Below are 56,959 nucleotides of genomic sequence, written 5' to 3'. Positions count from 1 at the left end.
ATCCGGATCAACGAGGTTGACTCGAAGGGCGCTGAGCCCCTCGACTGGATCGAGCTCACGAACGCGGGAACGGAGACCGTCGACATCTCCGGCTACATCCTGCGCGACAATGACGACGCGCACGCCGTTGTTATCCCGAACGGAACCACCCTGCAGCCTGGCACCTTCGTGACCATCGACGTCGACGTGCAGGGAGGCTTCGGCCTCGGCGCTGCCGACGCCGCGCGCTTGTTCGCGCCTGACGGGACGACGCTGCTCGACCAGACGAGCTGGAGCGAGCATGCTGACACCTCATGGGCGCGCTGCCCCGATGGCCTTGGAGAGTTCGAGGTCGCTGCATCGGTGACCAAGGGTGCTCCGAACGACTGCATTGGCCTCGTGGCGGCAACGCCATGGCCCGGAGATGCTGGGGTGAGCGCAGTGTCGGGGGCCTCTGCCTTCGGCAAGGACATGAGCGGCCTCGCCTACGAGGCGACCGGCGACGGTCGAGGAACGCTCTGGGCCGTCAACAACGGCACCGGGACGCTCTTCCAGCTCGAATGGAACGCGAGTGCCGGGCAGTGGGTCACGCCGGAAGTCGGTGAGTGGAAGGCGGGCAAGGTCCTGCGCTACCCCGGCGGCTCCGGCGCAGTGGATGCCGAGGGTGTGAGCCTTGTCGCGGGCAACTCGGCGAACGGGGTGTACGTCGCGACGGAGCGAAACAACGACGCCAGCAACGTCAGTAGGCCCTCGGTGCTGCGCTTTGATGTGTCGGCATCGGGAACCGAGCTCATCGCGACCGACGAGTGGAGCCTCGCCTCGCTCCTACCGACGCTTCCCGCCAACGGCGGACTCGAGGGCGCGACCTGGGTGCCGGACTCGGTCTTGGTCGCACAGGGATTCGTCGACCAGAGCACCGGCAAGCCTTACGACCCGGCGATCTACGGCGGGCACGGCGATGGTCTGTTCTTCGTCGGCGTTGAGGGAACGGCGCGCATCTACGCCGTCGCGCTTCAGGAAGCGGGAGCCGCGAGCATCGTCGCCACGATCGATCCGAAGCTCTCGGTGGTAGCCGACGTCACCTGGGATGCGGCGTCCGGGACCCTGTACGCCGTGTGTGACGACGCGTGCGGTGGCGAGATCCACGCGATGCGGGTCGCCGCGGACGGGCCCTACGTCGGTACCTTCCAGAGCGTCGCTGCCTACCTCGCGCCTGCGGGCATGCCTGCGAAGGCTGGCAACGAAGGGTTCGCGATCGGTACGTGCGAGAACGGTGTCGCGCCGGTCTTCTACGCCGACGATGCTGAGACCGACGGGATCTCGCTGCGCGAGGGGCGGATGTACTGCGGGGCGTACCACGGCGGCGACGACGTGCTCCTCAACCTGCTCAATATCAACGACTTCCACGGGCGGATCGATGACAAGACGGTGAAGGTCGCGGGGACGATCGAACAGCTGCGCGCCGCATACGGCCAGGACAACACGCTCTTCCTCTCGGCCGGTGACAACATCGGGGCATCCCTGTTCGCCTCGGCATACGCCGACGACAAGCCCACGATCGACGTCCTGAACGCTCTCGGACTTGCGGCATCCGCTGTCGGGAACCACGAGTTCGACAAGGGTTCGGCTGATCTACTCGGTCGGGTCTCTTCGGCGGCGCAGTTCCCGTACCTCGGTGCCAACGTCTACGCGAAGGGGACGCAGGATCCGGTGCTGCCCGAGTATGCGACCTTTGAGGTGGACGGGCTCACGGTGGCGGTGATTGGCGCCATCACACAGGAGACGCCGTCGCTGGTCTCGCCCGGTGGGATTTCCAGCCTCGACTTCGGGGACCCCGTGGATGCCGTGAATCGCGTCGCTGACCAGCTGACCGACGGCGACGAGGGCAACGGCGAGGCCGAGGTCATCATCGCCGAATACCACGAGGGCTCGGTCGACGGCGTGAAGGAAGGTGCGTCGATCGAAGACGAGATCGCTGCGGGCGGCGCGTTCGCGAAGATCGTGACGCAGACCTCGGCGGCGGTGGACGCGATCTTCACCGGCCACACGCACAAGGAGTACGCGTGGGACGGCCCCATTCCCGGTTCCGACCGGACGCGTCCGGTGCTGCAGACCGGTTCGTACGGCGAGAACATCGGCCAGGTCCGGCTCTGGATCGACCCGGCGACCGGAGCGGTGAACGACTATGACGTGCGCAACGTGGCACGCACGACATCCTCCGATACGACGCTGACGGCCGCGTACCCGCGTGTCGCCGCCGTCAAGACGATCGTGGATGCCGCGCTCGCCGACGCGGCGGTCGTGGGCTCGCAGCAGGTCGGGTCGGTCACCGCCGACATCACGACGGCGTTCGTCGGTGACAAGCGGGATGACCGGTCATCCCAGTCGACGCTCGGAAACCTCGTCGCGGATTCGCTGGTGGCTTCGCTGTCGTCGTCTGAGCGTGGTGGGGCGGAGATCGGTCTGGTCAACCCGGGGGGGCTGCGCAACGAGCTGTACTACGGCGAGGACGGGGTGGTCACGTACGCCGAGGCGAACGCGGTGCTTCCTTTCGTGAACAACCTGTGGACTACGACGCTGACTGGTGCGCAGTTCAAGGCGACGCTGGAGCAGCAGTGGCAGCCCGAGGGCGCGTCGCGTCCGTACCTGCAGCTGGGGGTGTCGGAGAACGTGTTCTACACGTATGACGCGTCCCGAGCTAAGGGAGATCGGATCACGGGGATTTGGATCGATGGGCAGCCCATCGTGATGGATGCCCAGTACCGGGTCGGGTCGTTCAGCTTCTTGCTGCAGGGTGGGGACAACTTCACCGCGCTCACGGAGGGAACCGACACCCGTGACTCGGGTCTGATCGACCGCGACGCGTGGATTGACTACCTCAAGAGTCACCGGAACCTGGCGCCGGACTTCGCCTCGCGCAGCGCCCAGGTTCTCGGCGTCCCCGCCACGATCGAGCAGGGCGAGACGTTGACCGCAACGGTGTCGGGCCTCGACATCCGGTCGCTGGGCGCTCCCGCGAACACGACAGCGCTCGTCTCGATCGAAGGCAGCAGCACTGTCTTTGATCCGGTAGCGATCGACGGCGGCGCGGCACAGATCAGCATCACCGTGCCCAAGGACGCTCCGGTGAACTCGGCACTTGTCGTAAACGCCGAGCCATCGGGGACCGTGGTGAGCATTCCCTTGACGGTCATGGGGACACTGACGCCGCTGCCGTCCACCGGTGGCGCCAACCCTCCGGCCGAGGATGACTTGACTCCGGAGACGCAGGGCGCGATCCAGCCGCAGGGCGGGACGACCTTCGAGCAAGGGCAGACGGTGACGATCACGGTCGGCACTCAGTACGCGGGGCAGACCGTGGAGGGCTGGATCTTCTCGACGCCCACCTACCTCGGCACCTCGGTGGTGAGCGCGGCGGGAACCGCGACCTTCACAATCCCCGCGAACCTGCCGGTCGGCACCCACCGCCTGGTGGTCACGGACGCCGCAGGCACGGTGATCGGGTGGACGTACGTTCAGGTCGAAGCGCTCGCCGCGACCGGCGGAACGGCCGAGTCCACGGGTATGCCTCTGCTGCCCTGGGCTGCTGCCCTCATCCTTCTCGGTGGCGCACTTGTCGTCATCCGCCCCCGTCGCGCCCGCCCACGGGTGTGACCGGGCCCCTACCTCCCCGCTGAACCCACACCCTTCTACTCGAGCCCACAGGATTCGTGCGCGAAATCCTGTGGGCTCGGGTCGGGAGCTGTGGGTTCGCGCCTGGGATGGCGGGTTCCTCCCCAGGGCGCGATGAGGCGTGGTTGCTTCGGGATTGCGGACGCGGCGGCTGAGATGCCGTGCGCACGGACAAGACTGCGTGCATGGATGCCGTGCCGCAGAGCCTGGAGCGGTTGTGGGAAGCGCGCGCCGCGATCCTCACCCGAGAGCGGCTGGAGCGCGAGAGTGACTTCACGCACATCCCTGCGCGCGTGGCGGCTGGTGAACTGATCCGGCTCCATTCGGGGCGCTACGCGCGAGCCGACGATACCGGCGGGTTTGTCGAAGACAGGCATCTGCGGGCGATCGCAGCGGTGCACTCGCGGCGACAGACATCCGATGCGCCGTTCTCCCACGCATCGGCGGCGGTTCTCTGGGGATTGCCCCTCTTTCGGTACATCCCCGACGCCGTACATGTCAGCGACTCCCGCCACAACGGAGTCGTGCGGCAAGCCCGGGGTGTAGCCCGACATGAGATCAGCGTGACGGACGACGACATCGTGGTGATCGGTGGCATCACATTCACGTCCCTCGAGCGGACGGTGTTCGACGTTTCGCGGAGCCTGCCGCTCGCAGGCGCCTTGGCTGTCGCTGATGCCGCGCTGCGGCTGGTCGCGTGGGATCCCGACGATCGGGTCTATAACGAGGGCGCAGCATCGGCATGGGCTGCCGGGATGGACGAGCGGATCATTCGTGCGCGGGGCGGGCGCGGCATCCGTCAGGCGCGGTGGATCAACGCCTTCGCGGACGGGCGGGCCCAGCTCCCGGGCGAAAGCGTGAGCAGGCTTCTGCTGCACGACCTCGGGTTTGCTAATCCGCGGCTTCAAGTGCGGCTCGCCGACTCGTCCCACCTGTACTTCGTCGACTTCGGGCTCGATGAGGCGAAGGCGTGGGGCGAGTTCGACGGTGAGGGCAAGTACACGGATGCCCGGTGGCGGGGCGAGCGCACACCGTGGGAGGTGGTGCGGGAGGAGAAGGAACGTGAGGACTGGATCCGCGCGACGACGCACCGCCCCCTCGTCCGGTGGGGGATGCAGCACCTGGCCTCGCCCGTGACGCTTGGCCGGCGGTTGGCCGCGTTCGGCATCCGTCCATCGCGTTAGCCAGCGTGGTCGGATCCGTGAACCCACACGCTCTGGGCCGAACCCCCACGCTTTGGCCGCCGAAACGTGTGGGCTCAGTAGAGAGGGTGTGGGTTCGCGTCCGGGAGCGGGCGACACGCCCGAGGTTGCCGGGGTGTTCACTATCACGTACTATTGATCTTTGGTGCTTTGTGCCTGCCTTGGCGTGTCCGGGTAGAGCGGACCGGCACCGACTCCCATCCACCGCAGACCGACCGGTCTGCATAAGCGTGAGCGAGGCTATGGCCAAAAAAGACGGTGTCATCGAGATCGAGGGCACAGTGTCCGAGGCGCTGCCCAACGCGATGTTTCGCGTTGAGCTGACCAACGGACACAAGGTGCTCGCAACGATCTCGGGAAAGATGCGGCAGAACTACATCCGCATCATCCCCGAGGACCGCGTCGTCGTGGAGCTTTCGCCCTACGACCTCACCCGCGGCCGCATCGTCTACCGCTACCGCTAGGCCGGTCGAGAAGTAACGCCCCGGGCATCCGTGTCCGCCCGGCGAAGACAGCGAACAGGAAACATCATGAAGGTCAACCCCAGCGTCAAGCCCATCTGTGACCACTGCAAGGTCATCCGCCGCCACGGCAACGTGATGGTGATCTGCAAGTCCAACCCGCGCCACAAGCAGCGCCAGGGCTGAGACGCCACAAGCTTCACAACTCCATACACAGAGGCAGGGTCAGAACCCGTATCCGGATGCCGGATGCGGGGGACACCTCGGGACGAAGGCCCGGGCACCGATTCTGCTCCACACCTTCGACATACTCCGCGGGGAAACCCGGGGGAAAGAGAGAACCGACATGGCACGTCTTGCCGGTGTCGACATCCCGCGCGATAAGCGCGTGGTGATCGCCCTCACCTACATCTACGGCATTGGCCGTACTCGCTCGCACGAGATCCTCGCGGCGACCGAGATCAACGAGGACATCCGCGTGAAGGACCTCACCGACGACCAGCTCGTCGCCCTCCGCGACTACATCGAAGGCACCTACAAGGTTGAGGGTGACCTTCGCCGTGAGGTTGCCGCCGACATCCGCCGCAAGGTCGAGATCGGCTCCTACGAAGGCCTGCGTCACCGCCGCGGCCTGCCCGTGCGTGGACAGCGCACCAAGACGAACGCGCGTACCCGCAAGGGCCCGAAGCGCACCGTCGCCGGCAAGAAGAAGGCCGGAAAGAAGTAAGGCGCGGAAGGTTTAGGAGAAAACGCACATGGCTACCCCCAAGTCCGCAGCGCGCAAGCCGCGCCGCAAGGAGAAGAAGAACATCGCCGTGGGCCAGGCCCACATCAAGTCGACGTTCAACAACACGATCGTTTCGATCACCGACCCTTCCGGTGCGGTGATCAGCTGGGCCTCCTCGGGTGGCGTCGGCTTCAAGGGCTCGCGCAAGTCGACGCCCTACGCCGCCGGCATGGCTGCCGAGTCTGCTGCCCGTCAGGCACAGGAGCACGGCGTCAAGAAGGTCGACGTCTTCGTCAAGGGACCGGGTTCGGGTCGTGAGACCGCGATCCGCTCGCTGACGGCAGCTGGCCTCGAGGTCGGCTCGATCCAGGACGTCACGCCCCAGGCGCACAACGGCTGCCGCCCGCCCAAGCGCCGTCGCGTCTGACGACAGCCCCGTTCCGGGCCGGCTCTTTGCCACCCGGGTGAAGCATTTCGGATGCCGGGGCGTGCGCCTGCGCGCCGCGCCCCGGCATCCCCCGAGAAAAACTCAACACCTCACCCATTGCACGTGTCATATAGCGGGCACGTGATCGAAAGGAACACATCGTGCTCATCGCACAGCGTCCCACTCTGACCGAGGAGAAGATCGGGGAGTTCCGCAGCCGTTTCGTCATCGAGCCGCTTGAGCCCGGCTTCGGTTACACGATCGGTAACGCGCTGCGTCGCAGCCTCCTGTCGTCGATCCCCGGCGCCGCCGTCACCAGCATCCGCATCGACGGCGTGCTGCACGAGTTCAGCACCATTCCGGGTGTCAAGGAGGATGTCACCGAGATCATCCTCAACATCAAGCAGCTGGTCGTCTCCAGCGAGCGCGACGAGCCCATCACCGCGTACCTGCGCAAGACCGGCGCCGGTGAGGTCACCGCCGCCGACATCTCGGCTCCTGCGGGTGTCGAGGTCCACAACCCCGAGCTCGTCATCGCGACCCTCAACGAGACCGCGAAGTTCGAGCTCGAGCTGACGATCGAGCGTGGCCGTGGTTACGTCTCGGCGACCCAGAACCGCAACGAGTACGCCGAGAGCGGTCAGATCCCGATCGACTCGATCTACTCGCCGGTGCTCAAGGTCAGCTACCGCGTCGACGCGACGCGTGCCGGTGAGCGCACCGACTTCGACAAGCTCATCCTGGATGTCGAGTCCAAGCCCTCCATCGCCCCGCGTGACGCCGTCGCTTCGGCTGGTCGTACGCTGACCGAGCTGTTCGGCCTCGCCCGCGAGCTGAACGTCGAGGCCGAGGGTATCGAGATCGGCCCCGCGCCGGTCGAGACCGTCATGTCGAACGAGCTGTCGATGCCGATCGAAGACCTCGACCTGTCGGTCCGGTCTTACAACTGCCTCAAGCGCGAGGGCATCAACACCGTCTCGGAGCTCGTTGCCCTCTCGGAGACGCAGCTCATGAACATCCGCAACTTCGGCCAGAAGTCGGTCGATGAGGTTCGCGACAAGCTCATCTCTCTCGGGTTGAGCCTGAAGGACTCGGTTCCCGGGTTCGATGGCGCGCACTTCTACGGCGGCTACGACGACGAGACCGTCTGACCGGTACCCGAAACGGATGCCGCGGCATCCTGACCGACTTTCTCTGGAGTAACTGACATGCCCAAGCCCACCAAGGGTCCCCGCCTCGGAGGCGGCCCCGCCCACGAACGCCTGCTGCTCGCGAACCTCGCCGCCGCTCTGTTCACCCACAAGTCGATCAAGACGACCGAGACCAAGGCCAAGCGCCTGCGTCCCCTCGCCGAGCGCCTGATCACCTTCGCCAAGCGCGGTGACCTGCACGCGCGTCGTCGGGTGCTCTCGGTCATCGGTGACAAGGAAGTTGTGCACGTCCTGTTCGCCGAGATCGCGCCGCTGGTCGCCGAGCGTGAGGGTGGCTACACCCGCATCACGAAGGTCGGCAACCGGAAGGGTGACAACGCCCCGATGGCGGTCATCGAGCTCGTTCTGGAGCCCGTGAACCCGAAGCCGAAGTCGGCGAAGAAGGCTGCTCCGGCTGCCGCTGCGCCGGCTGCCGAAGAGGCTCCCGCTGCGGAAGAGGCTCCCGCTGAGGAGGCTCCTGTTGAGGAGGCTCCTGCCGCCGAGGCCCCGGAAGAGTCCACCGACGCGGCAGCGGATGCCGGTGCCGAGTCGTCCGAGGAGGGCGCCGCCGCTGAGGCCGCCGCCGAGGACGCTGTTGTCGAGGACGACGCCAAGTAAAACCTCCAGCCTGCGCCGCATCCGTGGCGTAGACGGATCACACACCGCATCCTCGGTGTGACACCCCGTGTTAGGGGGAGTCTCACCGAGGATGCGGTGTTTCACGTGTGTGGAGCGCGTGCGTAGGGTGGGACGGTGACCGAGAGCACCTTGCCTGCGCCGATTCCTGAGAACGCCGCGCCGACGGATGTGCGGCCGCTGTCGGAGCGCGTCGGAGCGCCCGAGACGGTCGCCGAGATCCAGCATCCGGATGTCGCCACCTGGCGCCCCGCAACGCGAGCGGATCTCGACGAGATGGTGGTCCTGGTCGACGCCTGCGACAGGGTCGATCATCCGACGTGGTTGACGCCGCGCGAGGACGTCGAAGAGATCTTCGAGCTTTCGCACATCGACCCCGAGCGTCATACGCGACTGGGTTTCACAGCTGACGGTGACCTCGTCGCCATGGCAGGCATCCTGGTGCATCCGTCCCAGGACAAGCACGTCTACGTTTACTGCACCGGCATGGTGCACCCGCACTGGCGCCGCTGCGGCATCGGCACAGAGGTACTGCGCTGGGAGTACGAGACCGCCCAGACCGAACTGGCGCAGACGGATGCCGAACTCCCGGGTGCGATCTTCCTTCACGCGTACGAGCACGATGCTGACGCTCGGGCGCTGGGTGCGCGGCGGGGCCTGCCCGAGGAGCGATGGTTCACGACGATGCTTCGCGACCTGAGCGAACCGATCCCCGAGGTGCCGATCGATCTGCGGATCGAGATCTTCGGCCCGCAGTGGCGGGATCCCACGCGCGTGGCGCGCAACGACGCGTTCCGTGACCACTGGGGGAGCCTGGAGACTCCGCCGGAGCGGTGGGCGCGATTCGTGGGCGGTCCGCAGTTCCGCGATGACCTCTCGCGCATCGTCGTCGACGGCGACCGGGTGGTGGCGATGGCCCTGGCAACCGTCAACGAGGATGACTGGGACGTGCAGGGCTACACGTCGGCCTACATCGCGCTGATCGGTGTCGTTCGCGATTATCGCGGCAGGCGCCTTGCCCCGGCGGTGATCACCGCGCTGCTGACGGCGGCGCGGGATGCGGGACTTGAGAAGGTGAATCTCGACGTCGATACAGAGAGCCCGACCGGCGCGAACAGCCTGTACGGACGACTCGGGTTCGAGGCCACCGACCGTGAGGTAGCCATGGTTGCCCGGTTCTGACGGTTACGCGCTCCGCGCGACGACCTATTGGGCGATGCGGGCGTCAGCGCGGGTGGCCTCGCGGTACGCGCGGGTCTCGGTGAGGTAGGCGTCGATCGCGCGTTGGTTCTCGGACTGACGGATCGCGGCGAGCACCGTATCGGCGTAAATCTTGCCGCCGGAGGTGCCGGGATGTATGCGGTCACCAGCCAGGTAGTCCACGTGTGGGTCGATGGCCCTCGCCCAGTCGGCGATCACCGTGCCCGGGTGGGCTGCCGCAAAGGCGGTGAGATCGCTGTTGACGCCCGGAATCCAGTCCCGCGGCGCGTATGCGTTCACGAGCACGAGGGTTCTGTCGGCACCCGCGGTCGCTGCGATCCGCTCATAGGCATCGCGGCTGATCGGGCCGTTCGTGCCGAGGGCGATGACGACGTAGCGGCCCAACTGTCCCGTGGCGGCGAGTTGATCGATGATGCCCGGCCCTGCCCACGACGACCGTGAGACTGCGGCATCCACCCGGATGCCGGGAAGCGTGGCGTACAGGGAGGGTGCGGCGGCGAGCATGACCGAGTCGCCGACGGCGGTCACCTGGTCGCCGGAGATCGGCGCCGGTGACGGTGCCGGCGGACGGATGGCGCCGTCAGCGAGCGCGCCAGCAGGTGCTGGTTCATCCGACGGGGGGCGGGCATCCGCCGAGGGTGTCGGGCTCGCGGATGCTGCATCCACGGCTGCCTGGCCTTCGGCGACCACAGCTTCACCGGATGACACGCTCGCTCCCGTGACAGCGCCGGCCACCGTCGCGCACACGAGGGCGGTGGTGGCCAGGCCGCCGACGACGGTGCCCCACAGTGCCCCGGCGTCGACTCCGACCTTGGCCCGGGCCGCACGCCAGGTGCCGCGGAAACCGAGGCGCCGCACCGGTGTTTCGAGGAATCGGTAGGAGGCCTCCGCGATGACGACCGTCAGCGCCAGCGTCACAAGGCCCACCCACACCGGTACTCCCGCCTCCGGTGCGGTGCCCTGGACCGCGGCAACCAGCAGCACGAGCAGGGGCCAGTGCCAGAGGTACAGGCCGTAGGAGCGCTCGCCGATCCACCGCAGGGGGCGGGCATCGAGAGCGTCGCCGAGCCGCGCGTGGGGCCAGACTGCTGCGATGATGGCGATGCCCGACAGGATGCTGGCCCCGGCGATCGTCAGCGGGAACGTGCGGATCGAGTCGGTGGGCGCGAGGAAAGAGAGCACGAGCAGGCCGGCGACGGCGGCGATACCGACGATCTCGGCGCCGCGGCGGACCGCCGTGCGCTGCATCCACAGCGCGGGCGCAGCCAGGGCGTGGTGCAGCACGAACGCGAGTGCGACCCCGAGAAGGATGGCGAAAGCGTGGGAGTCGGTGCCGTAGTACGCGCGACTGACGTTGCCCGTCGAAGCCACGATTTCGCCCATCCACACCGCGGATGCCGCGGCCAGGGCGCCGACCGCTGCAACCCGAGCCCAGGTGCGCGGCAGCAGCAGGATGAGGGGAAGCAGCAGGGGCCAGAGCACGTAGAACTGCTCTTCGATGCCGAGCGACCACAGGTTGCGGAAGAGCTCCGGCGTGGTGCCGCCGAAGTATCCCTCGCCGATGACGATCGCGACCCAGTTGTAGCTGAAGGTGAGGGCGCCGGCGATCTGGGCGCCCAACCGGACCAGAACATCGCCGCCGATGACCCACGCGGCGCTCGAGCAGACGAGCAGGAGCAGGACCAGCGCGGGCAGCAGGCGCCTGGCGCGCCGCCGCCAGAAGTCGACGAGGCTCATCCGGCCGGTCGCGTCGCGCTCGCGAAGGAGGAGGGACGTGATCAGGAAGCCACTGATCACGAAAAAGACATCCACGCCGATGAACCCGCCGACGAACCACCACTGCGGGAACAGGTGGTAGACGACGACGAGGATGACGGCGAGCGCGCGCAGGCCATCCAGGCCAGGCAGTCGGGCGCTCGAGCTGGCGCCCTGGCTGGCGCCGGGCGTGACACCGTGAAGGTCGGTGGGGAGGGGGCTGGACATCGGTAGCTCTGTGGGGTGGTGCGGGTTCGGGCACTCCAGTCTACGTCCGGGCGGGGGGCGTTCCCTGGGGCTGCGCCGGGTGCTGATTAGGCTGAAGTCGTGCGCATCCGGCTCGACATTTCCTATGACGGCTCGCACTTTCGCGGGTGGGCTCGGCAGCCGCATCAACGGACCGTGCAGGGAACCATCGAGGGGGCGATTTCTCGCGTGCTCGGGGGAGATCCGAGGCTGGTTGTCGCAGGCCGAACGGATGCCGGAGTGCACGCGAGCGGCCAGGTTGCTCACCTGGATCTCGACGACGGGCAGGCCGCGCGGATCGCAGACACGCGTCGGCGCGGTGAAGGTGACGATGGCGCGGCGGTGCTGGCTCGTCGCATCCGGGGTGTTCTCGGCGCTTATGCCGACGCAGCAGTGACCCGCACCTCGATCGCACCAGACGGCTTCGATGCACGCTTCTCGGCGGTGTGGCGCCGCTACGAGTACCGGGTTGCCGACGATCCCGTTCCCTACGATCCCCTGGAACGGCACCGCACCACCGTGGTACGCGGTGAGCTTGATGTCGCGGCCATGGATGCCGCAGCCGGCGCACTGCGGGGGTTGCATGACTTCGCCGCGTACTGCAAGCCGCGGGAGGAGGCGACGACGATTCGCACGCTGCTCGATTTCGGATGGGTGCGCGAGGCCTCCGGCGTGCTGGTCGCCACGGTTCGAGCTGACGCGTTCTGCCACAGCATGGTGCGCGCGCTGGTGGGTGGGTGCGTTGCGGTCGGTCAGGGACGACTCACCGTCGACGATGTCGTGCGCATCCGTGACGAACTCGTCCGTGTTCCCGAGGTCAAGGTGCTGGCTGCCCGCGGGCTCACCCTCACCGAGGTCGGGTACCCGGCCGATGAGCTGCTCGCGCAGCGCGCGTCGCAGACCCGCGCGCGGCGGGACCTCGACACCGACTAACGAGGGCGGGCGCCCGCGGATGCGTAGACTGATCCCACCCCTGCGCGGGGTGAGGTTGGTGATCCCGAGGGGGGATGGAGATGAAGGCCGTTGGTCGCAGCGACGCGAGCGTCGGCATCCGTGGCGGTCAACCGGTGCGCGCTCTCGCTCGGGCGAGTGCGATCGCCGGATTTCTCGTGCTGCCGCTCGCGCTCGCAGGGTGTGGGCCCGCGCCGTGGAACAACTGGGGCTATGAGACCTCGAGTCCAACTCCCACGTTCACCCGCCAGACCGTTGCCCCACCGGTGAAGAACGACCTCTCCAGCGGCTCGACGCAGCGGGACCTCCAGGCCGGCGCCGTGAAGGCCACCGTCGACTACTGGTCGACACTGTCGATGGACAAGTGGACTGCCGATGCTCTCAAGCCCATCAGCCTGTCCCTGATCACGACGGTCGAACCCAACGACGGTCAAAAGGTCTACTTGCAGCGCGCGACGATGGTCGCGGTGCCGCAGAGCGACACCGGAGATCTCGCTCCGCTGGATCCGCAGGTGGATGCCGCGAGCGTCAACCCCGGCTATCTCGTGCTCTCGCCCTACAGCTACTCCCAGAACTTCACGGTCGGTCCGGTGCCATCCAATGCGATCTCGGTGACGGTGCAGTTCACGTACGACTTCCTCGTGCAGACGACGCCGACATCGAACGAGTACGCGAAGCAGACGGCATCCGACACGCTGACCATCGCGATCGCGCAGCAGTAGGCTTCCCGCCGACCCATCACAGCGGCATCCTCTTGGTCGCGCTCTCACGCGGCCGCTCACGATAGCGATCGCGCAGCAGTAGCTCGAGCGCGCAGCAGTAGCGCTTCCCGACAGGAGAGTCAGGCGGTGACGCGCTCCCAGCGGTCGCCACCCTGCGCCCGGGCCGCTGCTGCAGCCTCGGCCGTCGTGGTAAGCAGGGCGTCAAGGTCATATCCCGATGTCGCGACGCTCGCCCAGCCGACGCTGGCTGAGGTGGTCACGGTAATCGGAGCCTCCGGGTCGCGCACGGCGATGTGTCGGAGGACGTCGCGCACGAGCTCTCGGATGACTGCCTCGGGGCGCGATACCAGCACGATGACAGCGCTGTCGGGAGCGATCGCGACGTCGGCATCCGTGGGGAAAACCGCGACGACACGAGACTGGATCTCGCGGATGAGTCGACCGAAGATGGCGGGTCCTCCCGCAGCTTGCAGATCTTCAGCGTCGTCGAGCTCGATGCGAAGCAGCGACCAGGTGCCGGCATCCCGCGCGGCGGCGCGTTCGAGACGTTCGCGGGCCGTCCCCACGAACCGACCCCAGTCGCTGTGCGGCGCCCCGGACTCGATCGCCTGCGTCCCGGGGGTCACGAGCGGCACCAGCGACACGAGCGCGCAGACCATGTAGACGAGCATTCCGATCGAATTGAAGATGCGCGTCGATGCGAAGGCCTCCGACGTGGAGAGTGGGGTGAACAGGGCGCCGATAAGCACCGTGACGCCAGCCAGCGCGTAGACCGCCGAGGAGATGACGATGGGCCACAGCACGCGCTCGGACCGCTCCGGGATGCGCCGCCACTCGAGGAGGAACAGCACGCCGAAGATCGAGGAGATGAAGAACACGACGCGGTAGGCGAGGCCGAACAGGTCAGAGTCCCCTACCGCGATGAGAGCGCCGATCGAGGCCGCGGCGACCACGGCGCTGATCCATGCATACGTGCGCACCTTGCGGTGGGCGCGCAGTCCCGACCACAGCAGCGCCGGGGCGCCCATCAGCAGACCCATCGATCCTCGCCGCAGTTCCTCGGACTCGGCGGCAGTCGCAGCGAGATAGCCGAAGCAGGCCACCATGATGCCCATGAACGTCAGCGACCACAGCAGCGTCGAGCGGCGGGGCCGCGCGAGAAACGCCAGCCCGACGAAGAGGATGGTGCCGAGGCTTGCGATGGTCGCGTGGGCGATACCGATGCTCGCGCCGCCGAGGTCCGGCCAGGGCAGCTCACCGGGTGCAGGAAAGAACATCACGACTCCGGGGCGACGGAACGGGGGAGGTGAAGAGTGACCGTCGTGCCGTGACCGAGTTCACTCGTCATCGTGAGGGTGCCACCGTGTGCTGTCACGATCTCGCGCGCGATACCGAGACCAAGCCCGGTACCAGGCGCATGCTCCTGGGCGCGCGTACTGCGAAACAGGGGGTCGAACACGTGCTCGAGGTCCTCGGAGGCGATGCCGATGCCCGTGTCGGCGACCACGATGACGGCGTTATCCTCGTCCAGAGCTGCCGATACCCGCACTGAACCGCCAGCTGGCGTGTACTTCACGGCATTGCTGACGACGTTGTCGAGGACCTGGCGCAGGCGGAAGACGTCGCCATCCATCCGCAGGTGGGCCGGGAGGTCGGCTTCCAGCGTCACGCTCTGTTCTCGTGCCGTCGCGGCGAAAGCTTCTCCGACGGCGGTCAGCATCGGGACGAGGTCGAACGAGCGGCGGTCCTGGGTGGGGGTGAATCCGCTGCGCGAGCGCTGCAGCATCGTCGAGGCGATACCGAGCATCCGTTCGCTGGCGGAGAGGATCGTCTCAAGGTGGGCCCGGATCTTCGGGGTCAGCTCGTCCTCTTCTTCGAGTGCAAGGTCGGCGTGACCGATGATGACGGTCAGCGGATGCCGCAGTTCGTGAGAGGCTACCGCGGCGATCCGTTCGCGCTCGCGCTCGGCCTCGGTGACGGCGGTGATGTCGTGGGCGACGAGCATCGTCGACGCAGAATCGTCGGCTGACGAGGTCAGCGGCATCGTCCTCACCGACAGAGCGCGCCAGGTGCCTTCGGCGTCAAAGATCCAGACCCGCGCATCCTCGAAGATCTCGCCACGTTGCGCACGCGCGAACGTGCGCTCCGAGGCCGGGATCGCCGTCCCCTGCAGGGATGCGTATTCGACGGAGGTGGGCGGAGAGTTCGGATCGTTGGGGCTCGTTCCGTAGAGCCGAGCGTAGGTCGTGTTGACGGCGAGCAGTGATCCGTCACGGGCGAAACGCAGGATGCCGACATCCACGCCGTTGATCAACTCGATCGTGCTGCGCTCGGCGCCCGAGACCCGTTCAAGCGTGGTTTCGAGACGCCGCGTCTGGCCGAGAAGCAACCGCTTGAACGCCCGCGTCTGGCGCATCGTGATGTTCGCCGTGATACCCAGGAACGTGACTCCGAGGAGCACTGTGAACAGTTCAACGGCGCCGGGTGGTTCGGTGGAGGTGGCGGCTTCGATCAACAGGGAACCGGCGATTGTGGTGACGGCGGCAGCGAGGGCCCAGCGTGTGAAATGCAGGCCGATCCACATGATCGGGAAGACCCAGAAGAACCCGAGGGGCAGGATCGAGGATGCCGCCATGAATCCGACGGCGACGATGTCGGCGAACGGGATGATCAGCGGCGCCCACCGTGGTGCGCGGGCCCAGGGCATGACGAGGGTCACCGCAGTTGCAGCGATGATGATGGCCACACCGGTGAGCATGAGCCACGACTCGAACAGTTCCGGCTCGTAGCCGAGCGATACGACCGAGATGATGATGATCGAGACGCCGAGGGAGAGCTGCGTGAGCCAGATGGACCTCACTCGCATTGTCGCGCCGTCGACGTCGCGGAATTGCGCGTCTCTTGCGCTCACCTTGTGCTCCCCCTTAGACAGCGTTGAGTTCAGGCCTTTGTTCGTATCGTATACTTCCAGCGCATCCGGCTTGTGGAACCCGCCATGAGCCCGAGATAACCGCGGAATTTCAGCCTTCGATGCACGTGCACGTCGGCCCGCTCAAGGAGAAACCATGGCCACCGCCCCGCAACCGTCGCGCGCTGTACGCCGCGTCGTGCTCGGTGCTGCCGCACTGGCTTTGGGCGCCTCGTCCTTGACCGGATGCCAGCAGATCGCCGAAGCGTTCAATTCGATTCAGGGTGAAGCACCCGGTGCCGCATCGACGGCGACGCCGGTGCCGCAGCCGGTCTCGACGACTGCCGCGATGGACTTCGACTCGCTGTTCTCGTACGACGGGTCAGTCTCGTTGACGACGGATGTCGCATCCGACCTCGAAGTCGTTCTCGATGTGTGGGCGGCTGACCCGAAGCGCACGCGCGAGTGGACGCCGAACAACGAGAAGGTATTCGGGTTCGCGATCAACGCGTATGACCGTCGCGTCGATGACAAGGCGGTGCTGGCGCAGAAGCGCCGCGTCTATGTTTCGTCGATCTCGATCACGTCGCAGACCGCACAGACCTCGGGGATGGTGCAGCAGCCGTTCCAGTTCGCAGCCGACCCGCGGACGCTGGTACCGCCGGACACGCTGCGCTCCGACCGCGGGTTGTTGCTCAACAGCTATCAGGGCGGTCTGCTCGTCCCCGAGACGACGATCTTCATGCTGCCGGCCGACACCTACGGCATCACACTGCAGTTCTCGTTCGGCATCTACGTCGAGGGCACGGCAAACGACGATGCTTCGTTCGCACAGCAGACGATCTATCAGTACCTCCCGATCGCGATCTACAACGATCAGGGCACGCTGAATATCGTGTCCAACCAGCCGACAACTGCGCCCCAGGGCTGAGCGGGCTGGGGGGCCGCGCAGCCCTGGTCAGGCGACCGCGCCGCCTGCCGGACTGGTCTTGAGGTCGCCGCTGGTGCTGGGCGGGGCTGCATCGGGCCAAACTGTGGCGAGCTCCTCCCCGGAGTGCAGTGTGTAGCGCGTCACGCGGATCTCGATCGCTTCGCGATAGTCGAGGTTCGGTACTGCCCTCGCCGTAGCGGCTTTCACGACGTCATCCAGGTTCTCGATCCGCTGGTCGCCGGACACCGCGACGACGTGGCGGCCGACCCGACCGCTGTGGGCGGCATCGGGCAGCAGTTCATGAAGGGACATCGAGGCTGCGCGGTCCACCGCTGCTGCTGCCGGGCCACCGAAGGCTGCGCGGATGAGGGCGAGGTCGGGAACCTCGACGACGTACACTGTCACGGCGCCGTGGGAGGCGATATCTGAGCGCAGCGCAGTGATGATGTACTCGATCTGCCGGGCTCGAGTCTCCAACGCGCGGTCGCTCCACCACACGGCAACGCAGAGTGCCGTTATGAGCAGGATGCTCAGGACGGATGCCGTCAGGGGAGAAAAGAGCGCTTGAAATGTGGGAGCGCTCTCACCGACCGCGAAAAACATCACAGTGCGGATCGCCGAGTACGCGGCGTAGATCGCAAAGATGACTCCGATCAGCCGGAAGGGTGCGATGGTTCGTGCCGGCAGTCGGAAAGCTTCGACCGCGACGCCCGCGCACCCCACAGCTACGAGGATCAGCCGCAGGACGAAGCCATCGGTCGGGCCGCCGATGACAGCGCTGACCGTTGCGCTGGTGACGAAGGTCACAGCGACGGCCCCCGCAACGACCCAGCCGGGGGCCATCGAGTTCTCCCGCAGCTGCCGCATGCCCGCCCAGAAGTATGCGGGCCCGCCGACCAGCGCCGCGTTCGCCGCAGCGATGATGATCGGCGTCGGGTTTGCGGGCATGAGGGCGGTCGCGATACCGGCGACGACCCCGCTCAGGGCTGCGGCCGCGGCAAAGCGCAGAAAGTTCCTGCGCGCGGCGCGGCCACCGTTGGGAACCGGGGTTGCGGGAAACTGGACGAGGGCCGGAGCAGCGATCACGAAGGCGATCGCCAGGACGGCAGACAACTCCAGTACACTCATTCTGCACTTCTGTTTCTCGGGGCCTCGGGTGTTCACCGGAGGCTTTCTTGAGGAAAACCTGAGGTGATGCTCTTCGACAACAGACCGGATGCTTGAGCCGAGTGTAGCAGTGTGGTTACAGCACTTCGGATGGCACGCGGATTGATGGAAGGAGCGTGCTGATGTCCCACTGGGAAGCCCCGTACGTTCCGCCATACCCGCAGCAAGCTCAACCTGCGATCGGGCAATACCCCAGCCCGGCAGTCACGAACGCGACGTATGCAGAGTCGACGTACGTGCAGCCGCAGTACGCCGAGCCGGAGTACGGCCAGCAGTACGCCGATCCGACGTTTGGCCAGCACTTCGAGCGGCCGCAGTATGCACAGCCGCAGTACGACCCCCGGTTCCCGAACGCGCAGGTCGAGACCTCTCACGCCGAGTTCACTGACGAGTTCGAGTCGGTGCTCGAGCGCATCTCCGTGCACCGCTCGACGATCGGATGCGTCATCCCGTGCTACAACGAGGAAGAGTCGATCGCCGGCGTCCTCGAGGGCCTGCTGCACCAGACGCGGGTGCCCGACGTCATTCATGTCGTGGTCAACAACACGACTGACGCGACAGTCGCTATCGCTTCGCAGTATGCCGGTCCCCACCAGGTCGTCACCGATCTCGGGGAGCAGTTCACCGAAGTCTTTATCCACGACATCGGCAAGAACCCCGACAAGAAGGTCGGTGCGCTGAACTACGGCTATGCCCTGGTCGAGGGCTACGACTACCTGCTTGGGGTCGACGGTGACACCATCGCTGATGAGCGCGCGGTCGAGTACCTCGAGACCGAGGCTGTCGGCGACTCTCGGATCGGTGGGATCTCGGCGATCTACACGATCGATGACCGGCCCATCAAGGGTCTGATCGGCAAGTTCCTCATCGCCGGTCAGCGCACGCAGTTCGCGGCATTCAATCTGCAGAACCTCCTGCGCGGACGCAACATGGCGGTTCTCGGCGGCCAGTTCTCGATCTTCTCCACGGCGGCGCTGCGCGACGTCATGCGCGCCAACCACCAGAGCACGCCGTGGGTGAAAGACAGCGAGGTGGAGGACTCGCTCCTCTCACTGCAGATCAAGAGCGCGGGCTACCTCACCAAGATCAGCCCGTACGCGCGAGCCAGCGTGGGTGGAATGACGACCCTCAAGGGGTACGACGCGCAGCAGGTCAAGTGGACCTACGGCGCCATCGAGCTCATGTGGCCCGGTCAGCGCGGTGACACGAAGGGGCAGCCCTTCCACCCGAACCTCCGGCTGCGCTGGTTCGAGAACTTCGGCATGCTCACGAACCTGTTCGTGCGTGTCGCGTTCCTGACGCTGCTTGCCGCATCGCTGTCGATCAACGCCTTCGTCTTCTCGCCCTGGTGGCTCATTCCGCCGCTGGTTGCGACGCTGCTGAACCTGCGTGTCGCCCTGACGATGAAGTACGTGAACCAGCGAGACATCCTGTTCTCGGCACTGGTGTTTCCCGCGGAGATCTTCATGTGGATCCGCATCGGCCACTTCCTGCGGTCGTGGTCGTCGTTCCTCTCGCGCAAGAAGGTCGACAACTGGGCGGCGCAGGCCAAGGCGGAAAAGGGTGGCGGTTTCTCCCTCGGACACTGGGTTCCCATGATCCTGCTGGTGCTCACCGCGCTCGCCATCGCCTTCATCTGGAACCTGCTGGACCCAGTGGTGCAGTCGTCCATTCTGTGGATCGGCTGGCCGATCGTCGGTGTCGTCACCGTCATTCAGACCCTGCTCATGGCGTTCAAGCTGTTCCGCAGGCAATACGGCTACAAGGTCTGACGCACTCGCGCCAGACCTGGGAGGCCTACTGGCCCGGCGGTGGAGCGACGTTCTCGGCGGTCATCCGGTAGCCGACGCCGCGGACGGTCTCGACGTAGCGCGGGTTGTTCGGGTCGTCGCCGAGCTTGCGGCGCAGGTTCGTCATGTGTGCTTCGATCGCACGCTTGTCGGCATCCCCGACGAAATACGACGTGACGTAGGACTCACCACGCAGCACAAGCGTCAGATCGGCCTTGCTGCGAACACGGCGCTTGGACTCCATCAGGGTCGCCAGCAGCTCGAACTCTGTGCGGGTGAGTTCCACCTCACGGTTGCCGACCAGTACGATCCGCGAGTCCGGGTCGAGGATGAGGTCACGGTGGACTATGGTGTGCGGGCCGAGGTGCTGACCTCCGGGGCCGGGGACCGGGGCGCTCGGGGGTGTGCGTGCTACCAGCTGCGATCCGGGAGGTTGCTGGCTCCCGCCGGCGCCCGGCGGGTCGACAGGCGCCTGCGGCGTCGGGGGATAGTACGGTTGTGCACCCCCGGGCTGCGGGTAACCCGGATGCTGACCCGGGTACCCGGGCTGGGGTGGCGCCTGGGTCGGCTGTTGGCCGGCCGGATACGGAGCCTGCGCCGGATGCTGAGCCGGGGCCTGTGCGGGGTCACCGGGGGTAACGGCTCCGCTCGCATCGATGGTGGCGAACGGTTGCTGCGCTGCCGGCGGAACGGCGCTGGGCGCCGCAGGCTGGGTGACGATGGCGGGTCGTGCGCCCGGGAATGAGGGGCCCGAGGGTGCCTGCACGGGCGGCTGAGCGGCAGTCGGTGTCTGGCGGGGGCGGCGCAGGAGCGCTTCGATCCGTGCCCGCAGCTCCCGTGGACGGAACGGCTTGACGATATATTCATCGGCGCCGGCGCCGAGACCCAGCACGACGTCGGCCTCGTCTTCGAGGCCCGTGAGCATGATGATGTAGGTATCGCTCTGGGCACGGATGCGGCGAGCCGCTTCGAACCCGTCGATGCCGGGCATGTTCACGTCGAGTGTCGTGATCAGCGGCTGGTAGGACAGCACAGCGCGCACGCCGTCGATGCCGTTGCCGACCGAGACCGTGGAGAATCCGGCTGCCTCGAGTGTCTCGGCGAGGATATGCCGAATCTGCGGATCATCCTCGACGATGACGGCGGTCTTGCTCACCCCCGCGTCAGTGCTCATGCTCGGTGGTCTCTTTCGCGTCGGGCTGGGTGGTCGCGTCGGTCTGGGTGACGGGGCACGGCCCGCGCAATCCCAGGTGTTCGCGGCCGTCTCCCCCGATCGTACACAGCCGCGCCGGGACGAGGGGCGGTCATCCGTCGGCGTGTGCCCGCGTCCTCAGGGCCCGGTGTTCAGGGAAGAGTGACGTTGCGGGTGAGTTCGACTGCGGACTGCGGCCACCAGGCGCCGGCGACAGGTCCCCCGTTGCAGGTGCCGTCGCTCTCGCCGGGCGGCTTGATCCAGAGGTTCGTGTCGACGACGTCATCGCCGTAGGTGCCGCCAGGGGCGCCGATGAGTCGGCCCGGCGGGTTGCACCACTCGCCGTTCGACCCGGCGCCGTTGCGTGAGGTGTCTACGATCGCGTGGAGGCCGCCCGTGAGACCGGAGAGCTGGTGGGCGTAGTCGAACTCGAGAGTTGTGTCGTTGTAGTTCGAGACGTTCGTCGCGAAGCCGCGGATGACATCGTTCATGCCGATGCCATTGATGAGCTCTGCCATCTGCGACGCGGGCAGCCAGGTCGAGTGGCCACCGTCCACGTAGATCCAGGTGTTCGTCGAGGCAAGACGGGCGATGGCATCCCGCAGCTGTGTCGTGCGGTCGGCGAGGTTGCCGCACTCCGGTGCGAGGGCAAGGCTGTCGGGTTCGAGGATGACGGTTTTCTGGATGTCGGGCGCGGAGTGCAGGGCATCGCCGATGATCTGTGTCCACTCCGCGTAGGCGGCATCGTCGAGTCCGCCCGCTGAGAGGCCAGCGCTGCAGTCGCGCTCGGGAAGCCCGTAGACCACGATTGCTAGTGCCCGGCCCTGTGTGCGCGCCTCGGTCAGAAGATTCGTCATCCGTGCGCCGATCTCACTCACGGGATCGATCTCGGGGGTCAACCAGTAGGCGGTGGGCTGCGCGGCCAAATACGCGGTTGCCGCGAACTCGTCGGTGCCCGCGGGGAGGTCAGGCAGCGCGAGGGCAGCCTTCGACTCCTCGGGCGCGATGATCGTCGTTCCGACGGCCGGTGCCGTCGCGGTCAGGTCACGGACCCAATGGCTCAGGAACATCCAGACCGTGGCCGCGATGGATGCCACAAGAAGCACGCCGACGCCGACGATCGTCGCGATCGCCCAGCCGGGCAGGATCTTCGGCTGTGATTCCGGGCGCACCGCAGCAGTCTGGGGCTGTTCGTGCACCGCGGAGGTGCGTCGGGAAGGCACGACCAAACTCTAGCGCAGCGCGCGCGGTCAGCATCCGTGCGCCTCTATCGTGGGGAGTGGCATGAAGGTCATCTCGTACAACCTGCGCAAGCACCGTGCAGCAACCGAGCTGCGAGAGCTCGTCGAGCGTCACGGCGCTGATCTGCTCTGTCTGCAGGAAGCCGACACCACCGACATCCCTGACGCGATCGGTGGCCTCGTGCTCGCCGACTCGACGCAGCGCAACCGCCTGGGGCTGGCCGTCTACTACCGCGAGAACACGTATCGCGCCGTTGACGTGCGAGCCATCGCGCTGAAGAAGTCGCTGCACGATCGGGTGCTCAAGCCCGCGGAGGAGCGGATGCTGGGCGTGCGCCTGCGCGACATCGACGCCGGCAGCGACATCGTCATCGCTTCGTTCCACGCGGCGCCGCTGACGGCGCTGAACTCGCTGCGTCGCCACCAGATCCGCACGGCGCTGGCCGAACTCGATCTGTTGGGCGAGGGGCTTCCGAAGCTCATGGTCGGCGACTACAACTACCCCGTGTTCAAAGAGCGCCTGGGCCAGCACGTGCGCGATCAGGGGTACGAACTGAACCTCAGCGACTCCCGGACCTATACGCGGTATCGGTTCTTTCGCGGGCACTACGACTTCGCGACATCCGTCGGCTTCACGATCGATACCGTGCGGACACTGCCGCAGGGTCTCAGCGACCACTTGCCGATCCTCGTGACGGCTGAACCGACGCCGGCTGCCGGCGCGGCGTCAACGGATGCCGCGAGCGGCGTGGCCTGAGCCGCGTGCCTGACGCGAAGGCGCTGGTCAGCGGATCGCTGCTGCGTAGTGCATGAAGGCGGCGTAGACGAGCACGCCGACCCCGGATGCCAGGAGCGCAACACCGAAATAGAGCAGCCAGTTGCGGGACTTGCGGGGGTCTCGCGGTTCGTAGGGGCTGCTCATGATGCCCGATCCTAGCCAGATCGAGCCGAGCGCGAGTGACGTGCGTGTTACAGGAGGGTTATCCCTCGTCTGCGGGTGTTGTGAGCGGGCACGCGCCGCCCGCGACGACGCCGCTGCCCCCGATTGTCGGCGTCATGAGCGCTTCGAGCGTCGGGGTCGGCGGGGTGCGGACCTGGATCGTCGCGGTAGCCGTCTCGCCGGGGTTGAGGTTGGTCTCCCAGATCAGCACGTCGCGCCCGTCGTGGGTTCCGGTGCCGAACACTGTCGCGGCTTGGTCGTCACCGGCGACGCTCGAGACCACGTCTGACCCTGTCGGCAGGTAGAGGTAGGCGATGGTCCTTGTGACTCCGGCTGGAACGCCGAAGTTGCCGCCGCCGGTGATGTACTCGGGGAGGCTGGTCGCGGCATCCGCCGGGGCCGTGCTTCGCAGGGTGACAGAGACCGTCGCAAGGGGGTCCTCGCGAAGGTACTCGCCCGGTCGGAGGTTCTGCGTGAAGGCGGTGCTCGCCGCGCACCAGCCGACTGACGTGGATGCTTCGGTGTAGTAGTCCATCTTGGAGCCCGTGCCGTCGTTGAGGTACACCCCGAACTGTGTGCGGGTGTTGTCGGTGACGGGAAGCTCGCCCTGGATGGTCGCGCCGTCGAGGATCGCCTGTTCGGCGGGATCGGCGCTCCACATGAACAGTCGGCGTTCGCTCCCGGCGCGGGCGAGAGCTTGGATCAGGGTTGCCGGGTCGGCCGCGCCGTCGGCGATCGTCTGGAAGACGACCGCGGCGGTCGCGGCGAAGAACGCGTCCTGGTCGCGGGGGTTCGGGTACCGTTCGTACACCTCGTTGAGCAGCAGCGGCACAGCATTCTCGCTCGTGAGCTGTTCGCCCGTCGGGAGTGTGATGGGACCGGTGGCCTCGAGCAGGTACGACAGGGTGACGGGATCGAGGGCGAAGACGCCGTCGACATTCACACCCGTCTCTCGGAACCACATCTCGCGGGCCAGGGGGCCATCGATCGTGTAGTCGGGGATCTGGGTGACGTTCTGGATGTAGACGCCGGGCTTGTCGACAAAGACGCCGAGAATCTCATCCGAGAGCGGCAGAACGGGCTCGGCGTACCGAGTGAAGTCCGACGAGGACCCCTGCCCGGTGAGGTCCATGCGGCCGCCGTCCGTGTGGATCATCGCCATTGCTCCGACGATGCCGCCGAGCGAGCGCCACTCCGCATTGTTCTGGAACATGACGAGGTAGTTGCGGGGGCCATCTGCGCCGAGGGCGAGGGGGAGGAGCTGCGAGGTGCGGCGCAGTGCGTCAGCGGCAGTTAGGCCGCTCGTCAAGAGGTCACGCACCTCGGTGACAGGGGCGGCGAGGGGAGCCAACAGTTCGGTCGTGTCGATCGCGTTCACGGATGCCGAAGCCTGCCGCAGGCTGTCGGTCGCCGTGGTCGCGACGTCGGTGAGGCTTGCAATGGCTGCGACGTCGAACGCTCCTCCCGCGGGGCGCAGCGTGTCGAGCGAGAAGCTCGACGCTGCTTGCGCGAGGGGTTCGAGTGCGGTGGTGGCGACGTCATCGACGGCGGCGATGACTGTCGCTGTTGCCGCGAGCTGTGGGCCGATCCACGGGAGGTGTTCGGCGGCGCCCCACACCGGGTCGGAGGTGAGCGATCGGGCTGCCGAGGTGTCGGCGGTGAGGGCTGGCACGACCTCGGCTGCCGCGGCGGGGTCGGTGAGGGAGTCAGCGAGGCTCGTCGCTGCCCGCTGGGCGTCGGCGACGTGACCGTAGGCGAGCGCACCGCGGATGCCGATCCACGCGGCCCCCGCCACGCCGAAGATCAGGATGGCGCCGAGGACCGACGCGAACACGACGCCGGCTGTGCGTTCGCGGCGGTGACGCTTGCGCGACCGCGCACGCTGGGACTTCTCGGCATCCACCGCGGCGTGCGTGGCAGCGATCTCGTCATCGCCGAGGGTCGGGTCGGGGCCCGCGCCCTCGGGTGTCGCCGCGTCGTCAGTCATGGGTCGGATGCCCTCCTGTCCTCAGGGAAGCCTATTCGCCCGCACCCGAGTACACGATGAGAGACAACCGCATGACCAGCCGTAACACGCGCCCTCTAGGGTGGGGTGCTGGCTGACGAGCTGAGGGACGGAGGGATCGGGCCCCATGGTGACGGCGAACGCGACGACCCAGCGTGTCTGGGTGGACGCGGCGGCGACCCCGGATGCGGCAGCCGGTCCCGTCGGCTGGATGGATGTCGTGACGCTCGCCGAAAAGGCTGTCGGTGTGACCTTCTCCTACGACCCGACCTACCTTGCGCGACCGGATGCCTACGCGGTATCTCCGGAGCTACCGCTGCGGCCAAAACCTCGGGTTCTCGGGTCGATGCCCGGGGCGTTCGTCGATTCCAGCGCCGATTCGTGGGGGCAGAAGCTGATTCGCCGGCAGCTGCGCGCCGAAGGAGTGACCCTTCTCTCGGAGGTCGATGCTCTCGTCGGAGTGTCGGATGAGGCGCGCACTGGCGCCCTCCGGTTCCGTGAGGCTCCGAGTACGGGCGAGGAGGAGGAGGCGTACGTCGCCGACCGCGCTGCGCGGGTCCCCGTCGTGCTCGACCTGCGCGAGCTTCGGGCAGCAGCGGATCGGACCCGCGCGGGGGCCTCCTCGAGCGAGCAGGCCATCGCGGAGCTTCTGGATGCCGGAACGGCGGTGCTCGGGGGCGCCAGGCCCAAGGCGCTCGTGCGGCGGAAGGGTCGCGCGCTGCTCGCGAAGTTTCCGGCACCGGATGACGAACACGACGCGATCCGGTGGGAGGCGGTTTCCCTGCACCTCGCTCACTCTGCCGGTCTTGCCACGTCACGGGTGCGCACGATCGAGATCGGAGAGCACGCGGTGTTGCTTGTCGATCGATTCGATCGCGTCGGGAAGGCGGACTCCGCGGTGCCGACGAAACCCGGGGATGCCGGGGAGTTGCGGATTCCGTACTGGTCGGCGCGAACCGCGACCGGCGATGGGCGCGACTATCTGGATGTCGCGCGAGTCATCCGTGGCATGGAGGCGCCGCGCGATGTCATCCGTGCCCAGTTACGTGATCTGTGGCGACGGGTGGCCTTTGCCGTTGCCGTGCACTGCACCGACGACCACCTGCGCAACCTGGGATTTCTGCGGCGGGAGTCGGCGTGGCGGCTGTGCCCGGTGTTCGATGTCGAGCCCGATCCAGTGCAGGAGCGCCTGCGGTCGACTGCGATCGTGGGGGTGGTCGACCCGGATGCTGCGCCGGCAGCCCTCGTCGCGCTCGCCGGGGAGCTCGGGATCAAGACGTCGTCGTGGAAGCGCTCGCTTGCTCAGGTGCTCGTCGCGGTGGAGTCGTGGCCGGATGTCGCGACGCGGGTCGGACTTGCCGAGGACGAATTCGCGGCGATGGATGCCGCGATCGGCCATCGCCGCGATGCGCTCGCGACGCTGCTTACCTGAACTGCCGGAACCGGCCGGATCAGGAAACGGCGAGGGGGGCGATGACGGCGGCGACGAGTTCGCTGGGATCGCGAACGAGGGTGAAGTCCCCGGCATCCGGAACCACGCTCGGGGCCGCGTACCCCAGCGTGATGATGCCCGGCTGGCTCGCGCGGGCGCTCGCGACGAACGCGTCGATGGCGGCGAGGTCGCTGTCGGCGGCGATGCCGAACACCAGCGCGGTGTAGGTGCCAGCTGACAGATAGGCCAGGGCGGCATCCGCATGTCTCGTTTTGAGGACCGCGGTGCCGAGTCTTTGCAGGGCGATCGTCTCAGACATGCTCGTGTCGGGGTCGTCGTCGACCCACAGCACGCGTCCCGGGTGCACGCGCTCCGGGAGTTTCGGCGTGACCCCGGCGCCTTGGCCGCGGGCAGCATGTGCTTCGCGCAACTGCGTCGCGACGGCCTCGCGGTCGTCGGGCGCCAGGGTGATCTCGATAGTCGGCAGTTGTTGCGTGGGGACGCGGACGGTGGAGGTGCGGCGGATCCAGAGGATGACGCCAACGAGGGCCATGACGACGATCACGCCCACGAAGCCGAGGACGAGCGTCACGAAGCCGGTGTCGATCTGCATGAGGTCAGTATGCCCGGTCGGAGGCGCGGAGATGGGGGGAAGTGCAACTCGCATGGACGAGGGACAACTCACATGAATAGGGTGAGGGCATGACCGACATCCCTGCCAGCGCCGAGCCATCTGCCCCCGAGACGTCCACGACGATCGTTGTGGGTGCGACAAGTAAGCCCGGCTCGCGACGCGCCATCGAGTGGGCAGTCGCGCGTGCCGCGAGTACGGGCGCGCGCCTGGAGTTGCTTTCCGTGATCGGGGGCGCCGTGGGTGCCGTCGGTGAGCAGGAGGTCGTGCAGCGCGCCGTCGACTACGAAGAGGCGTTTCTTCGGAACGAGGCAGCGGCACTGTCTTCTCGTGGCATCGACGTCACGGTTCGGGTGACACACGGGAACCCGACGAAGGAGCTGGTCGAGGCGTCGACGGATGCCGCGCTTCTGGTGATCGGCAGTGATCACACCGGGGGCGCCGACAAGCATCGCGGGCCGCACGGCACACGGATCGTCGCCGGGGCTCACTGCCCCGTTGTCGTTGTGCCCGACATCGATACGACCGGGCGCACGGGGGTGGTCGTCGGGGTGGACGGTTCGGAGGTTTCGAACGCGGCGCTCGCTTTCGCTGCCGCCGAGGCATCGCGGTTCGCCGAGCCGCTCACTGTCGTGTCGACCTGGATGCCGGTCGTCTATACCGGCGACATCGCGCCCTACCCCGACATGTATCTCACGGACCTGCAGGGTACGACGGAGGCTTTCGCGCAGTCGATGGCCGATGAGGTGCGAAAGGACCATCCGCACCTCGAGATCGTCGTGCACGTGGACGAGGGGGATCCCGCCACCGTCATCGCTGAGGTGGCGGCATCCGCTCGCCTGGCCGTTGTCGGAACCCACGGGCGTACCGGGTTCGCTCGGTTCCTGCTGGGGTCGGTGAGTACCCAGGTGCTCGACCACCTGACGACTGTCACCGCAGCGGTGCGCTGACATCCCGTTAACGACAAGGCCCCCGGCTCGATCTGGGGGGCTGTCGAGCCGGGGGCTGTACGCGCGACGCGTACCTTCGCTGCGGATGAGTGACCCGAAACACTCAGCGCGCGGTCTTGCCACGATGAGAATGCCACGGTTCGCGACTTCGTGCCGGGGGATTGTCAACGGCCTATGCCGGATGCCATAATCCGCCGCCCGGGGCAGGCGGGGCAGGCGGGGCAGGCTCAGCGGCCGAGCAACCTGCCGACCACGCTCGGAAGCTCACCGGGGGTGGTGATCACCTGGTCGTGCGGCAGTTCCGGCGCACTGGGGCCGGTGACGATGGCGCCCGGGGCGTAGGCGATCGTCGGGACGCCCGGATAGTTGCGGCGCACCGTGCGGATGAAGTCGGCGGCAGTCATCGCGTCACCCTCACGGCCGCAGTCGGTCACGACCAGGAGGTACTTCTCTGCCGCGAGGTATGCCAGGGCTGCTTCGCAGTGCCGAGCAACCGTGACCGTGAGACCCATCCGATGCAGGGCCACGACATCGGGAACGTGGCTGTCGGGGTCGTCGTCGACCCACAGCACCCGACCCAGACGGAACACCGAGGTCGACGAGGTTCGGGGTGGCGTGGCATAGGTCTGCTTGTATCCCGCTCCCGGTGCTGCTGCATCGACCGGTGCCGAGGCAGCGGGTGCCGGAGCAGGCGGAGGGGCGGGAGTGTAAGCGGGTGCTGCCGGCGCGGGGGCCGGTGTTGCCGCGACCGGCTCATCGACGGTCGGATAGGCGGGCGCCTGGTGATCCGCGGGCAGTGGCGGCGCGGGTGGTTGTGCAGGCTGCTCGGGGGCGTAGGCGGCTGGTGCAGGGCCGAAGGCGGCGTTTGCCACGTTCACGGGTTGCGCTGCGGGGTTCGGTGTGAAGACGTATTCGGTCGTTCCCTCAGCGAACTGGGGCGCCTGGGGCTGCTGCTGGTATGCCGCTTGCGAGATGGCGTACGGGTGAGTCATCGGCGTTCCGGTCACGGGTCGCGACCCGGCTACGGTTCGGACTGTCGCTGTCGTGACGGCAGGACTGCTCATGTCGGGGTAGCGCGGCATGCGCTGGACGGGTTCATGGCGATCTGAGGTCGCCTCGGCCTTGTTGCTCTCCCACATCGCCCAGCCCACGACGAGTCCAAGCACGGCGACGACGCCGAAGCCGATCATGAGGGTGATGAGTGAATTACTGTCCATGTGTGAACCCGGTGCTGAGTCAGGGTGAGCTATGTTGCGTGCTCTCGGGTTGACCACTATTGTCTGCGATCCGCGTGGCGCGGCAAGACAAACTGTGCGAACTCTCATCTGGGGCAGGACAGATCCCCGGCTTTTGCGTCATTTCCGGACGATTCCGGACGTGAAGCTACGCCGGACGCCGTACCTTCGCCGGGTCAGGCGGTGCGTTTGTTACGACCGCGGGCCCAGAAGACGGCAGTGGCCGCGGTCATGATCGCGAGCATCGCCACCGTCGTGAGGCTCGCCTCCAGCCCGAACAGGCCGCCCGAGATGAGGGGATCGGCATCCGTCGTCTCACCGACCGTCAGGAGCGAGTTCTCTGCCGGGATACCCGACACCGGGATGCCGAAGAGGCTGTTCTGCGCCCAGTTCCAGGTGGCGTGGAAAGCGATGACGCCCCACAGGCCGCCCTCGCTGAGCGCCCAGAACCCGAGGAGCAGGGAAACGAGCACGAGTGAGAGGACCGAGAAGATGTTCATCCCCGTGTTGAGGGAGTGTGCGAGCGTGAAGAAGGCGGTCTGGGCGATCATCGCGCCGAGGAGGCCGAAGCGCGGCATCCAGGACTGGATGAGGTAGCCGCGGGAGATGAGTTCTTCGGCGCCGCCCTGGATCGTGAAGGCGATGAGTGCGAAGATCACCCATCCGAGCGCCGTCCAGGCGGTGTAGCTCCCGTCGGGAGTCTGGAAGAACTCCATGTTGCCGGTGAGGACCGCGACCCCGACGGCGAGCGACATGGCGCCGAACGCGATCGCGGCTCCGCGGGCGATCTGCCGTGGGGCGGCGGAAGGGGAGCGGAAGCCGATACTCGCGAATGCGCGCCGTTCCTTGAATCGCAGCCACACCCACAACAGGATCCAGACCGGGAGAAAAGCGAGTGAGCTCGAGATCGTGAGGCCGAGAGCAGGGACGCCGGGCGTGAAGGCGAGCAGGATGCTGGTGGCCATCACTGAGGCGAAGAGGACGACCGCGACGATTGAGCCGACGAGCGGGCCGCTGGGACGCTGTGCTTCGCGCATGGCGCCGGCGAAACTGTCACGTCGTGTTTCGGTCACGGAGGTGCCTCCCGGGTCGGTGATCCCGACCGACCCTAGCGAAATGGGCGCCGAATCCCCCAGGTCTTGTGGTGCGGGCCGGTGTGAGCTAGCGCGAGCTATGGTGCACATCATCGGGCGGCGCGGCCGAGGAGGGCCGCCTTCGCGGACTTGATGACGATCGCGACGTCACCGATGAGGCTCCAGTTCTCGACGTAAGAGAGGTCGAGGCGTACCGCATCGTCCCACGCGAGGTTGTCGCGGCCGCTGATCTGCTGGAGTCCGGTGATGCCCGGCTTGACGAGGAAGCGGCGCAGGGAGGCGTCGGTGTAGGTCTCGACCTCGCTCGGCAGGGGCGGGCGGGGGCCGACGAGCGACATGGATCCGCCGATGACGTTGAACAGCTGCGGCAGGTCGTCGAGGGTATGGCGATGCATCCATCTGCCGAGCGCGGTCGTGGTCGAGGCGCCGTCGACGCCCTCGCGGGTGGTTCGGAAAGCGAGCATTCGGAACGGGCGGCCGTGGTAGCCGACACGGGTTTCGCGGACACACACCGTGCCGGGTGACGAGAGCTTCAGAACGAGGGCGAGGATGCCGAGCAGGGGGCTGATCACGATCACGGCGACGAGCGACCCGATGAGGTCGGCCATGCGCTTGCCGAAGCGTTGGCCAGGAGAGAACCGCGGTGTCTCGACGTGGACGAGCGGCAGGCCAGAAACCGGACGGGTGTGGATGCGGGGGCCGGCGACATCGGCGATGCCGGGCGCGAGAAGGAGGTGTTGGCGGCCGGTCTCGAGGCTCCAGGAGATCTGCTTGACCTTCTCGGGTGGGAGGGCATCGCTGCTCGTGACGAGCACGGTGTCGGCGCTGGTGTCGGTGAGGACCCGGGTGAGGTCGTCAAAGCTGCCAAGAACGGGGATGTCGGCATCCGTTGTCGCGATGATTGTTGCGGGGTCGTCGGGTGGGAGGCACGCTCCGACGACGAGGTAGCCGGTGTCGCGGCGTCGCTGCAGTTCGCTACCCACCTGGGCGACTGACGCGGGTGAGCCGATCAGGATGACGCCGGATGCGCACTTTCCGACGCGGCGTTTGGCAAGGAGCCACTGTCGCCACAGCCACCTCATGAGTACGAGCAGCAGGATGCCGGCGGGCAGGCTGATGAGCAGGTAGCCGCGGGCGATGTCGATGCGGAAGAGGAACGCGACAATCGCGATGACGCCGAACAGGACCAGGGATGAGTCGATGACGCGGACGTATTCGGTCATGCCGACCCCGACAACCCCGGGTGTTCTGGTGTCGGCGAGGCTCAGCGCGAGCAGCCACAGTGCGATGAGGATCGCGGAGGCCAGCCAGTACGACACGGCAGTGAAGCGCAGGTCTCGCAGGAGGGAGAGCTGGGCGTTGCCGGTGCCGAACCACACGATCTGGGTACCGTAAACGACCCACACCAGAACGACGGCGTCGCTGATCAACAGTCGTGTGCGGTAACTCTCATGCCACGGTCGTGGCTCGCCCGTGGAGCGCACCCCTCCAGCCTTGCACACGCCGGTTGTTCACTGGCGCGACACCGGGCGTTTGCTGCGGTTCCGGGAGTCAGCCCGAGTAGCCGCCGTAGCGCGCGATCGTGGTGAGGAACTGGAAGGTCGCGAGGGTGATCTGCGTCGAGATCACGACACCGACGATGATGCCGACCACCTGGGTTGCGATGAGGCCCCAGAGCGGCCCCCACCCGGCGCCGGTGCGGCGGATGGCGACGACGATGCGGCCGATCGGATAGACGATCGAGAGGAACATCCACGGCCACGGGAAGGGCCGGTCGATGCCGCGGTTACGGAGTTCACGCTGGTCGAGGTACGCGAACCAGACACTGAAGCCGTAAATTGCCCAGCCGAAGAGCGTTATCGCCCACCACCAGGGCGAGAAGAAGATGTCGAACGGCTGCATGAAGGTGTACAGGTCGGTGCGCGGACCGGACTCGGCGAACGACTGCATCATCCAGCCCTGCATGGCGAACATGGAGCGCCAGGGCACCAGGAGCGCCAGCAGGGATGAGGCCAGCGGCAGCAGCACGATGAGCCAGATCCAGACGGTGTTGGTGTCGACGCCCGGACTCTTACGTGGTTCAGCGACCGCGGCCACGGCCGGCGCTGACGGCGCTGACGGCGCTGGGTTTGGCGCGGAGGTGTGCGCTGTCCAGGTGGCGCCGTCCCAGAAACGGAGGATGCCGGGGGTCTGGGGGTCGGGGTACCAACCGGCTTGCGGCTGTTGCGGCGTCGACATGAGTGTGCTCCCGTTCGCGAGTTCCGTCCCCACTCTAGGTCGGTGACGGATGCGGCGTCAGGGGGCTATCCCCCGGGTTCGCGCCTCGGTCTGCTCTCAGTGCAGATCGATATCGCCCCATTCGCCGGGGGCAGGCAGTTCGGCGTAGCTGACCGCGACGCCATCTGCTCCGGCGGATGCCGCGCAGACCAGGAGCGAGAGCGTCGGGTAGCCGAGGGGGCGGTTGTCGCGGATGATCGCACGTTCATCGACCGGGCCGAGGGCGGTGCTGCGTTCGAGGACCTCGAGCCACGGCCGATACCAGTCGCTGCCTGATCCGGGCTCGGCGAGGCGGAAGTGCTCGAGCCAGTGCGAGATGCGGGCGGTGGCTGGGTCGTCGACGTCGTCGTGGGCGATCATGTGGATGCCGGGTTCGATCTGGGATTCGCGGCGGCGGGCGCCGTCCCACGAGATGACGCGGGCAGAGGTGGCGTCGACCTCGAGCAGGTTGAAGCCGCGCATCGCGGGGTGCTCGCCGGGGGAGGTGCCGGCGACCGAATCGAGGGGGAGGGTGCCGCGTGAGACGACAGCGGTGTCGGGGAGGTCGTCGCCGCCGGCACGGTTGAGCAGGACCGCGAGGCGGTGGGTGTCGGCATCCGCTGCAAGCCAAGCGCCGCCGGCGCGGATGTCTTGCACGCCCTGGATCGACGGATGCTGCGGCCACCAGTGTCCGAGGGGGTTCCAGGGGCGGGTGGGGTCTTCGTCGCGGATCGCGAGGAGGCGCACGGGCGTGCCCGGGTCGGTGGGGACGTCGATGATGACTGTGCACATGGCGGTTCCCTGCGTCAGTCGTGGAAGACTGGGCGCGTGTTCGTTGTCGTCGGTGTCACGGGCGGAATCGCCGCATACAAGACGGTACATCTGGTCAGGCGCCTGATCGGCGAGGGCCATGAGGTGCACGTCGTGCCGACCGAGGACGCGCTGCGGTTCGTCGGGCAGCCGACGTGGGAGGCGATCAGTCGCAATCCCGTGACGACGTCGGTGCATGAGGATGTCGCGACGGTGCGGCATGTGTCGCTCGGGCAGCGAGCGGATCTCGTGATCGTTGCGCCGGCCACCGCGAACACGCTCGCGAAGATGGCCGCGGGCCTTGCCGATGATCTGCTCGGGACGACCCTGCTGGCGACGACTGCGCCGGTGGTGGTGGCGCCCGCGATGCATACGGAGATGTGGCGGCATCCGGCGACGCAAGAGAACATGCGGGTGTTGCGCTCTCGCGGCGTGCATGTCGTCGGGCCGGCCGATGGTCCGTTGACCGGTGGCGATTCGGGGCCGGGGCGGATGAGTGAGCCGGATGAGATCGCGGATGCTGCGCTCGCCGTGGTCGCTGCGGTGGGCGGGCGTGCTCAGGATCTCGCCGGGCTGCGTGTTGTCGTGTCGGCGGGTGGGACGCGCGAGCCGCTGGATCCGGTGCGGTTTCTGGGGAACCGGTCGAGCGGACGGCAAGGTGTTGCGCTCGCGGTCGCTGCCGCTGATCGCGGTGCCGAGGTGACGCTCGTCGCGGCGCATATCGATGGCGATGTGCTCGGCGGGGTGAGCGATCGCGTGAGGGTCGTGAGGGTCATGTCGGTGGGGACGGCGCTGGAGATGCAGGATGCCGTGACGGAGGTGGCAGCCGGTGCTGATGTGGTCGTGATGGCGGCGGCGGTTGCCGACTATCGGCCCGCCGAGGTCGCGGAGTCGAAGCTCACGAAGGAGACGCAGGGCGATCGCCTGACGCTAGAGCTCGTCGAGAATCCCGACATCGTGGCGGGCCTTGCCGCCGGGCGGCGTTCGGGGCAGACGATCGTGGCGTTCGCTGCGGAGACCTCGTCGGGGGACGAGTTGTTGCAGCGGGCGCGGCGGAAGCGGGAACGCAAGGATGTCGACCTGCTCGTTGTCAACGAGGTCGGGTGGACTCGTGGATTCGAAAGCGCGGACAACGAGGTCGTCGTGATCGATCGCTCGGGTGATGTGGCGGCGCAGGCTTCGGGGTCGAAGCGTGAGGTTGCGGATGCCGTGTGGGACGCGGTGGTGGCTGCTCGGCGGTAGCTCACCCTCCGGGCGCTAGGTGTACTTCCTCGGGAGGATGTCGACGGCGGTGTGGTCGTCGAAGCGCAGAACCTCGAAGTGTCGCCGATCCAGGGTGGCGATCTGGCGGGTGCGGTAAGCGCTCGCGAGCACGATGTTGGAGGCATCCGTGAGGCCGATCGGCTGGTCGGCGTAGCGGTGCACGATGTCGGTCGCGGCCCGGATGCGCGCACTGGTCATCTCGGCCAGTTCCCAGGCGCCCGATGCGAGTTCTTCGAGTACCGCGACTTCGGCATCCGTCCCGTGTCGAGTGAGGACCAGGTAGTCGAGTTCGGCGATCACGTAGGGCGAGACAATGAGTGGGCCGTCTGCGCTGTCGATGACGCGAGCCACATCGGCGTGCCTCGGCTCGTTAGCGTCGAAGTAGGCCAGGAGCGCGCTGGTATCGACGATCACTCGCCGAACCCTGCCAGGAGTTCGTCGGCTCGTTCGGCGATCGGTTCGCTGCCCGAAAAGAGAGCGCCGCGCGGCTTGCGGCTCGTTCGGGCGAGACCGTCCCGAAGGGCTGAGCGGATGACGTCGGCCTCCGAGCTGCCCTGCCGTGATGCCTCGAGCTCGATGGCGCGCTTCAGGTCGTCCGGAAGGTACAGCGTGGTCTTGACCATGCCACATATGGTACTACCGGTGGCACTATTGCTCGCTGGTGAGATAGCGCGCGAGGGCGGACTGTGTGTCTGTGCCGTCGGCGTCGGCGAGGGCATGGACGCCGGCAGCGACGGCGACGGCCGTGGCTTCGAGGACGAGCTTGCCGCGGTAGCGGCCGATGAGCTGTGACAGTGCGTCGAAGGCTCGGCCGTGGGCCGCGCGGCGAAGGATGTCTTCGGCTGCCGCGTCGGCGTGGGTGCTGAGGTGCGGCATCCGTGTGCGCAGGTAGTGCCTGCCGGCGTGCTTCGACCAGGTGTCGAGGGCGCCGAGGCCGGCGCCGATGACGTGGGAGACGGCGGGCATGGTGCTGCCGGGCTCGGGGTCGGGTGGTACCGACTCGATGAGAGCTCGGGCCAGGTCGAGGTTGTCGGTGTTCAGTGCATCTGCGGTCAGGCGTAGGACGGTAATCGCGCGGGAGCGGTCGTCGCCGACGGGCGTGAAGCGTTCGAGGTTGCGGCGTTCGGTGGCGCGGGCGAGCGCGGCGTTGAGTGTGTCGAGATCGGGGGCGATGCCGTTTTCGAGGTCGATGCCGTCCTCGGCGAGCAGCGGGGCGAGCTCTGCCATGAGTTCAGCGGCCATTCCGGGCTTATGGATGACGCCGAGTTCTGCCATCCGGGCGCGCAGGGCGGGGTCGGCGAAGGGGTTGCCCTCGGCATCCGTGTCGACGTCGTCGAGGTCGGTGCTGTTGTCGACGTCGCCGAACAGCTCGGCGCCTTCGGCGAGGGCGGTGAGCAGTCCGGTGGCGAAGACTCCGCGCAGGGTATCTGGGACGATGAAGCGCGTCGCGGGGTGGTTGCGGATCGGTTCGGCGAGGCCGAGTTCGGCGAGCATCTGCCACTCGCGTTCGACGCGGGGGACGAACAGCTCGTCGATCTCGGTGCGGGGTGCGGGCGCTTCGACGGCGTCGGGCATGAGAGCCGCGAGCGCGTGTGTGACGCGAACGCGGAAGAGTGATGCGTCCCAGGCTGAGGGATTCGGAGGGAGGTCGCCGAGCACGGTGTCGGCGACGACGAGGGCGGCCAGCTCGGATGCGACATCCAGCGGTGGCGTCGGTTCGGTCCGCCATTCCTGCGATGCGCGACCGGGCCGGACTCGGGATGCCGTGAGTTCGAGCACGTCAGTGTCGAGGAGTGCCCGCCACCAGGCGGCGAGCGGTTCGAGGTGCCACATTGATTGGACGTACGTGACGCCGTCGGCGATGACGGTTTGGCCGCGTAGGTCGCCGCTTGTTGGGAGGGTGCGGACTCCTGCGGCACGGATTCCGAGGGCGGCTGCGGCGGGTTCGATGTCGGACAGGCGCAGGGCGCCCGTGTCGGTGATCGGGCGGGACGTGCCGACCCAGTCGAGGAGTGTCGTCACTGCGGCGATGACCTTCGTGCGGGCGAGGGCGTCGGTGGTGGTTGCGGGGTCGCGAGTCTCGGCATCCGTGATGATGGCCTCGAGCATGGCGGTGATTCCGGAGTCTCCGCTGAGCACGTCTTCGAGTTCGTCGTGGGCCTGGGCCCAGCGCGGGTCGCGGGAGGTCTCGAGACGGAAGTGCACGTAGTCGTGGAAGAGGTCGACCATGCCGGTGGCGCTCGGGCCGAGGTCGAGGAGCATGTCGGCGATGTCGGCGACGTCGCTGGGCTCGAGAATGTCGAGTCCGGATCTTTTGACGAGTGCGAAAAGGTGCCCACGTGCTCGGACTGCGGTCTGTGGGTCGCAGAGCGAGGCGTCGGATGCTGCGAGCCACCGTTCGAAGTCGCGGGCGATGCTGCGGTCGACGAAGGACAGGCCGCGATTCGCGGGGTTGCCGGATGGTGCCTTCTTGCGTTTGGACATGAGTCTCCAGGGTTACCGGCCGTGTGGCTGTGTGCGGGCGGTTGCGGGTGGTTGCGGTGCTATTCGCCGGAGGGTTCGCCCCAGACTCGGCGGCTGAGTGCGGCGATGTCTTTGTCGAGGTGGTCGATGCGGGTGCCCATCGCGTCGAACCGGGCGTTCATTTCTGTGCGGAGTCCGCTGATCGATGCGTCCATTTCGCCGCGGAGTCCGTCGAAGCGGCCGTTCATCTCGCCGCGCAGCCCGTTCATCTCGCCGCGTAGTCCGTTGATGGAAGCGGTCATGGTGCGGGTGAGGAGGGTTGTCATGACGGTCATGCCGCCGAGCATGAGCGTGGCAAAGAGGCCGATGAGGACCCAGCTCTGGGGTTCGGTCACGACGGTCACCTTTCCAGTGTGCGGCAGGTCACATCAGGATGCCAAGGTTCCCGCGCCGACGGGAGCTCGCGGGGTCTCCTAGGGCGGTTCGGCTGTTAGGAAGGCGCTGGGGAGGAGCGGTGCGACGGGTGACTGCCAGCACGGCGCGCGAGGGCGGGGCGCATCGCCTGGGCAGCCCCGGTTCCCGGGGCGGAGTGTCGGCGCGTGAGGTACGTCAGAACGGTGCGTCGGAGGCGTCGGCGGGTGCGGCATCCGGGGGTAGTGGATCTTCCGAAACATAGGGATCGGGTGCGAAATGAACCCCGGGTGTGGGCGGGTAGTCGGTGTAGGTGGTCCCGACCGGTGAGGTCCATTCGAGGATGCCGCCCTCGAGCTGTCTGACTTTCCAACCGGCGAATTGCTTCATCGAATGATGTCGCTGACAGAGGTGGGCGAGGTTGCAGACATCCGTCTTGCCTCCGAGCGCGTGGTCGATGGTGTGGTCGACTTCGCAGCGGATGGCGGGGAGGCGGCATCCGGGGAATCGGCAGTGCCGGTCGCGTGCTCGCAGATGTCGGTCGATGGCAGAGGTGCGCTGGTAGCCGTTCGTGTGGAGGACGACGCCGGTGACGGGGTGGGTGACGAGGCGTTCCCACCAGGTATCGCAGGCTTCGGCGATGGCGCGGGCGGTTTCGGCGTCAATGGGGGAGTAGCCGACGAGGTCAGATGGTTCTGCGTGGCGGTTCTCGTCGCCTTCGGGCTTGACGAGGCTGAGGGCTGGAACGACGACCTGGATCTTCGCGCGAATCGCGCCGAGCGTGCCGGGTCCGTCGCCGGTGATGGTGGGGTCGGCGAAGGGGGATCCGGTGAGGAGGATGTCGGCCGCGATATCGGCGCGGATCTGAGCGCGGGTGCGAGTATCGGTGGCGAGGATGTCGGCCGGGATTCTGGCGCCGTCTTCTCCTGGAGCGCCAGCTGGAGCGCCGGCTGCAGCCTTGGCCGCGTTGCGTACGTCGAAGATGACGTTAGTCATCTGGTTCATGCGGTCGTCGATGCCCGCGATCACGGGCGTCGGCGCGACCATGTACAGCGACGACATCCCGTCGGGCAGGGGGCTGACAGTGATGCGGCGGTCTTCGCGCGCGGAGGCGTGGCGCTCGACGAAGCTGCGGGGATGCATCCGTTGGGCGAGGATTTCGAGTTCGGCCTTCACTCGACCGACGGTGTCGCGACGGCACCGCTCGAGCGCCTCGGCTTCGAAAGCGGCGACGGCTTCGTCGGGGAGGTCGGCGGCGGCATCCTGAATCGCATAGACGTGCTGGCGGGTTATCTCACCCAGGCCGCGGGCTTCGAGGGTGCCGGGGTAGCGTTCGGCGAGCCGTGTCGCTTCGCCGATCTGGCGTTGCATCGACCGGTCTGATACGCGCGCCGGAACCCCGATCGTGGCGGCGATGCTGCGCAGCGCCATGTCGTGTTCGCGCACCCGGGACGGCTTGCCCGCGGCAAGCTCACGAGCCAACTCGCCCGCGCGAGCCAGAGCGCGCACGCGGGCCGCTTCGGCGGCGGCAAGCGCGGCATCCGCCTGCTGAACGGCAGCGAGGATCGAGGTCAGCTCGGCGGCTTGCGCCTCGCTGAACTCGATGACTCCGTTCGAATGCATGTACTAATCATGACACCGACCTCCGACATTGACTCTGGAACGGCAGCAAATGTGGATAACTCGCAATGCTTTGGATCTATGAGCATCCGCTGGCGCCTCCTGTGAAGACCATAGAACATAGATACGAATATCGTCGACTAGTGAGCACATCCTCGATGACTCGGTGGGTCGTCAGGCCGACGCGGCTCAAGCTGCTGACCGCTACGCGCCCAGTGGTCGATCTGCTGGGCGGTGCTGCGGCCGTGCTTGGCAGTCCCTGTGGCGGATGCCTATTCTCCTGAGGGCTCGCCCCACACGCGTCGGCTCAGCGCGGCAACGTCGCGGTCGAGGTGGTCGATGCGGGTTCCCATCGCGTCGAATCGGGCGTTCATCTCGCCGCGAAGGCTCTCGATCTTCGTGTCGAGCCCGTCGATGCGCCCTTCCAACCCATCGATGCGGCCCGCGAGTCGGCCTTCGATCCCCGAGATGCTCGCGGTCACTGTGCGCATGATGAGGTTCGTAGACAGCGTCAGCCCGCCGAGCATGATGGTCGCGAAGATGCCGATGAGAACCCAGCTCTGCGGTTCGGTCACGATGGTCACCCTCCTAGTGTGCGGTATCGCGATTCAGGATGCCATCGTTTCGCCCTTGTGCGGTCGAAGGGCAACCGCACGTGGCAATCGCCTCAGCGCGGGCAGCTGGGGAGGAGCGCGACTCTGCGCTGACGTAAGCGGCATGACGCCTATGTCAGCGTGTTGCCGCCGGGCACACCTATTACGCCCGGGCCCGTCTTCTGCTTTCATGTACCCATGTCGGAGAGTCTCGGGGGACTACCGTCTGTCTTGACGGCCTATTTCAGCGCCATCAACGCGGGCGACATATCTGGCGCTGTCGAGTTCGTGAGCCCGGATGCGACGGTCAGCATCCGTGACGCCGGCTATGGCGGCTTCGAAGGCTCGGGTCGCGGGGCGTTCGAAGCATGGTTGGCCGAGGCGATGACGACAGGCCGCGTGACGGTTGTTCCGTTGGCTTCCGAGCGCAGCAACGACAACGTGCGCGTCGAACTGGCGGTGAGTGTGTTCCGGCCAGCGTATGGCGCAGTAACGATGCTTCAGCAGATCGACTACACGATCGACCACGACTGGATCACCGCGGCGAGTGGGCCCGGGATTCGGCACGTGCGCTGGCCCGCAGCGACGACTCAGACTCTGGACGACGACTCGCCTCGCGACGAGTGACAGCCAGCACCTTCGAGTCACTCCCCGGAGGGTTCGCCCCAGACGCGGCGGCTGAGGGCGGAGATGTCGCGGTCGAGGTGGTCGATGCGGGTGGCCATCGCGTCGAACCGGGCGTTCATCTCGCCGCGAATCCCATCGAAGCGACCGTTCATCTCGCCGCGCAGTCCGGTCATCTCTCCGCGGAGCCCATTGACGGATGCCGTAACGGTGCGCATCAGCAGTGTGGTCATGATTGTCATGCCGCCGAGCATGATCGTGGTGAACACTCCGATGAGCGCCCAGCTCTGCGGTTCGGTCATGACGGTCACCCTCTCAGTGTGCGGCACTTTCGCCCAGGATGCCAGGACGAACCGTCTAGGCGGTGGCGTGGGTCACAGTCGTGCACAGTCGGGCCCCGCGGTGTGCTGTGGAGGAATCTGATCTAAGGGCGTCCCATGCCGTAGTAGGTCCAGCCGGCGGCGCGCCAGGCGTCGGCATCCAGGCAGTTGCGTCCGTCGACGATCACGCGTCCCTCGGTGAGGGTCGACACGTGCTCGGGTGGCATCTGCCGGCGGTACTCGTCCCACTCGGTCACGACAACGACCGCGTCTGACGACCGCAGGGCCTCGTCGCGATCGGCGACGTAGTTGAGCTGCGGATGCTTCGCTTGAGCGTTCGCGATCGCCTCAGGGTCGGTGACCGTGACCCACGCGCCAAGCCCGTGCAGGCGCACGGCGACGTCGAGGGCGGGGGAGTCGCGGATGTCGTCACTGTGCGGCTTGAACGCGGCGCCGAGCACGGTGACGTTTCTCTTGAAGACCGATCCGCCGAGCCCGTCGACCACAAGCTGCACGGCGCGGTCGCGGCGGCGCATGTTGATCTCGTCGATCTGACGCAGGAACGCGATCGATTCCCCGCGGCCGAGCTCTTCGGCGCGGGCCGAGAACGCACGGATGTCTTTGGGGAGGCATCCGCCACCGAAACCGATTCCGGCGCCGAGGAACTTGCGACCGATGCGAGCATCGTGCCCGATCGCGTCGGCGAGCTGGGTGACATCGGCTCCGACGACCTCGGCGATCTCGGCCATAGCGTTGATGAACGAGATTTTGGTCGCCAGGAACGCGTTCGCTGACACCTTGACGAGCTCAGCGGTGGCAAGGTCGGTGACGATGAAAGGCGTTCCCTTCGCCACCGGCGGCGCGTAGACCTCTTTCAGGATGTCGACCGCGGCGGCTCCGGCATCCGTCGAGGGAACGCCGACGACCAACCGGTCGGGGTCGATGGTGTCTTGGACGGCCCACCCCTCGCGCAGGAACTCGGGGTTCCACACGAGCGTCGCACCCGTGGCCTCGACGCGCGGGGTAAGGTCAGCCGCCGTCCCGACCGGAACCGTGGACTTGCCCGCCACGATGTCGCCCTCAGAGAGGTAGGGGAGCAGCCCATCGACGGCGGCGTTCACGTAGGTGAGGTCGGCGCCGTATCCGTCCTTCTGCTGCGGCGTGCCGACGCCCACGAAGTGCACCTTCGCGCCCTTCGCTTCCGCCATATCGGTCGTGAACCGCAGGCGACCGGATGCGACTCCTTCTGCGAGGATCTCGGGCAGCCCCGGCTCGAAGAACGGCGCTTCACCCTTCGAGAGCGCGTCGATCTTGCGCTGGTCGACGTCGATGCCGACGACCTCGTGGCCGATCGAGGCCATGGCTGCCGCGTGGACGGCTCCGAGGTATCCGCATCCGATGACAGAAAGGCGCATGAGTTCTCCGATAGAGGGTGGGGGCAGGAGGTCGATCGAGGCTTAGTGAGCAGTCTCGCCGGGTGCGAGTGCTGCCTTGGCGGTCTTGAGCAGGATCGTCAGGTCGCCGACGAGCGTCCAGTTCTCGACGTATGAGAGGTCGAGGCGGACGGTCTCGTCCCACGAGAGCGATGACCGGCCGCTGACCTGCCAGAGGCCGGTGATCCCCGGCTTCATCAGGAAGCGGCGGTGTACGTGCTCGGCATACTGCTCGACTTCGCGCGGAAGCGGCGGACGAGGCCCAACGAGCGACATCGACCCGCCAATCACATTGAATAGCTGGGGCAGTTCGTCGAGGCTGTACTTGCGCATGAAGCGCCCGACGCGGGTCACGCGCGGGTCATTCTTCATCTTGAACAGCACCTCGTTGCCCGAGTCGCGCTGCTCTTGCAGTAGCTTCTCGAGGAGTTGCTCGGCGTTCGGCACCATCGAGCGGAACTTGATCATGCGGAACGTCTTGCCGTTGCGCCCGACTCGTTCTTGCTTGAAAAGAACAGGCCCGGTGGAGGTGAGCATGATCGCAATCGTCAGAATGATGAGGATCGGGCTGATCACGATAACGCCCGCTATCGACGCGACGAGATCGAACGTTCGCTTCGTAACGCGCTGGCCCATAGAGAACCGCGGCGTCTCTACGTGGATCAGGGGCAGGCCCGAAACCGGACGAATGTGGATGCGCGGACCGGCAATGTCGGCGATGCTCGGCGCGAGCACGAGATGCTGTCTGCCGGACTCGAGACCCCACGAGATCTGCTTGACCTTCGCGGGTGGAAGCTCGTCGGCGCTAGTCACGGCAACCGTATCGGCGCCCGTGACGAGCAGGGCGCGCTCAATCGACTCGACGTTGCCCATGACGGGAATGTCGGTACCGGGGATGACATCGGCGACCTTCCCGCTCGGGACACAAGCGCCAGCTACGCGGTAGCCCGCTCGAGGGTTGCGCTGGAGCTCATGAGCGATTTGCGCCACCGAGCTCTCGGAACCCACCAACAGCACTCGATGCATGTAGGAACCGTTGCGTCGCTTCGCGATCAGCCATTGCCGCCAGAGCCACCGCACGACGATGAGCGTGATGACGCCAAGAGGCAAGCTGATCAGCAGGAAGCCGCGCGCGATGTCGACCTTGAATAAGAACGCGAGGATCGCGATGACACCAAACAGGCGAATGCTCGAGTCGACGATGCGGATGTACTCCGCCGAACCCGCGCCGATGACGCGATGACTGCGCGAATCGGCAAGCGAAAGGGCCCAGAGCCAGACGGCGATAAGGATCGCGGATAAGGCCCAGTAGGAGATGGCGCTAAATCGGTGGTCCTCGATCAGGGAGATCTGCGCGTTGCCGGTGCCGAACCAGAAGATCTGCGTGCCGAACACAACCCACACGAGCACGACCGCATCGCTGATCCACAAACGTCGTGTGAATCGAGACTGCCACTGGGCGTCGGACCGCAACGCAGGAATGACGACCGACCCGGTCGAAGTGACGACCGGGTTCGCTCCAGAATCTGTATCAGTGGTCCCGCGCTGCTGCGTTGCAGTGGTGTTCTGCTGCACGTCAGAGATCACAGGGTCCCCTTCTCCCGTTGGATCCCGCCCGGGGCCGAAGATACCACTCCTGTGTTTCGTTCAGTTGTCGCCGCCGGTCCTGCGGCTGTCGACAGTACGGATGGGGGTGCCAGTCAGCGGTGGTTTCAAGTCATCGTCGCGGTACCCACTCGATTTAAAGAGCTGTGGTGTCGTCGTCGCGTCGCTGCACGAAGGGGACAGTTGAGGCCCCGTGGGCCAACGGCAGACGGTTCTTGGGCTTTGTGAGCGGAATATTGTGCGCCCGATTCGCGAAATCGGCGTCGCTGCGCTCTCGGCTACGACTGGTCTCACGCGCGTTGGATCTTGACCCGAACGCAGCATCCCACGCCGGAGTCCTCAACCTGGGACGCGCTCGTGCATCGCGGACGGCGCGGCCACGCCATCGGCGCGATCGACGGGAATGGCGCAGCTGCGACGTCAGCCCTCGACGTCTTGGCGATAGCTACCTTTCCCTTCAAAGCTCGGTATCGCGCCTGAGTCGCGATTACTCTCATGAACGGAAGCTCGATCAGGCTCCACCGTGTCCGTCCACCGCACGATCTTCACGCTCCGGCGGACGCAAGGACGGGGGTGCCCCTCGAACCCCGGTGAGGACCGCCGTGCGCGGTAACGCGATCAAGACGAGGCCGATTGCCCACGACAGGACCGCGACTACGACGAACCCGGGCATCGATCCAGAAGCCAGCCATCCGAAAGCGTCTGCGATCGGAACGTGCACGAACATCACGACCAGCGAGGCCATCGAAAGCCAGACAGCGATAGATGCGGTCCGCCCGCGCATCCAGCCAAATAGTGTGTTCGCGAGCAGCGTCAAGCCCCCCCCGACGAGGATAGAGGTTAGGACGCCGACGATCGGCACACCAAAGTGAAGCGACTTCACGTCGACGTAGCTCGTCGGGAATGAAATCACCAGCACGACCCCAAGCGTCATCATTGACGCGCCAATGATCCATGCATGCCGGCGCCTGTCGGTGGCGAGTCGAATGCTCCGTCCAGCGACGATGAAAACCACGACCGCGAGACCCTGCCCGATGCTGAGCGGGAGATACTGCATGGGACGTCCCGGCGAGTAGGCGGCGATTGCGAGCAGCCCGATTGCCAGCAGCCATTGCCATCCGAGGTGGAGGCGCGCGACCCAGTAATATGCCGCCACGGCGACGAACAACGCAGGGGCGAACCAGAATGCCCAGAACGGGGTCGTGAGGTAGGCCCCGCCCCAGACCTGCCGCAATGCCTGGCCGAACGTGAGTTCATCTTGCAGCGCCCGTGTCGACCAAGCGATGACGGCGATGATTGCGAACCATGAGACGTACGGGAGCAGCAGTGTGCGCGCGCGCACCGCGATCTCACTCCTGAAGCTTCTCGTCCCACTCCACAGATAGCCCGTGAGGATGAAGAACAGCGGGAGTTGCCATGTATAAATCCACTGCCGTGACTCCTGGGTAATCCAGATGTGTCCAGCAATGACCGCGAGCATGCCGATCACGCGGACGGCGTCGATCGCGGCTGAACGCTCCTTCATGGCCACGATCGTAGCGTTGCGATGTGTCATCAATTGCCATGACTAGGCGCGCACCATACGCGCCAGAGGTCCTGGACCGAGCCGAAGCGCTCTGACGAGCGTCTTGTCGTGTGTTGAGTGACCACAGCCATTCTGACCCGGTGCGCGCAGTGCCCGCGGAGTGGGTCACGTCAGTCCCGCGTGAGGATCGCACGCGGGACCCCACGCACCAACTTCTGCGAGAGTAGAGGATGGTAGCTGTCTTGGTCGACACTCGTAATCAGCCTTGAGAGCACCGTTCACGCCAGAGTCGCTCCGCTGTGTTCAGTACGTCGCGTTCAGCCGGTCGTTGCGTCGTCGTTTCCGGCTCGCCGGCGTGCCCTAAGGGCAGCCACTATGGCACCAGAAAGCAGTTCGTCGGCATTTGGGGCATGGTGGTCGAAGGTATGAGACGCCTGCTCTGCCAGGCCTCCTACGCGCGAGGCGACGGTTGGAACCCCAAGCTGCCCCGCGAGCGCGAGCACGCCGCTCTGGCTCGCGATCTCGTACGGACATACCACGACATCGCAGATGGAGACTAGGGAGACCAAACTCTCGAGCGGTAGGTAACTGTCGATCAGAACCACGGACTGAGAATTCGCGTCTGCGCTTTCATAGACTGCCTTCGCGGCACCTTTGTCTTCGCCTGCGTAGACGAGTGAGACCCGAGGCGAGATAGCTGCAGCAGATCTGAGAAGGAGCAAGGGGTTCTTGTCTAGACGCAGTTGCCCAATCATGGCAACGACTTCCTCGCCGTGGGGGCTGCAGACTGAAATCCAGTGTTGCCTGAGCGCCTGGTTCATTGGGGGCACATATTGCCAAAGTTGGCGCTTAACAACAGACCTTGCTCGCGCGAAACGCGGTAGCTCCGCGTCGACAAAAAACACACAGATATTTGCGATAAGCATCGCGAGGTTGAGTAAACGAGACTCCCCTGCTCTGCCTTCCCTGGAAAACGTATTGTGCGGGACGAAAGTCACACGATTACCGCCGAAACGCGCCAAACTGACTATTGCTGCGAAGAGCCCACCCCCGAAGAGCCCCTGGACTTCCCAATCCGCGCTTCGTGACCAGCTCAGGCGTGCAAGGTGGGGTAGCAGTCGAAATATTGACCACAGGAGATTAGCGAACGTTCGCTGCCGGGCAGAACCGACGCGTCGGTAGCGCATACAGTAGCAATACACGACATGATCGAAGTGCGGTGCCGTCTCGGCGTCACGCGCCGTGTGAATTACCGTGTGTGAGTAGTCTCTGTATACGCCGTTCTGCAGGCAGCCGAGAACGTGCTGGTATACGCCGCCGCGGCCACCGGGTTCAACTATATGCAGCGATCGCGTGCTGCTGGGTGTCATATCGAACTCCCCGGGTCGGGCGCTTGCCTCAACTTTCGAATCAGCAAGAACGCAGAGATGATGGAAGCAACAGCCTGGGAAGCGGTGGATATTACCGCAACCTCGATAGCGGTGAGCGGATGGGGGAGCGTCAGCATCGTGACTAGAGTCAGGCCTGCAATGATGAACTGAGGCACCCCACTTAGTCCGGGGCTCCCGAGGCCCGCGATGACGGCGGAGCTAGCGAGTATAAAGACCGAAAACACGGTACCCGCGAGCAGAACAATGGTCGTCGGCGCGGAGGCTGAAAAGGCGGACCCGAAAACAAGCGGCGTGACCCATGGAACAATGAGTGCGAGCAGCAGGGACCCCAAAAGGCCGAGCCCGCTGAACTCGAATACGTTGGCACGGATGTGGCGCCTTGTGTCCGGATTCGCCGCTGCTGGCAGAAGGTTTCTCGCCGCAACAAGGCCGATTATCAACGGAACCTCCGCAATAGTGGTAGACACTGCGTAGAGCCCCAACTCAGTCGATGTGGAAACGGATGGCATAATTGCTTGGTTTAAGCGAGCGCCAGATGAGGCGGCGATGCCGGCACCAGCCGATATCAGTGCGTATCGGTAGAACTCTGAAGCGCGCAATGGGCGCGTGCGGTTGACGCTGGCTGCCCGAATCGGGAAGAACAAGATCGAGCTCGCCAGCATCCCGGCGATGAGAGGTAATGCTGCGAACGCAACTGCTGATGTCGATCCCAGCCACCAGAGTGCAACGATCGCCAGCAGTCTAAACAAGGGGCCGAGAACTCTCTCGAGATCAAGCATTTTCCAAACACGATTTCCGTTCCACTCGGCTCGTCTAACTGCAATAAGGGCGCCCGGAATGATCGCGATCCAGACAGCGGACAGTGCAATGCGGCCAATCGAGAGGCCGTCGGAAACTGGCGTTGAATAGAAAACGAGGCCGATATAGGCGAGCGGCGCAAATACACTGACCCCGATGTAGGCGAAGCGCCTGATCGTGCCCTTAGTTGCGCCTGAGGCAGTGAAGTAGGCGACTGCCATGGGCACCCCAAGAGCGGCCACCGCGTCCATCACAGAGAGAGGCTGCGTTATCGCAGCAAGTTCGCCGCGACCTTCCACGCCGAGACTTCGAGCCAGTAGGGGCGCAGTAACGATTCCTATAGCCGGAGCGAGCGCGTACGCTGCGATGCTCCGTAGCGACGAGATGTTTATACGGCGAGGCACTTCAGCAGATCCCTGTACGCCTGGTCCCAGCTTCGCAAGTTGCGTACCTGATGAGACGCGTCCTCTAGAGGATCCCTCGCCAAGGCTTCTCGCAGACGCTTAGCTAGGCCATCAACGTCGCCCGGAGCGAAGTACTCGACCAAATCACCGCCGAGCTCTGGAATACCCCCGGTGCGAGAGGCGACAACGCGTCTTCCTGTGGCAAGCGCCTGAAGGACGACAAGGCCAGCAGGCTCGGCCCAGCGCGAGGGAACAGCAATCACCCGCGCGCTGCGCATCAAAGCCGGGACTTCGTGCGGCCGTACTGGACCGGTGAACTCAATAGTTGCGGGAGCTGCTGACGCCATGTCTCGAAGAGAACTCTCGTAGTCGGATAGCGGATCACCTCGGTAAAAGGTAGAGCCCCCGACGATTCGGACCGCCGCAATTGCGTCCACAGACTGAACCGCGGAGACGAGGTCATGTACGCCCTTTTCGGGGATGAGGCGGCCCACATATACAACATCGACTTCTGGGGGCTCATCCGCTAAGAAATAGGCGCCGACGTCAACGCCGTGATGAATCGTATCGTAAGTCACGCCTTTCACTTCGCCAAAACGCTCGACGAACTCGCGGCGTAAGAAGTCGGAAACAAAGAAAACGCCCCTGGCGCTTCTGAGGGCACGACGGATGAGCCACCTCGGCGACCGCCGAGCGACACTGTTATGCAAATACAAATACACGCGGGCCGAGGGATGTGCCTTGGCGAACGACTCCACAAGCCAGGGAAGATTGTGTAGGACGATCGCCGTGGAGTCGGTTTCTGCGTCAGTGGGTAGGGCCACCCTTCGGTAATTCAACTTGCCCAAGCCCGCAGCTGACAGGCCAATCGAGAGGAATGTATCTGCGTTGCGGCGAGAGGGGCGTCGGAGTATCTGCAGCGTCGGCACTAGGCCGAAATCTCTATCGACGCCTGAGACGACAAATCCGGTTCCTGAGGCTGAGAGGTGGCAGCGCAGTAAGTGCGACGCCACATGGAGTACGGCGGAGCCGTTCCGAGAACTAACCTCCTCGTCAGGTGCGACGACGTGCCAATGCGAAGTATGAGATTTCGGATAAGACATGGGTGACTCAGGACCTCCGCCATCCGCTCCGCAGCGGAGCGGCAAACACGTTTACGAGCAACTCCTGAAGAACGCCGACATTCTGTGCTAGTGCTCCAACAGGTTCTCGTGTCGACCGAGCGGTGAGCGCGGCCGCTACCAGCCGAATACTCGCGAAAATAACTCGTGCAAAGGAACGTGCGAATCCAGGGGATGGACACCCCTGCTCCCGAAAAGCGGCTGCAAGTCGGACATGGGAGCGGCCGAATGCCTTCTTCTGCACCCAAAGACCGCCGATGGTGTCACGCTGCCGATAGTGAACTACCGCAGACTCCACAAACTTGAGCGGGATCCCGGACAGTTGTGCCCGCCAAAAGAACTCCGTCTCATCTCCACCGCCGCGGTAATTGGTATTGAAACCACCCAAGAGCTCGAATACTGAACGCGCGAGCGCACAATTCGCGCCAGTGGGCCAAGGCAAGAAGCCAAGCGAGTCGTTGAGACCGAAGCTACCATCTTCGATGCTTCGTCCTGCATCGGTGGCGAGTGACTTCATCTGCAGGCCACCAGCAATCTCTGCTCCCTCTTGATATGCCTCCCAGTATGCAGCGACCCAGCCTTCAGCGACCGTATCGTCGTGGTCGCAGAGGAGGATCAGTCTTCCGGAGGAGCCGGATACGCCCGCGTTTCGTGCGTAGTTAATGCCTCGCTGAGCAGAGGCGTCCACTATCCGGAGCGGATGCTGCCATGCTTGTGATCGAACCGCGATCGTTGAACCGTCCGATGACCCGTTGTCGGCGACAACGATCTCAAACGATGCCGTTGTCTCCTGGCGATCGACGGCTGCGATCTGCTGAGCAAGCAGGGTGCCCCCGTTCAAGCAAGGGATAACTACAGAGACGTCAAAGCTGCTTGCAGGTACCGTCATGTCTCACGCACCCGGCGAATGAACGATAGCCATCGGCGAGCCATTTCTACGGATGTGAACTCAGCATCGAACACATCACGGTTGGCCCACCCCCACCTTGGATCTGCCCGAATTCTGTTGAGCGCCTCAATTATCCCTTCGGATAGACTGTCGGTATCGACCATGACGCTGTGGGGTAGTGCCTTTGCCTGGGCGATATTCCCCCCGACGGCGGTCAGAACGAGTGGCTTGCCGAGTGAAGCAACTTCCAGCGGGAGCAAGTCGAAGTACGCAATTCGATTAGGAACCACGACCACCGAGGCGCGTTGAATGTGCTCCCCCGGGTTCTCAGACCATCCAAGATCCACCACGCAGTTGTCAGACGCCTCGATCGGTCCGACGCCCAGCGACTCGAAACGCGCCGACACTCCCTCGTTCGAAATTTCCCTCGCCGCGGACAAATAAAGATCGTAGCCCTTGTGTGTGACGTAGCGTCCGACGAACAGTACAACCGGTTCCGGTGAATGCTGCGTATTGCTATGACCCATAGATGATAGGCCATCGACACCGGACGCGATGTAACTAACACGCTTCTGAGCTAGCTCGTTGCCGAATGAGGCAATGTACTCGCTCGAAGCCTCGACACAAGGAAATACCACCCAGTCGCTCATCGCGAACAGCAGTCTTTCTCCCTCGCGCAACTTGTCCACCATGGACGCATCAATGGTGTTCCCGCTCAACCTTTGCAGCATCAGATACTCATCTGCAGCAACCGAAGGACTGTGTGGCATGTAAATTGAGGTCCGGCGTAACCTTCTCGCCACGCGCATGCGACGGTTGCGCTGAAAGCCGTGGAAGACGACGACGTCACTTCTCAGTATGTGCCAAAGGAGCGAAAACTCCACGCCCAGTATGGCGCGCTGAACCTTTATCGCGAACTCAGAAAAGCGCCGATACTTGGGTACAGCCTCTGAGATAGAGGCGTTGTTTCTGAGGGTTTGTCTCTTTCCCCATGCGTGGAAGTGTGTGTCGTCGTCCGTCACGTCTTGGAGACCACTCAGAAGGTTATATACATATCCAGGAGGGCCGCCTCCGGGAGCAATCTTGTCACTAACCAATAGTACTCGAGTCATCCTGACCTCCTGGCTATGCGGGTGGTCTGCCTTGACAGGCCGGAATTTACTAGTCGGAGGAATCTGCCCACGAAGAGTCCAACCGTGACAATCAAGAGAAGCGTCATACCTTGATAGAAATCAAAGGCGTCGCCGCCCATAATGAAGCGGAGAAGAGTGTATGTGGCGATTGTCCCAACAACTCCACCGAATCGTGGCGAGAAGACAGCGCGGAAAGTGAATCCGCCAACCATGAACAGAAGGATTGCTCCCAAAAGGCTTCCGGAGATAACAAGCGCATATCCGGGGCCGGAAAGAAACATGCCAGCAGTGCCGAAATTGAGCAGGGCACTGCTGATCTCGTTGCTTAGAAAATCAGGCTTCCCCGGATAGATCTGGCGTGGAATCAAAGTTAGAAAAGCCTTGAGTGGGTCCAAGATCGATGGATGAAATGGCGCGGCATCGAGTACCTGTACGAACATCAATCCGTCAAGAGACTCTATTCCTGAACTCGTCAAGGCGACGTACGGATTGCTGAGACTGAGTAAAGTTGAGTCGATAAGGCTTTCGGGGAGCCCGGCTCTGATGCTCCCGCGCCAGCGGGAAATACCGCCTGCAACCCCGAGGAGAAGATAGAGCGAAAGCGATATCGCCAGCAAGCTTAGTGCAGGACTCCGTGATCGCCCCAGCGCCTTTACGCCTCGTGGGATGAACGCAATTGCGATGAGTAGAAGCGGGCTTCGAACCCCGGAGACGACCAAGAGAAGCGCGGCGGCAATGGATATGAACGCGAGGGACTTGGAGCCCCAATGTCGGAAAACTACACCAACCGACACCGCAACCGGAAGGCACCACCACGCTAAGACTGCTAGGCCATCGCCCGAATCATTGCCTCGTGTTACAAACTCGACGTCGATGTTCCTCGTGAACATGCCCGGTAACGTGACGGCGATACCTATCGCCATGAGCACAAAGTAAGCGTCCCGCCATTCCCTTGAATTAAAGAGAGGTTGATGCTGTCGTACCTGCGGCCGGCGTGCCAAGTATTCGCCAAACTGTAGTGCAATCAAGCATGAGCCGAACAGAGTCATGCTTGATATCAGTACCGCGGGAGTTGCGATAAGAGATCCGAGAAGTCGCTCGACAGTAGCTGTGCGTGTTCGCCAAATCAACGAAGCCGCCGGCAGTGCAACTGCCACGACACCGAGCGCGCTCATAATAAGCGTCGCCTGGTAGCTTGGTGGTTTGCCGTTTGACCAGTTCTTGACCGCGTCGGCTAAACTCCAGCTGACGACGGCAACGCAATATATAGTGAATATTGACCATGCAGTCACCAAATCTGCATTGGGCTGGATTATGGCGCTCGACGATGCGCCAAGGATCAGTAGGGCAGAAAATAACACCGCAAGTGAGGTCGCGGTGATGGGCGATATGTTCGCCCACCTTCCCTCCAGCGTTCTGGAGCTCCTGGTTCGTATCGTTTCCGCGCGCATGGGCTACTCGCTCGTAATCAATGCGGCGACATCTAGCGAATAGTCGGCGAGACTCTTCTCTTGAGTCAGCTCCTTAGGCAGACGAGAGAATCGGCCTTCATCTTGCGCTCTCGCTGCTACACTCGCCAACGCGGTCGCCAGGGCTGCGGGTGTTGCGCTAGCGAAGTGCACCACCCCTCCGAGGGCTTCAGGGATCGGCGTTCCGGCGGTACACACAATCCGTAGTCCCGCTGATGCTGCTTCTAGAATGCTGAGAGGCGCCCCTTCTGACCTCAGGGAAGGAAGCGCGAATACGTCTGCTGCGCTTAGAAGGTTCCCCAGATCATCCCGTGGAACTGCGCCCACGAAATGGACCCGTCCCGCGAGCGTCCGGTCGGCGGCAAGTGTCCTCAGCCGAGACTCGTCGGGTCCGGTCCCAACTATTAGGGCGTGCATTGAGATGCAGGCCGGCTGTCTCAGTGCTTCGAGGAGGAGCGCCACTCCCTTTTGCCGGTGTAGCCGCGACGTGGTAACAACTACCGTCGCTGTGGGCGCGATCTGAGCCGCGTTGCGGGCCTTCACGCGTTCGCCATGTGAAAAGCTGAAGGCGCTCGGTTCGACACCGTTGTGAACAACTTTGAGCTTCGAAGCAGGTACAGAGATCGCCGGATGGGTGAGCTGAGAAGCAACTCCGTCTCCTACGGCCCATACTCGGTCGAACTGGCGATACGCTACTCGATCGCGCAGTATGCGAACCGCGTTGAGGGGAATCTTGGACAGTTCGCGCAGTGTTGCTGTCCGTAGGGAGCTGCGGACCTCCTCGAGAGCAGCGCCATGGGATTGAGCAGCGCTAGGCGCGCGACCACGGAGCCTCCGTGCCACTCCTGCGCCAGCTACGCTGATGCTCACTACTAGATGCGGATCCCAGTCGACCCAAGGCCCCTTGCTTGCGGTGCGAACCCACCAGCTGAATGAGTATCGACCCTCTCGCCCGCCCGGAAGCTCCCAGACCTCTTCAAAGATGTCGAGCCTTGCGGGGTCGCCGCCGCTCGTCGTCACTAGCGCGAGCTTGTACCCGATCGAAACCAAATGCGCCGACAGTGCGGTTAGCGATGCCTCCATCCCGCCCCGCTCGGCGTGCGATTCGGTGGACCGACTCACGAGAAGGATCCTGCGGCGACTATTCATCGCTCGACCAATCGAGGAGCTCTTGACACTGGTGAATTCTGTACTCCCAAGAATGCTTGTGTAGGTTCATGCCTTGCGTTGATGGAGGCGCGGTTTCCGCCTTCGCGATCTCCTCGCTCACTGCCTGCACAAAACCAAGATCGTCGATGATTCTGAGCGCCGGAACATCGCCTGATGCCAGGCTCGGGAGAGGTGTCGCAACCACGCGAAGTCCCGCTGCGATGTACTCATAGACTTTCATGGGAAATACGCCGTCTGTATACGAATTCAGTCTATACGGTATTAGTCCCACAAGCGCCGTTCCGGCAACAGTCGCAAGTTCATCCTGCGAGAGAACCCCGAGGTATTCGACGTTCTTCTCCTGGAGCAACCGATCGACTTCAGACCGGCCGCGGGAGCCATCGATGCCAATGGGGCCCGCAATTTTCACGCGGATACCCGCGCGAGAAACGTCTATTAAAGATTGAAAGTCAACCTTCTCGGGGGTGAGATTGCCGGCGAAGAGACAGACTCGCTCGCGTACGTCTGATCTATGAGCGATGTATTTGCTGATATCGGCCACATTTTCCCATAGAAGAACATCGCGATTGTCTACTCGCCGTAAGTGCTCGTACACCCCGTAACTGCTGGCAATAACGTGAGTTGCCGACGCGACGAGCTCTCTCTCTGCCGCCAGAATCAATTCAGTGTCGACACCGGCTACGCGATGAAGAAGATCGACTGAATGATAGACGACGATTTTTGCTGAGTCTTCAATCCCGTAAGTCAGAGGCGAAAATGACCAGAGGTCGTATTCGCGGCCCTTAAGGGCGCGCTGTAATGCTCGGTTTAGAAGGCTTCGGTTAAGCGCGCGGAACAAACGGTTTCGGTGAAATGGGACGATCTTGGGGGAGATTACAGTCATGCGCGAAGGTATCGCTCGATAGCCGCCAGGGGAAGCTCTTGATCCAACGAGTCGTCGCCAAACTCGCGCCAAGTCCGCACCAGAAGCCGTCGGGCGTCGAAGCCCGAGCGATTCAACATACAACACCTCGCGTTCATCGGCGAGCCGCACTGAGATGTGCTGTTTGTTCGTCCAAACTGGAGCTGCGAAGTCTGCGGTTGAGAGCACGACTAGTGGACGGTGCGCAGTATCCAATCCGTCACCTCCGCTTCGAATCGAGTAGTCGAGAAGGTGTCGGCTCGAGACACGGCATTCTCTGTGCGTATCCGACTTACTCGAGCCAATGCGTCTACTGCGTCGCTTCCTGAAAACACGCTCGTGTGGATGCCAGATACCTCATGCACTACTGATTCCGCGGCGCCGCCCGAGTCCGCTACCACTACCCGGGCACCTGCGGCCATAGCTTCTACAGGCATGATTCCGAAATCTTCAATTGCCGGGAAAACATACGCCTCTGCGCTCCTGTAGAGCTCGTAGAGAAGCCGGTCGCTAGGATGCCGAACGTGCGTCATCGTTACACCTTGATCGGCAGCGTACGTTTCAAGGCGTTCCAGGTCAGGGCCGTCGCCCGCAAGTACGACCGGCAACTTGACAGCCTTGCCGAAGCGAATGACCTCATCTAGTGCCTTATATCTCACGAACCTCGACGCGCCAAGTATGAAGTTCGGTGGCAACCGCCGCCGGACTTCCTCCTCTTCAAAGTTCAGGGGGTTTCTTAGCGCTGCGCGCACGCCGTCAGTGTCAACAGGAGGAAAGATGACCTCCGACTCACGCCCCCAAGAGCGCCGGATGCGCTCGGAGACGTACTTGCTGTTCGCTGCGAGGGCGGCGATGCCCTGGGCTCTCTTGCGATCGACTTGACGAAACGGCATCCCAACGAGCTTTGCGGGTAAGCCACTCCCTCTGGGGTCCAACTCCGGATTCCATAGGTAGCGAGCCGGGGTGTGGACGTACGCAAGCCGCGGTACGTGGGGGAGCGATGAAGCGAACCCGTGATGAGCAAAAAGATGAGTGCTCGATAGCACGAAATGCGGGTCCGCGAAACGCGGGTCGACTTTCATCCGCGACCAGACGGTCGGCATGAGCGGTAGCGCCTGCGCCTTGTGCCCACGAAGTGGCGATCCTGCTATGACGGACTCGACGACTCGGTCACGTGGATATCGATCGCTGGCTTGCGACCACAGTGTGTAAATCGGCGCCGACGGCAGCACGCGAGATATCGAATCGAGGACCTTCTCCGCGCCGCCGTAGCGTTCAATCCAGTCGTGCGTAATAATCGCCGGTGGAAGTTGAGCGCTACGGACGGGCGACTCGGAGCCTAGCCGGTTGTCTTCGGTCATTGGCACTCGTTGTTCCACATCGTCAGGGCGGACCCGATCGCCATATGCATGTCGAGATACTGATAGGTTCCCAGGCGCCCACCGAAGTGCACGCCCGCTTCGCCCTTCTGGAGGTCGCGGTACGTCAATAGACCTGCCCGGTCCTCGGGCGTATTTACCGGATAGTAGGGCTCGTCGGCGCGGGTCGCGAACCGTGAGAACTCTCGCATGATGACGGTGCGGTCGGTTGGATAGCGGTCCGCCCGTTCAGGGTGGAAGTGCTTGAACTCGTGGATGCGGGTAAATGGGACGTCTGCATCGGCGTAATTCATAACGGCTGTGCCCTGGAAGTCCTGAACTTCAAGAATCTGTTCCTCGAAATCCAGCGTGCGCCACGAAAGCTCCCCCGCTGAGTAGTCGAAGTAGCGGTCGACCGGGCCGGTATAGACGATCGGAACCTGTCCGACGGTGGCTGCTTTGTTCAAGGGCTGGGACGCGTCGAAGAAATCGGTGTCGAGCTTCACCTCGATGTTCGGATGATCAGCCATCCTCTCAAGCCACGCAGTGTAGCCGTCGACGGGTAGCCCCTCCCATGTGTCGTTGAAGTACCGGTTGTCGTAGGTGTACCGTACGGGTAAACGACTGATGACCTCGGCTGGGAGCTCGGTCGGGTCTGTCTGCCACTGCTTGGCGGTGTAGTCGCGAATGAATGCCT

At 65.0% G+C, this 56,959-nt stretch carries 53 protein-coding genes (2 of these 53 running past the window's edge); 19 read left to right on the top strand and 34 right to left on the bottom strand.

The window, feature by feature from the left end:
• From ACQVDU_RS05865 to ACQVDU_RS05825, 9 genes are all read left to right on the top strand, one after another.
• Positions 1 to 3,633, top strand: partial view of a lamin tail domain-containing protein gene (locus tag ACQVDU_RS05865; RefSeq protein ID WP_443476521.1) — the 3' portion only. The gene continues 1,299 nt to the left of window position 1, outside the view; the window shows 3,633 of its 4,932 coding nt (coding positions 1,300–4,932); its start codon lies beyond the left edge, outside the window; its stop codon occupies positions 3,631 to 3,633.
• Between the two features lie 203 nt (positions 3,634 to 3,836).
• Entirely contained in the window at positions 3,837 to 4,835 is a 999-nt protein-coding gene (locus tag ACQVDU_RS05860) for a hypothetical protein (protein ID WP_443476520.1), read from the top strand.
• A 260-nt stretch (positions 4,836 to 5,095) separates the two neighbouring features.
• Positions 5,096 to 5,317, top strand: a complete 222-nt coding sequence (infA, locus tag ACQVDU_RS05855) for a translation initiation factor IF-1 (RefSeq protein WP_013583992.1) — start codon at positions 5,096 to 5,098, stop codon at positions 5,315 to 5,317.
• A gap of 66 nt (positions 5,318 to 5,383) precedes the next feature.
• A complete protein-coding gene (gene rpmJ / locus ACQVDU_RS05850) occupies positions 5,384 to 5,500 on the top strand; it encodes a 50S ribosomal protein L36 (RefSeq protein ID WP_022893853.1) in 117 nt (38 codons plus the stop codon).
• Positions 5,501 to 5,660: 160 nt separating this feature from the next.
• Positions 5,661 to 6,041, top strand: coding sequence for a 30S ribosomal protein S13 (gene rpsM, locus ACQVDU_RS05845; RefSeq protein ID WP_292709693.1), 381 nt, complete (start codon positions 5,661 to 5,663; stop codon positions 6,039 to 6,041).
• Positions 6,042 to 6,069: 28 nt separating this feature from the next.
• The gene (gene rpsK, locus ACQVDU_RS05840; protein WP_228177304.1) at positions 6,070 to 6,468 is read left to right on the top strand and encodes a 30S ribosomal protein S11; all 399 of its coding nucleotides are present in this window, start codon (positions 6,070 to 6,072) and stop codon (positions 6,466 to 6,468) included.
• Positions 6,469 to 6,629: 161 nt separating this feature from the next.
• A complete protein-coding gene (locus ACQVDU_RS05835) occupies positions 6,630 to 7,619 on the top strand; it encodes a DNA-directed RNA polymerase subunit alpha (protein ID WP_195692956.1) in 990 nt (329 codons plus the stop codon).
• A 57-nt stretch (positions 7,620 to 7,676) separates the two neighbouring features.
• On the top strand, positions 7,677 to 8,276 hold the full coding sequence (gene rplQ, locus ACQVDU_RS05830) for a 50S ribosomal protein L17 (RefSeq protein ID WP_443476519.1): 600 nt from the start codon (positions 7,677 to 7,679) through the stop codon (positions 8,274 to 8,276).
• 135 nt (positions 8,277 to 8,411) lie between these two features.
• The gene (locus ACQVDU_RS05825; protein WP_443476518.1) at positions 8,412 to 9,476 is read left to right on the top strand and encodes a GNAT family N-acetyltransferase; all 1,065 of its coding nucleotides are present in this window, start codon (positions 8,412 to 8,414) and stop codon (positions 9,474 to 9,476) included.
• Between the two features lie 24 nt (positions 9,477 to 9,500).
• Here ACQVDU_RS05825 and ACQVDU_RS05820 read toward each other — a convergent pair whose 3' ends face one another.
• Entirely contained in the window at positions 9,501 to 11,498 is a 1,998-nt protein-coding gene (locus ACQVDU_RS05820; protein ID WP_443476517.1) for an acyltransferase family protein, read from the bottom strand.
• Between the two features lie 99 nt (positions 11,499 to 11,597).
• Here ACQVDU_RS05820 and ACQVDU_RS05815 point away from each other — a divergent pair, with 99 nt between their 5' ends.
• Both ACQVDU_RS05815 and ACQVDU_RS05810 read left to right on the top strand, forming a co-directional pair.
• Complete coding sequence (locus ACQVDU_RS05815) at positions 11,598 to 12,449, top strand: tRNA pseudouridine synthase A (protein WP_443476516.1); 852 nt, start codon at positions 11,598 to 11,600, stop codon at positions 12,447 to 12,449.
• 80 nt (positions 12,450 to 12,529) lie between these two features.
• On the top strand, positions 12,530 to 13,189 hold the full coding sequence (locus ACQVDU_RS05810; RefSeq protein WP_443476515.1) for a hypothetical protein: 660 nt from the start codon (positions 12,530 to 12,532) through the stop codon (positions 13,187 to 13,189).
• 119 nt (positions 13,190 to 13,308) lie between these two features.
• Here ACQVDU_RS05810 and ACQVDU_RS05805 read toward each other — a convergent pair whose 3' ends face one another.
• Together ACQVDU_RS05805 and ACQVDU_RS05800 are read right to left on the bottom strand one after the other, a co-directional pair.
• A complete protein-coding gene (locus ACQVDU_RS05805) occupies positions 13,309 to 14,466 on the bottom strand; it encodes a hypothetical protein (protein WP_443476514.1) in 1,158 nt (385 codons plus the stop codon).
• Positions 14,466 to 16,100, bottom strand: a complete 1,635-nt coding sequence (locus ACQVDU_RS05800; RefSeq protein ID WP_443476513.1) for a sensor histidine kinase — start codon at positions 16,098 to 16,100, stop codon at positions 14,466 to 14,468. The genes ACQVDU_RS05805 and ACQVDU_RS05800 overlap by 1 nt, the downstream gene beginning before the upstream one ends.
• Positions 16,101 to 16,254: 154 nt before the next feature.
• Here ACQVDU_RS05800 and ACQVDU_RS05795 point away from each other — a divergent pair, with 154 nt between their 5' ends.
• Positions 16,255 to 17,028, top strand: a complete 774-nt coding sequence (locus ACQVDU_RS05795) for a fructose 1,6-bisphosphatase (protein ID WP_443476512.1) — start codon at positions 16,255 to 16,257, stop codon at positions 17,026 to 17,028.
• A 27-nt stretch (positions 17,029 to 17,055) separates the two neighbouring features.
• Here ACQVDU_RS05795 and ACQVDU_RS05790 read toward each other — a convergent pair whose 3' ends face one another.
• Complete coding sequence (locus ACQVDU_RS05790; protein ID WP_443476511.1) at positions 17,056 to 18,156, bottom strand: hypothetical protein; 1,101 nt, start codon at positions 18,154 to 18,156, stop codon at positions 17,056 to 17,058.
• A gap of 161 nt (positions 18,157 to 18,317) precedes the next feature.
• On the opposite strand from ACQVDU_RS05790, the gene ACQVDU_RS05785 reads away from it, so the two are divergent.
• The gene (locus ACQVDU_RS05785) at positions 18,318 to 19,967 is read left to right on the top strand and encodes a glycosyltransferase (RefSeq protein WP_443476510.1); all 1,650 of its coding nucleotides are present in this window, start codon (positions 18,318 to 18,320) and stop codon (positions 19,965 to 19,967) included.
• Between the two features lie 25 nt (positions 19,968 to 19,992).
• Here the strand turns inward: ACQVDU_RS05785 and ACQVDU_RS05780 are convergent, their stop codons facing one another.
• The gene (locus tag ACQVDU_RS05780; protein WP_443476509.1) at positions 19,993 to 21,159 is read right to left on the bottom strand and encodes a response regulator; all 1,167 of its coding nucleotides are present in this window, start codon (positions 21,157 to 21,159) and stop codon (positions 19,993 to 19,995) included.
• 170 nt (positions 21,160 to 21,329) lie between these two features.
• Positions 21,330 to 22,400, bottom strand: coding sequence for a glycoside hydrolase family 6 protein (locus ACQVDU_RS05775; protein ID WP_443476508.1), 1,071 nt, complete (start codon positions 22,398 to 22,400; stop codon positions 21,330 to 21,332).
• A 61-nt stretch (positions 22,401 to 22,461) separates the two neighbouring features.
• Here ACQVDU_RS05775 and ACQVDU_RS05770 point away from each other — a divergent pair, with 61 nt between their 5' ends.
• The gene (locus tag ACQVDU_RS05770; protein ID WP_443476507.1) at positions 22,462 to 23,175 is read left to right on the top strand and encodes an endonuclease/exonuclease/phosphatase family protein; all 714 of its coding nucleotides are present in this window, start codon (positions 22,462 to 22,464) and stop codon (positions 23,173 to 23,175) included.
• 27 nt (positions 23,176 to 23,202) lie between these two features.
• Here ACQVDU_RS05770 and ACQVDU_RS05765 read toward each other — a convergent pair whose 3' ends face one another.
• Both ACQVDU_RS05765 and ACQVDU_RS05760 read right to left on the bottom strand, forming a co-directional pair.
• Positions 23,203 to 23,340 (bottom strand): hypothetical protein, encoded by a 138-nt coding sequence (locus tag ACQVDU_RS05765; RefSeq protein ID WP_300594715.1) that lies wholly within the window; start codon positions 23,338 to 23,340, stop codon positions 23,203 to 23,205.
• Positions 23,341 to 23,398: 58 nt separating this feature from the next.
• The gene (locus ACQVDU_RS05760) at positions 23,399 to 25,345 is read right to left on the bottom strand and encodes a DUF4012 domain-containing protein (protein ID WP_443476506.1); all 1,947 of its coding nucleotides are present in this window, start codon (positions 25,343 to 25,345) and stop codon (positions 23,399 to 23,401) included.
• Between the two features lie 145 nt (positions 25,346 to 25,490).
• Here ACQVDU_RS05760 and ACQVDU_RS05755 point away from each other — a divergent pair, with 145 nt between their 5' ends.
• Entirely contained in the window at positions 25,491 to 26,795 is a 1,305-nt protein-coding gene (locus tag ACQVDU_RS05755; protein ID WP_443476505.1) for a type II toxin-antitoxin system HipA family toxin, read from the top strand.
• 19 nt (positions 26,796 to 26,814) lie between these two features.
• On the opposite strand, the gene ACQVDU_RS05750 is transcribed toward ACQVDU_RS05755, so the two are convergent.
• Entirely contained in the window at positions 26,815 to 27,408 is a 594-nt protein-coding gene (locus tag ACQVDU_RS05750) for a hypothetical protein (protein ID WP_443476504.1), read from the bottom strand.
• Positions 27,409 to 27,497: 89 nt separating this feature from the next.
• On the opposite strand from ACQVDU_RS05750, the gene ACQVDU_RS05745 reads away from it, so the two are divergent.
• Positions 27,498 to 28,376: a universal stress protein gene (locus tag ACQVDU_RS05745; RefSeq protein ID WP_443476503.1), complete on the top strand. Its 879-nt coding sequence runs from the start codon at positions 27,498 to 27,500 to the stop codon at positions 28,374 to 28,376.
• 227 nt (positions 28,377 to 28,603) lie between these two features.
• On the opposite strand, the gene ACQVDU_RS05740 is transcribed toward ACQVDU_RS05745, so the two are convergent.
• The 5 genes from ACQVDU_RS05740 to ACQVDU_RS05720 all read right to left on the bottom strand — a co-directional run bounded on the left by ACQVDU_RS05740 (position 28,604) and on the right by ACQVDU_RS05720 (position 33,753).
• A complete protein-coding gene (locus tag ACQVDU_RS05740) occupies positions 28,604 to 29,593 on the bottom strand; it encodes a hypothetical protein (RefSeq protein ID WP_443476502.1) in 990 nt (329 codons plus the stop codon).
• A gap of 194 nt (positions 29,594 to 29,787) precedes the next feature.
• Entirely contained in the window at positions 29,788 to 30,684 is an 897-nt protein-coding gene (locus ACQVDU_RS05735) for a lysostaphin resistance A-like protein (RefSeq protein WP_443476501.1), read from the bottom strand.
• Positions 30,685 to 30,794: 110 nt separating this feature from the next.
• Entirely contained in the window at positions 30,795 to 32,189 is a 1,395-nt protein-coding gene (locus tag ACQVDU_RS05730; protein ID WP_443476500.1) for a sugar transferase, read from the bottom strand.
• A gap of 67 nt (positions 32,190 to 32,256) precedes the next feature.
• Complete coding sequence (locus ACQVDU_RS05725) at positions 32,257 to 32,943, bottom strand: DUF2510 domain-containing protein (protein WP_443476499.1); 687 nt, start codon at positions 32,941 to 32,943, stop codon at positions 32,257 to 32,259.
• Between the two features lie 96 nt (positions 32,944 to 33,039).
• Complete coding sequence (locus ACQVDU_RS05720; protein ID WP_443476498.1) at positions 33,040 to 33,753, bottom strand: NRDE family protein; 714 nt, start codon at positions 33,751 to 33,753, stop codon at positions 33,040 to 33,042.
• 36 nt (positions 33,754 to 33,789) lie between these two features.
• Between ACQVDU_RS05720 and coaBC the strand changes: the two genes are divergently transcribed.
• The gene (coaBC, locus tag ACQVDU_RS05715; RefSeq protein WP_443476497.1) at positions 33,790 to 35,013 is read left to right on the top strand and encodes a bifunctional phosphopantothenoylcysteine decarboxylase/phosphopantothenate--cysteine ligase CoaBC; all 1,224 of its coding nucleotides are present in this window, start codon (positions 33,790 to 33,792) and stop codon (positions 35,011 to 35,013) included.
• Between the two features lie 15 nt (positions 35,014 to 35,028).
• Here coaBC and ACQVDU_RS05710 read toward each other — a convergent pair whose 3' ends face one another.
• The 6 genes from ACQVDU_RS05710 to ACQVDU_RS05685 form a co-directional block, all read right to left on the bottom strand.
• On the bottom strand, positions 35,029 to 35,448 hold the full coding sequence (locus tag ACQVDU_RS05710) for a PIN domain-containing protein (protein ID WP_443476496.1): 420 nt from the start codon (positions 35,446 to 35,448) through the stop codon (positions 35,029 to 35,031).
• Entirely contained in the window at positions 35,445 to 35,657 is a 213-nt protein-coding gene (locus ACQVDU_RS05705; protein ID WP_300591088.1) for a ribbon-helix-helix domain-containing protein, read from the bottom strand. Before ACQVDU_RS05705 ends, ACQVDU_RS05710 begins: the two co-directional genes overlap by 4 nt.
• Positions 35,658 to 35,682: 25 nt before the next feature.
• Positions 35,683 to 37,518: a hypothetical protein gene (locus tag ACQVDU_RS05700; RefSeq protein ID WP_443476495.1), complete on the bottom strand. Its 1,836-nt coding sequence runs from the start codon at positions 37,516 to 37,518 to the stop codon at positions 35,683 to 35,685.
• A 59-nt stretch (positions 37,519 to 37,577) separates the two neighbouring features.
• Entirely contained in the window at positions 37,578 to 37,901 is a 324-nt protein-coding gene (locus ACQVDU_RS05695) for a hypothetical protein (RefSeq protein ID WP_443476494.1), read from the bottom strand.
• Positions 37,902 to 38,106: 205 nt separating this feature from the next.
• Entirely contained in the window at positions 38,107 to 39,531 is a 1,425-nt protein-coding gene (locus tag ACQVDU_RS05690; RefSeq protein WP_443476493.1) for a DUF222 domain-containing protein, read from the bottom strand.
• A gap of 269 nt (positions 39,532 to 39,800) precedes the next feature.
• Entirely contained in the window at positions 39,801 to 40,112 is a 312-nt protein-coding gene (locus tag ACQVDU_RS05685) for a hypothetical protein (RefSeq protein WP_443476492.1), read from the bottom strand.
• 207 nt (positions 40,113 to 40,319) lie between these two features.
• Here ACQVDU_RS05685 and ACQVDU_RS05680 point away from each other — a divergent pair, with 207 nt between their 5' ends.
• Positions 40,320 to 40,748: a nuclear transport factor 2 family protein gene (locus tag ACQVDU_RS05680; RefSeq protein WP_443476491.1), complete on the top strand. Its 429-nt coding sequence runs from the start codon at positions 40,320 to 40,322 to the stop codon at positions 40,746 to 40,748.
• A 17-nt stretch (positions 40,749 to 40,765) separates the two neighbouring features.
• Here ACQVDU_RS05680 and ACQVDU_RS05675 read toward each other — a convergent pair whose 3' ends face one another.
• The 10 genes from ACQVDU_RS05675 to ACQVDU_RS05630 all read right to left on the bottom strand — a co-directional run bounded on the left by ACQVDU_RS05675 (position 40,766) and on the right by ACQVDU_RS05630 (position 52,287).
• Positions 40,766 to 41,047 carry a hypothetical protein gene (locus tag ACQVDU_RS05675; protein ID WP_443476490.1) on the bottom strand — a complete coding sequence of 94 codons (282 nt, stop codon included), beginning with the start codon at positions 41,045 to 41,047 and terminating at the stop codon, positions 40,766 to 40,768.
• A gap of 122 nt (positions 41,048 to 41,169) precedes the next feature.
• The gene (locus ACQVDU_RS05670) at positions 41,170 to 42,480 is read right to left on the bottom strand and encodes a UDP-glucose dehydrogenase family protein (RefSeq protein ID WP_443476489.1); all 1,311 of its coding nucleotides are present in this window, start codon (positions 42,478 to 42,480) and stop codon (positions 41,170 to 41,172) included.
• Between the two features lie 42 nt (positions 42,481 to 42,522).
• On the bottom strand, positions 42,523 to 44,085 hold the full coding sequence (locus ACQVDU_RS05665; protein WP_443476488.1) for a sugar transferase: 1,563 nt from the start codon (positions 44,083 to 44,085) through the stop codon (positions 42,523 to 42,525).
• A 529-nt stretch (positions 44,086 to 44,614) separates the two neighbouring features.
• On the bottom strand, positions 44,615 to 45,628 hold the full coding sequence (locus ACQVDU_RS05660) for an acyltransferase family protein (protein WP_443476487.1): 1,014 nt from the start codon (positions 45,626 to 45,628) through the stop codon (positions 44,615 to 44,617).
• Between the two features lie 317 nt (positions 45,629 to 45,945).
• The gene (locus ACQVDU_RS05655) at positions 45,946 to 46,449 is read right to left on the bottom strand and encodes a glycosyltransferase (protein WP_443476486.1); all 504 of its coding nucleotides are present in this window, start codon (positions 46,447 to 46,449) and stop codon (positions 45,946 to 45,948) included.
• A gap of 545 nt (positions 46,450 to 46,994) precedes the next feature.
• Positions 46,995 to 48,071, bottom strand: coding sequence for a hypothetical protein (locus ACQVDU_RS05650; RefSeq protein ID WP_443476485.1), 1,077 nt, complete (start codon positions 48,069 to 48,071; stop codon positions 46,995 to 46,997).
• Positions 48,072 to 48,205: 134 nt separating this feature from the next.
• Positions 48,206 to 49,324: a glycosyltransferase family 4 protein gene (locus ACQVDU_RS05645; RefSeq protein WP_443476484.1), complete on the bottom strand. Its 1,119-nt coding sequence runs from the start codon at positions 49,322 to 49,324 to the stop codon at positions 48,206 to 48,208.
• A gap of 7 nt (positions 49,325 to 49,331) precedes the next feature.
• A complete protein-coding gene (locus ACQVDU_RS05640; protein ID WP_443476483.1) occupies positions 49,332 to 50,231 on the bottom strand; it encodes a glycosyltransferase family 2 protein in 900 nt (299 codons plus the stop codon).
• Positions 50,228 to 51,253, bottom strand: coding sequence for a glycosyltransferase (locus ACQVDU_RS05635; RefSeq protein ID WP_443476482.1), 1,026 nt, complete (start codon positions 51,251 to 51,253; stop codon positions 50,228 to 50,230). The genes ACQVDU_RS05640 and ACQVDU_RS05635 overlap by 4 nt, the downstream gene beginning before the upstream one ends.
• 86 nt (positions 51,254 to 51,339) lie before the next feature.
• Positions 51,340 to 52,287 carry a hypothetical protein gene (locus tag ACQVDU_RS05630; protein WP_443476762.1) on the bottom strand — a complete coding sequence of 316 codons (948 nt, stop codon included), beginning with the start codon at positions 52,285 to 52,287 and terminating at the stop codon, positions 51,340 to 51,342.
• 280 nt (positions 52,288 to 52,567) lie between these two features.
• On the opposite strand from ACQVDU_RS05630, the gene ACQVDU_RS05625 reads away from it, so the two are divergent.
• Positions 52,568 to 52,858 carry a hypothetical protein gene (locus tag ACQVDU_RS05625; protein ID WP_443476761.1) on the top strand — a complete coding sequence of 97 codons (291 nt, stop codon included), beginning with the start codon at positions 52,568 to 52,570 and terminating at the stop codon, positions 52,856 to 52,858.
• On the opposite strand, the gene ACQVDU_RS05620 is transcribed toward ACQVDU_RS05625, so the two are convergent.
• The 4 genes from ACQVDU_RS05620 to glf form a co-directional block, all read right to left on the bottom strand.
• The gene (locus ACQVDU_RS05620) at positions 52,819 to 53,916 is read right to left on the bottom strand and encodes a glycosyltransferase family 4 protein (protein WP_443476751.1); all 1,098 of its coding nucleotides are present in this window, start codon (positions 53,914 to 53,916) and stop codon (positions 52,819 to 52,821) included. The genes ACQVDU_RS05625 and ACQVDU_RS05620 overlap by 40 nt on opposite strands.
• A gap of 58 nt (positions 53,917 to 53,974) precedes the next feature.
• A complete protein-coding gene (locus ACQVDU_RS05615; protein WP_443476481.1) occupies positions 53,975 to 54,886 on the bottom strand; it encodes a glycosyltransferase in 912 nt (303 codons plus the stop codon).
• A 209-nt stretch (positions 54,887 to 55,095) separates the two neighbouring features.
• Positions 55,096 to 56,265 carry a glycosyltransferase gene (locus ACQVDU_RS05610; RefSeq protein WP_443476480.1) on the bottom strand — a complete coding sequence of 390 codons (1,170 nt, stop codon included), beginning with the start codon at positions 56,263 to 56,265 and terminating at the stop codon, positions 55,096 to 55,098.
• On the bottom strand, positions 56,262 to 56,959 hold the 3' portion of the coding sequence (gene glf / locus ACQVDU_RS05605) for a UDP-galactopyranose mutase (RefSeq protein WP_443476479.1). It continues 439 nt past the right edge of the window; the window shows 698 of its 1,137 coding nt (coding positions 440–1,137); its start codon lies off the right edge, out of view; it ends in the stop codon at positions 56,262 to 56,264. Before glf ends, ACQVDU_RS05610 begins: the two co-directional genes overlap by 4 nt.

It is taken from the genome of Microbacterium sp. F2 (genome assembly GCF_052274505.1).
Classification (GTDB): Bacteria; Actinomycetota; Actinomycetes; order Actinomycetales; family Microbacteriaceae; genus Microbacterium.
The sequence above is the reverse complement of the archived record's forward strand: the minus strand, read 5'-3'. Positions and strand labels throughout refer to the sequence as shown.

What these genes read in the sequence shown, in the direction of transcription:
- rpmJ (WP_022893853.1), top strand. Translation starts at nt 5,384, where the DNA reads ATGAAGGTCAACCCCAGCGTCAAGCCCATCTGTGACCACTGCAAGGTC.
- ACQVDU_RS05750 (WP_443476504.1), bottom strand. Translation starts at nt 27,408, where the DNA reads ATGCAGATCGACACCGGCTTCGTGACGCTCGTCCTCGGCTTCGTGGGC.
- infA (WP_013583992.1), top strand. Translation starts at nt 5,096, where the DNA reads ATGGCCAAAAAAGACGGTGTCATCGAGATCGAGGGCACAGTGTCCGAG.
- ACQVDU_RS05610 (WP_443476480.1), bottom strand. Translation starts at nt 56,265, where the DNA reads ATGACCGAAGACAACCGGCTAGGCTCCGAGTCGCCCGTCCGTAGCGCT.
- ACQVDU_RS05795 (WP_443476512.1), top strand. Translation starts at nt 16,255, where the DNA reads ATGGCCACCGCCCCGCAACCGTCGCGCGCTGTACGCCGCGTCGTGCTC.
- ACQVDU_RS05860 (WP_443476520.1), top strand. Translation starts at nt 3,837, where the DNA reads ATGGATGCCGTGCCGCAGAGCCTGGAGCGGTTGTGGGAAGCGCGCGCC.
- ACQVDU_RS05680 (WP_443476491.1), top strand. Translation starts at nt 40,320, where the DNA reads ATGTCGGAGAGTCTCGGGGGACTACCGTCTGTCTTGACGGCCTATTTC.
- ACQVDU_RS05725 (WP_443476499.1), bottom strand. Translation starts at nt 32,943, where the DNA reads ATGTCGACGCCGCAACAGCCGCAAGCCGGTTGGTACCCCGACCCCCAG.
- ACQVDU_RS05755 (WP_443476505.1), top strand. Translation starts at nt 25,491, where the DNA reads ATGGTGACGGCGAACGCGACGACCCAGCGTGTCTGGGTGGACGCGGCG.
- ACQVDU_RS05640 (WP_443476483.1), bottom strand. Translation starts at nt 50,231, where the DNA reads ATGACGGTACCTGCAAGCAGCTTTGACGTCTCTGTAGTTATCCCTTGC.
- rpsM (WP_292709693.1), top strand. Translation starts at nt 5,661, where the DNA reads ATGGCACGTCTTGCCGGTGTCGACATCCCGCGCGATAAGCGCGTGGTG.
- ACQVDU_RS05740 (WP_443476502.1), bottom strand. Translation starts at nt 29,593, where the DNA reads ATGGACAGTAATTCACTCATCACCCTCATGATCGGCTTCGGCGTCGTC.
- ACQVDU_RS05670 (WP_443476489.1), bottom strand. Translation starts at nt 42,480, where the DNA reads ATGCGCCTTTCTGTCATCGGATGCGGATACCTCGGAGCCGTCCACGCG.
- ACQVDU_RS05705 (WP_300591088.1), bottom strand. Translation starts at nt 35,657, where the DNA reads ATGGTCAAGACCACGCTGTACCTTCCGGACGACCTGAAGCGCGCCATC.
- ACQVDU_RS05760 (WP_443476506.1), bottom strand. Translation starts at nt 25,345, where the DNA reads ATGACTGACGACGCGGCGACACCCGAGGGCGCGGGCCCCGACCCGACC.
- ACQVDU_RS05620 (WP_443476751.1), bottom strand. Translation starts at nt 53,916, where the DNA reads ATGGAGGCATCGCTAACCGCACTGTCGGCGCATTTGGTTTCGATCGGG.
- ACQVDU_RS05615 (WP_443476481.1), bottom strand. Translation starts at nt 54,886, where the DNA reads ATGACTGTAATCTCCCCCAAGATCGTCCCATTTCACCGAAACCGTTTG.
- rplQ (WP_443476519.1), top strand. Translation starts at nt 7,677, where the DNA reads ATGCCCAAGCCCACCAAGGGTCCCCGCCTCGGAGGCGGCCCCGCCCAC.
- ACQVDU_RS05675 (WP_443476490.1), bottom strand. Translation starts at nt 41,047, where the DNA reads ATGACCGAACCGCAGAGCTGGGCGCTCATCGGAGTGTTCACCACGATC.
- ACQVDU_RS05810 (WP_443476515.1), top strand. Translation starts at nt 12,530, where the DNA reads ATGAAGGCCGTTGGTCGCAGCGACGCGAGCGTCGGCATCCGTGGCGGT.
- rpsK (WP_228177304.1), top strand. Translation starts at nt 6,070, where the DNA reads ATGGCTACCCCCAAGTCCGCAGCGCGCAAGCCGCGCCGCAAGGAGAAG.
- ACQVDU_RS05690 (WP_443476493.1), bottom strand. Translation starts at nt 39,531, where the DNA reads ATGCATTCGAACGGAGTCATCGAGTTCAGCGAGGCGCAAGCCGCCGAG.
- ACQVDU_RS05820 (WP_443476517.1), bottom strand. Translation starts at nt 11,498, where the DNA reads ATGTCCAGCCCCCTCCCCACCGACCTTCACGGTGTCACGCCCGGCGCC.
- ACQVDU_RS05630 (WP_443476762.1), bottom strand. Translation starts at nt 52,287, where the DNA reads ATGGCGATAGGTATCGCCGTCACGTTACCGGGCATGTTCACGAGGAAC.
- ACQVDU_RS05655 (WP_443476486.1), bottom strand. Translation starts at nt 46,449, where the DNA reads ATGAACCAGGCGCTCAGGCAACACTGGATTTCAGTCTGCAGCCCCCAC.
- ACQVDU_RS05790 (WP_443476511.1), bottom strand. Translation starts at nt 18,156, where the DNA reads ATGAGTGTACTGGAGTTGTCTGCCGTCCTGGCGATCGCCTTCGTGATC.
- ACQVDU_RS05645 (WP_443476484.1), bottom strand. Translation starts at nt 49,324, where the DNA reads ATGTCTTATCCGAAATCTCATACTTCGCATTGGCACGTCGTCGCACCT.
- ACQVDU_RS05765 (WP_300594715.1), bottom strand. Translation starts at nt 23,340, where the DNA reads ATGAGCAGCCCCTACGAACCGCGAGACCCCCGCAAGTCCCGCAACTGG.
- ACQVDU_RS05770 (WP_443476507.1), top strand. Translation starts at nt 22,462, where the DNA reads ATGAAGGTCATCTCGTACAACCTGCGCAAGCACCGTGCAGCAACCGAG.
- ACQVDU_RS05700 (WP_443476495.1), bottom strand. Translation starts at nt 37,518, where the DNA reads ATGTCCAAACGCAAGAAGGCACCATCCGGCAACCCCGCGAATCGCGGC.
- ACQVDU_RS05720 (WP_443476498.1), bottom strand. Translation starts at nt 33,753, where the DNA reads ATGTGCACAGTCATCATCGACGTCCCCACCGACCCGGGCACGCCCGTG.
- ACQVDU_RS05805 (WP_443476514.1), bottom strand. Translation starts at nt 14,466, where the DNA reads ATGTTCTTTCCTGCACCCGGTGAGCTGCCCTGGCCGGACCTCGGCGGC.
- ACQVDU_RS05745 (WP_443476503.1), top strand. Translation starts at nt 27,498, where the DNA reads ATGACCGACATCCCTGCCAGCGCCGAGCCATCTGCCCCCGAGACGTCC.
- ACQVDU_RS05660 (WP_443476487.1), bottom strand. Translation starts at nt 45,628, where the DNA reads ATGAAGGAGCGTTCAGCCGCGATCGACGCCGTCCGCGTGATCGGCATG.
- ACQVDU_RS05785 (WP_443476510.1), top strand. Translation starts at nt 18,318, where the DNA reads ATGTCCCACTGGGAAGCCCCGTACGTTCCGCCATACCCGCAGCAAGCT.
- ACQVDU_RS05780 (WP_443476509.1), bottom strand. Translation starts at nt 21,159, where the DNA reads ATGAGCACTGACGCGGGGGTGAGCAAGACCGCCGTCATCGTCGAGGAT.